Origin of the sequence: Thioalkalivibrio sp. ALJ12 (assembly GCF_000378305.1) — a bacterium.
Taxonomy (GTDB): Bacteria; Pseudomonadota; Gammaproteobacteria; order Ectothiorhodospirales; family Ectothiorhodospiraceae; genus Thioalkalivibrio.
Map to the genome: position 1 here is coordinate 113032 of NZ_KB899538.1, position 55554 is coordinate 168585.

Annotated in this window: 55 protein-coding genes, 1 tRNA gene and 1 pseudogene (2 of these 57 cut by a window edge); 32 read left to right on the top strand and 25 right to left on the bottom strand. The window is 66.7% G+C overall.

What is annotated here, in order from left to right:
- The 3 genes from bioF to F467_RS0100555 form a co-directional block, all read left to right on the top strand.
- Positions 1-599, top strand: partial view of an 8-amino-7-oxononanoate synthase gene (bioF, locus tag F467_RS0100545; RefSeq protein WP_018138922.1) — the 3' portion only. It extends 583 nt beyond the left edge of the window; the window shows 599 of its 1182 coding nt (coding positions 584-1182); its start codon lies off the left edge, out of view; its stop codon occupies positions 597-599.
- A gap of 121 nt (positions 600-720) precedes the next feature.
- Positions 721-1299, top strand: coding sequence for a YMGG-like glycine zipper-containing protein (locus F467_RS0100550; protein WP_018138921.1), 579 nt, complete (start codon positions 721-723; stop codon positions 1297-1299).
- A gap of 135 nt (positions 1300-1434) precedes the next feature.
- Positions 1435-2658 (top strand): DUF418 domain-containing protein, encoded by a 1224-nt coding sequence (locus tag F467_RS0100555; protein WP_018138920.1) that lies wholly within the window; start codon positions 1435-1437, stop codon positions 2656-2658.
- 7 nt (positions 2659-2665) lie between these two features.
- On the opposite strand, the gene radC is transcribed toward F467_RS0100555, so the two are convergent.
- The gene (gene radC / locus F467_RS0100560; protein WP_020404936.1) at positions 2666-3337 is read right to left on the bottom strand and encodes a DNA repair protein RadC; all 672 of its coding nucleotides are present in this window, start codon (positions 3335-3337) and stop codon (positions 2666-2668) included.
- Positions 3338-3523: 186 nt separating this feature from the next.
- A complete protein-coding gene (gene ilvD / locus F467_RS0100565; RefSeq protein WP_018138918.1) occupies positions 3524-5377 on the bottom strand; it encodes a dihydroxy-acid dehydratase in 1854 nt (617 codons plus the stop codon).
- Between the two features lie 82 nt (positions 5378-5459).
- Between ilvD and F467_RS0100570 the strand changes: the two genes are divergently transcribed.
- The 3 genes from F467_RS0100570 to argA all read left to right on the top strand — a co-directional run bounded on the left by F467_RS0100570 (position 5460) and on the right by argA (position 7667).
- Positions 5460-5732 carry a heavy-metal-associated domain-containing protein gene (locus tag F467_RS0100570; RefSeq protein WP_012983655.1) on the top strand — a complete coding sequence of 91 codons (273 nt, stop codon included), beginning with the start codon at positions 5460-5462 and terminating at the stop codon, positions 5730-5732.
- Between the two features lie 15 nt (positions 5733-5747).
- Positions 5748-6218, top strand: coding sequence for a DUF192 domain-containing protein (locus tag F467_RS0100575; protein ID WP_018138917.1), 471 nt, complete (start codon positions 5748-5750; stop codon positions 6216-6218).
- Positions 6219-6425: 207 nt separating this feature from the next.
- On the top strand, positions 6426-7667 hold the full coding sequence (argA, locus tag F467_RS0100580; RefSeq protein WP_018138916.1) for an amino-acid N-acetyltransferase: 1242 nt from the start codon (positions 6426-6428) through the stop codon (positions 7665-7667).
- A gap of 27 nt (positions 7668-7694) precedes the next feature.
- On the opposite strand, the gene F467_RS0100585 is transcribed toward argA, so the two are convergent.
- Positions 7695-8573, bottom strand: a complete 879-nt coding sequence (locus F467_RS0100585; protein WP_012983658.1) for a sterol desaturase family protein — start codon at positions 8571-8573, stop codon at positions 7695-7697.
- 42 nt (positions 8574-8615) lie between these two features.
- The gene (gene dksA, locus F467_RS0100590; protein ID WP_012983659.1) at positions 8616-9041 is read right to left on the bottom strand and encodes an RNA polymerase-binding protein DksA; all 426 of its coding nucleotides are present in this window, start codon (positions 9039-9041) and stop codon (positions 8616-8618) included.
- Positions 9042-9182: 141 nt separating this feature from the next.
- Here dksA and F467_RS0100595 point away from each other — a divergent pair, with 141 nt between their 5' ends.
- From F467_RS0100595 to murU, 3 genes are read left to right on the top strand one after another with little or no spacing between them, the layout of a single operon-like run.
- A complete protein-coding gene (locus F467_RS0100595) occupies positions 9183-9980 on the top strand; it encodes a phosphodiesterase (protein WP_018138915.1) in 798 nt (265 codons plus the stop codon).
- Complete coding sequence (locus tag F467_RS0100600) at positions 9977-10963, top strand: aminoglycoside phosphotransferase family protein (protein WP_012983661.1); 987 nt, start codon at positions 9977-9979, stop codon at positions 10961-10963. The genes F467_RS0100595 and F467_RS0100600 overlap by 4 nt, the downstream gene beginning before the upstream one ends.
- Complete coding sequence (gene murU, locus F467_RS0100605; RefSeq protein ID WP_012983662.1) at positions 10963-11655, top strand: N-acetylmuramate alpha-1-phosphate uridylyltransferase MurU; 693 nt, start codon at positions 10963-10965, stop codon at positions 11653-11655. Before F467_RS0100600 ends, murU begins: the two co-directional genes overlap by 1 nt.
- On the opposite strand, the gene F467_RS0100610 is transcribed toward murU, so the two are convergent.
- From F467_RS0100610 to F467_RS0100620, 3 genes are read right to left on the bottom strand one after another with little or no spacing between them, the layout of a single operon-like run.
- A complete protein-coding gene (locus F467_RS0100610) occupies positions 11640-12128 on the bottom strand; it encodes a DsrE family protein (RefSeq protein ID WP_018138914.1) in 489 nt (162 codons plus the stop codon). The genes murU and F467_RS0100610 overlap by 16 nt on opposite strands.
- A 40-nt stretch (positions 12129-12168) precedes the next feature.
- The gene (locus tag F467_RS0100615) at positions 12169-12981 is read right to left on the bottom strand and encodes a hypothetical protein (protein ID WP_018138913.1); all 813 of its coding nucleotides are present in this window, start codon (positions 12979-12981) and stop codon (positions 12169-12171) included.
- On the bottom strand, positions 12974-13534 hold the full coding sequence (locus F467_RS0100620; protein WP_012983665.1) for an RNA polymerase sigma factor: 561 nt from the start codon (positions 13532-13534) through the stop codon (positions 12974-12976). The genes F467_RS0100615 and F467_RS0100620 overlap by 8 nt, the downstream gene beginning before the upstream one ends.
- Positions 13535-13678: 144 nt before the next feature.
- Between F467_RS0100620 and F467_RS0100625 the strand changes: the two genes are divergently transcribed.
- From F467_RS0100625 to F467_RS0100635, 3 genes are read left to right on the top strand one after another with little or no spacing between them, the layout of a single operon-like run.
- The gene (locus F467_RS0100625; protein WP_012983666.1) at positions 13679-14122 is read left to right on the top strand and encodes a hypothetical protein; all 444 of its coding nucleotides are present in this window, start codon (positions 13679-13681) and stop codon (positions 14120-14122) included.
- 2 nt (positions 14123-14124) lie between these two features.
- Positions 14125-15561, top strand: a complete 1437-nt coding sequence (locus tag F467_RS0100630; protein WP_018138912.1) for a glutamate--cysteine ligase GCS2 — start codon at positions 14125-14127, stop codon at positions 15559-15561.
- An 8-nt stretch (positions 15562-15569) separates the two neighbouring features.
- Positions 15570-16583 carry a M14 family metallopeptidase gene (locus F467_RS0100635; protein ID WP_018138911.1) on the top strand — a complete coding sequence of 338 codons (1014 nt, stop codon included), beginning with the start codon at positions 15570-15572 and terminating at the stop codon, positions 16581-16583.
- 43 nt (positions 16584-16626) lie between these two features.
- On the opposite strand, the gene F467_RS0100640 is transcribed toward F467_RS0100635, so the two are convergent.
- The 5 genes from F467_RS0100640 to F467_RS0100660 form a co-directional block, all read right to left on the bottom strand.
- Positions 16627-18858: a hypothetical protein gene (locus tag F467_RS0100640; protein ID WP_018138910.1), complete on the bottom strand. Its 2232-nt coding sequence runs from the start codon at positions 18856-18858 to the stop codon at positions 16627-16629.
- A 209-nt stretch (positions 18859-19067) separates the two neighbouring features.
- The gene (locus F467_RS0100645; RefSeq protein ID WP_018138909.1) at positions 19068-19277 is read right to left on the bottom strand and encodes a hypothetical protein; all 210 of its coding nucleotides are present in this window, start codon (positions 19275-19277) and stop codon (positions 19068-19070) included.
- 141 nt (positions 19278-19418) lie between these two features.
- A tRNA-Met gene (locus tag F467_RS0100650) sits at positions 19419-19495 on the bottom strand.
- Positions 19496-19555: 60 nt separating this feature from the next.
- The gene (locus F467_RS0100655; protein ID WP_018138908.1) at positions 19556-19861 is read right to left on the bottom strand and encodes a ferredoxin; all 306 of its coding nucleotides are present in this window, start codon (positions 19859-19861) and stop codon (positions 19556-19558) included.
- A 54-nt stretch (positions 19862-19915) separates the two neighbouring features.
- Positions 19916-20650, bottom strand: coding sequence for a YdiY family protein (locus F467_RS0100660; RefSeq protein ID WP_018138907.1), 735 nt, complete (start codon positions 20648-20650; stop codon positions 19916-19918).
- On the opposite strand from F467_RS0100660, the gene F467_RS0100665 reads away from it, so the two are divergent.
- Positions 20649-21941 carry a (Fe-S)-binding protein gene (locus tag F467_RS0100665; protein WP_081601209.1) on the top strand — a complete coding sequence of 431 codons (1293 nt, stop codon included), beginning with the start codon at positions 20649-20651 and terminating at the stop codon, positions 21939-21941. The two genes, F467_RS0100660 and F467_RS0100665, sit on opposite strands and share 2 nt — an antisense overlap.
- A gap of 55 nt (positions 21942-21996) precedes the next feature.
- Positions 21997-22635 (top strand): 2-polyprenyl-3-methyl-6-methoxy-1,4-benzoquinone monooxygenase, encoded by a 639-nt coding sequence (gene coq7 / locus F467_RS0100670; RefSeq protein ID WP_018138905.1) that lies wholly within the window; start codon positions 21997-21999, stop codon positions 22633-22635.
- Positions 22636-22657: 22 nt separating this feature from the next.
- Here coq7 and F467_RS0100675 read toward each other — a convergent pair whose 3' ends face one another.
- From F467_RS0100675 to F467_RS0100685, 3 genes are read right to left on the bottom strand one after another with little or no spacing between them, the layout of a single operon-like run.
- On the bottom strand, positions 22658-24829 hold the full coding sequence (locus tag F467_RS0100675) for an HAD-IIB family hydrolase (RefSeq protein ID WP_018138904.1): 2172 nt from the start codon (positions 24827-24829) through the stop codon (positions 22658-22660).
- A 13-nt stretch (positions 24830-24842) separates the two neighbouring features.
- Complete coding sequence (locus tag F467_RS0100680; RefSeq protein ID WP_018138903.1) at positions 24843-26240, bottom strand: glycoside hydrolase 100 family protein; 1398 nt, start codon at positions 26238-26240, stop codon at positions 24843-24845.
- A 58-nt stretch (positions 26241-26298) separates the two neighbouring features.
- On the bottom strand, positions 26299-27375 hold the full coding sequence (locus F467_RS0100685) for an EAL domain-containing protein (protein ID WP_018138902.1): 1077 nt from the start codon (positions 27373-27375) through the stop codon (positions 26299-26301).
- A gap of 105 nt (positions 27376-27480) precedes the next feature.
- Between F467_RS0100685 and msrB the strand changes: the two genes are divergently transcribed.
- Both msrB and F467_RS0100695 read left to right on the top strand, forming a co-directional pair.
- Complete coding sequence (msrB, locus tag F467_RS0100690; protein ID WP_018138901.1) at positions 27481-27876, top strand: peptide-methionine (R)-S-oxide reductase MsrB; 396 nt, start codon at positions 27481-27483, stop codon at positions 27874-27876.
- A 31-nt stretch (positions 27877-27907) separates the two neighbouring features.
- A complete protein-coding gene (locus F467_RS0100695) occupies positions 27908-29119 on the top strand; it encodes an MFS transporter (protein WP_018138900.1) in 1212 nt (403 codons plus the stop codon).
- A gap of 903 nt (positions 29120-30022) precedes the next feature.
- Here F467_RS0100695 and F467_RS0100700 read toward each other — a convergent pair.
- The 4 genes from F467_RS0100700 to gshA form a co-directional block, all read right to left on the bottom strand.
- Positions 30023-33181, bottom strand: a complete 3159-nt coding sequence (locus F467_RS0100700) for an efflux RND transporter permease subunit (RefSeq protein ID WP_018138899.1) — start codon at positions 33179-33181, stop codon at positions 30023-30025.
- The gene (locus F467_RS0100705) at positions 33178-34293 is read right to left on the bottom strand and encodes an efflux RND transporter periplasmic adaptor subunit (protein ID WP_020614792.1); all 1116 of its coding nucleotides are present in this window, start codon (positions 34291-34293) and stop codon (positions 33178-33180) included. Before F467_RS0100705 ends, F467_RS0100700 begins: the two co-directional genes overlap by 4 nt.
- A 76-nt stretch (positions 34294-34369) precedes the next feature.
- Positions 34370-35386, bottom strand: a complete 1017-nt coding sequence (locus tag F467_RS0100710; RefSeq protein ID WP_018138897.1) for a glutathione S-transferase family protein — start codon at positions 35384-35386, stop codon at positions 34370-34372.
- Between the two features lie 138 nt (positions 35387-35524).
- Positions 35525-37111, bottom strand: a complete 1587-nt coding sequence (gshA, locus tag F467_RS0100715; protein ID WP_018138896.1) for a glutamate--cysteine ligase — start codon at positions 37109-37111, stop codon at positions 35525-35527.
- Between the two features lie 147 nt (positions 37112-37258).
- Here gshA and budA point away from each other — a divergent pair, with 147 nt between their 5' ends.
- The 9 genes and pseudogenes from budA to F467_RS0100760 all read left to right on the top strand — a co-directional run bounded on the left by budA (position 37259) and on the right by F467_RS0100760 (position 44328).
- Positions 37259-38071, top strand: a complete 813-nt coding sequence (budA, locus tag F467_RS0100720) for an acetolactate decarboxylase (protein ID WP_018138895.1) — start codon at positions 37259-37261, stop codon at positions 38069-38071.
- 78 nt (positions 38072-38149) lie between these two features.
- On the top strand, positions 38150-38548 hold the full coding sequence (locus F467_RS0100725; RefSeq protein ID WP_018138894.1) for a hypothetical protein: 399 nt from the start codon (positions 38150-38152) through the stop codon (positions 38546-38548).
- A gap of 100 nt (positions 38549-38648) precedes the next feature.
- Complete coding sequence (locus F467_RS0100730) at positions 38649-39521, top strand: helix-turn-helix domain-containing protein (protein WP_018138893.1); 873 nt, start codon at positions 38649-38651, stop codon at positions 39519-39521.
- Between the two features lie 189 nt (positions 39522-39710).
- Positions 39711-40799: a class I SAM-dependent methyltransferase gene (locus F467_RS0100735; protein WP_018138892.1), complete on the top strand. Its 1089-nt coding sequence runs from the start codon at positions 39711-39713 to the stop codon at positions 40797-40799.
- 21 nt (positions 40800-40820) lie between these two features.
- Positions 40821-41183, top strand: a complete 363-nt coding sequence (locus tag F467_RS0100740; protein ID WP_018138891.1) for a group 1 truncated hemoglobin — start codon at positions 40821-40823, stop codon at positions 41181-41183.
- A 19-nt stretch (positions 41184-41202) separates the two neighbouring features.
- Positions 41203-41370 (top strand): hypothetical protein, encoded by a 168-nt coding sequence (locus tag F467_RS13710; RefSeq protein WP_018138890.1) that lies wholly within the window; start codon positions 41203-41205, stop codon positions 41368-41370.
- Between the two features lie 270 nt (positions 41371-41640).
- Positions 41641-41955: pseudogene (locus tag F467_RS13270) on the top strand (DUF302 domain-containing protein); the annotation flags it as partial.
- Positions 41956-42126: 171 nt separating this feature from the next.
- The gene (locus F467_RS0100755; RefSeq protein WP_018137918.1) at positions 42127-42546 is read left to right on the top strand and encodes a hypothetical protein; all 420 of its coding nucleotides are present in this window, start codon (positions 42127-42129) and stop codon (positions 42544-42546) included.
- Positions 42547-42642: 96 nt separating this feature from the next.
- Entirely contained in the window at positions 42643-44328 is a 1686-nt protein-coding gene (locus F467_RS0100760; RefSeq protein ID WP_018137917.1) for an alpha/beta-hydrolase family protein, read from the top strand.
- Here the strand turns inward: F467_RS0100760 and F467_RS0100765 are convergent.
- Both F467_RS0100765 and F467_RS0100770 read right to left on the bottom strand, forming a co-directional pair.
- Complete coding sequence (locus F467_RS0100765; RefSeq protein ID WP_018137916.1) at positions 44325-44741, bottom strand: ABZJ_00895 family protein; 417 nt, start codon at positions 44739-44741, stop codon at positions 44325-44327. The two genes, F467_RS0100760 and F467_RS0100765, sit on opposite strands and share 4 nt — an antisense overlap.
- A gap of 90 nt (positions 44742-44831) precedes the next feature.
- Positions 44832-45194 carry a hypothetical protein gene (locus tag F467_RS0100770; RefSeq protein ID WP_018137915.1) on the bottom strand — a complete coding sequence of 121 codons (363 nt, stop codon included), beginning with the start codon at positions 45192-45194 and terminating at the stop codon, positions 44832-44834.
- 211 nt (positions 45195-45405) lie between these two features.
- Between F467_RS0100770 and F467_RS0100775 the strand changes: the two genes are divergently transcribed.
- Both F467_RS0100775 and fliL read left to right on the top strand, forming a co-directional pair.
- Positions 45406-46242: a zinc-dependent peptidase gene (locus F467_RS0100775; RefSeq protein ID WP_018137914.1), complete on the top strand. Its 837-nt coding sequence runs from the start codon at positions 45406-45408 to the stop codon at positions 46240-46242.
- Entirely contained in the window at positions 46239-46637 is a 399-nt protein-coding gene (gene fliL / locus F467_RS0100780) for a flagellar basal body-associated protein FliL (protein ID WP_018137913.1), read from the top strand. The genes F467_RS0100775 and fliL overlap by 4 nt, the downstream gene beginning before the upstream one ends.
- A gap of 119 nt (positions 46638-46756) precedes the next feature.
- Here the strand turns inward: fliL and F467_RS0100785 are convergent, their stop codons facing one another.
- Together F467_RS0100785 and F467_RS0100790 are read right to left on the bottom strand one after the other, a co-directional pair.
- Positions 46757-47053: a hypothetical protein gene (locus tag F467_RS0100785; protein ID WP_012983699.1), complete on the bottom strand. Its 297-nt coding sequence runs from the start codon at positions 47051-47053 to the stop codon at positions 46757-46759.
- Positions 47054-47128: 75 nt separating this feature from the next.
- Positions 47129-49036: an ATP-binding cassette domain-containing protein gene (locus tag F467_RS0100790; protein WP_018137912.1), complete on the bottom strand. Its 1908-nt coding sequence runs from the start codon at positions 49034-49036 to the stop codon at positions 47129-47131.
- Between the two features lie 259 nt (positions 49037-49295).
- Between F467_RS0100790 and F467_RS0100795 the strand changes: the two genes are divergently transcribed.
- Complete coding sequence (locus F467_RS0100795) at positions 49296-50219, top strand: GGDEF domain-containing protein (protein ID WP_018137911.1); 924 nt, start codon at positions 49296-49298, stop codon at positions 50217-50219.
- Positions 50220-50238: 19 nt separating this feature from the next.
- On the opposite strand, the gene F467_RS0100800 is transcribed toward F467_RS0100795, so the two are convergent.
- Positions 50239-51180, bottom strand: coding sequence for a hydrogen peroxide-inducible genes activator (locus tag F467_RS0100800; protein WP_018137910.1), 942 nt, complete (start codon positions 51178-51180; stop codon positions 50239-50241).
- Positions 51177-51530, bottom strand: coding sequence for a DUF3301 domain-containing protein (locus F467_RS0100805; RefSeq protein WP_018137909.1), 354 nt, complete (start codon positions 51528-51530; stop codon positions 51177-51179). The genes F467_RS0100800 and F467_RS0100805 overlap by 4 nt, the downstream gene beginning before the upstream one ends.
- Before the next feature lie 60 nt (positions 51531-51590).
- Between F467_RS0100805 and F467_RS0100810 the strand changes: the two genes are divergently transcribed.
- From F467_RS0100810 to F467_RS0100825, 4 genes are all read left to right on the top strand, one after another.
- Positions 51591-52424, top strand: coding sequence for an inositol monophosphatase family protein (locus F467_RS0100810; RefSeq protein ID WP_018137908.1), 834 nt, complete (start codon positions 51591-51593; stop codon positions 52422-52424).
- Positions 52425-52450: 26 nt separating this feature from the next.
- Complete coding sequence (locus tag F467_RS0100815) at positions 52451-53818, top strand: adenylate/guanylate cyclase domain-containing protein (protein ID WP_018137907.1); 1368 nt, start codon at positions 52451-52453, stop codon at positions 53816-53818.
- A complete protein-coding gene (locus F467_RS0100820; RefSeq protein ID WP_018137906.1) occupies positions 53818-54960 on the top strand; it encodes a hypothetical protein in 1143 nt (380 codons plus the stop codon). Before F467_RS0100815 ends, F467_RS0100820 begins: the two co-directional genes overlap by 1 nt.
- 82 nt (positions 54961-55042) lie before the next feature.
- A protein-coding gene (locus tag F467_RS0100825; protein WP_018137905.1) for a TraB/GumN family protein crosses the window boundary here: on the top strand, positions 55043-55554 show its start. The gene runs 703 nt beyond the window's last position; only the first 512 of its 1215 coding nucleotides appear in the window; its start codon is at positions 55043-55045; its stop codon lies beyond the right edge, outside the window.

The window sequence follows — 55554 nt, forward strand, 5'->3', positions numbered from 1 at the left end:
CGCTGGCGCGCGAGTTCGATGCCTGGCTGATGGTGGATGACGCCCACGGCCTGTCGGTGCTGGGCGCGACCGGTGGCGGCAGCTGCCAGCACCACGGCCTCGGCGCGGACGATGTGCCGATCCTGATGGGCACGCTGGGTAAGGGATTCGGCGCCGCCGGGGCCTTCGTTGCCGGCTCCGAAGCCCTGATCGAGACACTGATCCAGACCGCCCGGCCCTACATCTATACCACCGCGATGCCGGCCGCCCTCGCCGCCGCAACGCTGGCGTCCGTGCGCATCGCCGAGGCCGCAACGGATCGGCGGGCGCACCTGCAGGACCTGCTCCAGCGCCTGGGGGCGGGCCTGGACCGGCTCGGCCTGCAGCACCCGCCTCCGTTGACCCCCATCCAGCCGGTCCAGATCGGTGACGCCCACCGCGCTAGCGACGTGGCCGAGAGGCTGCTGGCCGCCGGGTTTCTGGTCCCGGCGATCCGTCCGCCCACAGTCCCCGAGGGCCAGGCACGGCTGCGCATCACCCTGTCCGCCGCCCACACCGAGGCTCAGGTGGATGCCTTGCTACGGGCGCTGGAGCAGGCCCTCGAACATGCGACTCCGTGAACCCGTACACACCCCGGCATTGACGCCCTTCACGTTTCCGAAAACCGCCATTCCCCGTTAAAGAACCGTTCAGCGACCCCGCGCGAGGCTGGGGCCGAGCACGGTCGAAAGGAGACGGACCATGGCACGGAAACGCAATCATTCCCGACGCGGTATACCCGCCCACCTGAAGGCGCTCGCGGCTGCGGTGCTGTTCGGCTTTGCCGCCGACACCCTGGCCTCCCCGCCGCCCTGGGCACCAGCCCACGGCTGGCGCGCGCAGAACGACCCGGGCTATGCCGGGTACCACGGCTACAGTGTTGACCGCTGGGAACACGACTACGGCGTGATGGGCGGCCGCTGCAACCGCGACGCGATCGGCGCGGCGATTGGCGGCGGTGCCGGCGCCGTCATCGGCCACCAGGTCGGCGACGGCGATCCGGTGGCCATTCTGATCGGGGCGGCCGGTGGCGCGGTGCTAGGCGGCATGATCGGACGCCAGATGGACCGCAATGACCAGGCCTGCATGGGACATGCCCTGGAACTGGCCGAGCCCGGACAGCCCGTCTACTGGGACAATGCCAATGGGCAGCCGGTGCACATGACGCCGGGGCGCGTTCGCGACAGCGGCTGCCGCGACTTCGAGATGATGATCGACGGCGAACGCCACACCGGTACGGCTTGCCCGGACGAACCCGGACACTGGGAGATCCGCGGATAAACGACCATTGGCCCGGGGGCCTTGAACGCCCCCGGGCACCATCGCCTATCCTGCAGGGCCACCCTGCCCTGCCCCGGCCGGCCACACCTTCCGTCCGGCTACCGAAGGGCCGCACAGCACGGAATGTCTCACTCCATGGCCCGGATCCTGCCCGCCAATACGTCCCCGTCCGCACCGGAACGCGTGATCGTTCTGGATGTGCTGCGCGGAGTCGCGATCCTCGGCATCCTGGTGATGAACATCCAGTCGTTCGGACGCATCTCCAGCGAATACCTGAATCCGATGGCTCTCGGCCCCCTCCCGCTGGCGGACTGGATCGCCTGGGTCGTGGTCCACGTGCTGGCGGACGAGAAGTTCATCAGCATGCTGACCCTGCTGTTCGGGGCCGGGATCGTGCTGATGGCCTCGGGTTCGCGCCATCCGGCCGACACCTTCGAGCAGCGCTTTCGCCGCCGCATGGGCTGGCTGTTCCTGATCGGGCTGGCACACGGGCTGATCCTGTGGCCCGGCGACATCCTCGCGGCCTATGCGGTGTGCGGGCTGGTGGCCATGCACTTTCGCGACCACCCGCCGATGACCCTGCTGGGCCTCGGGGTCGCCCTGATCGGCGGGCTGACCGCGCTCTGGCTCGTGCTGAGCGCGATCCTGATCTTCCTTGTCCCCGAGCACTGGCTGCAGATGCTCAACGAGCGCTACTGGCAGCCCGGCGCCGATGTCGTCAGCGACGAGCTCAACCGGATGTCCCTGCACTGGCTGGCGGCGACCGGCGAACGGGCGACCGGTGCACTGACTGCGCAGCTGTGGATGTTCTTCTCCGAGCGCCTGTGGCAGATGCTCGCGATGATGTTCATCGGCATGGCCCTGCTGCGGCTCGGTTTCCTTCACGGGACCTGGTCACTGGCCGGCTATCGGCGCGTCGTGCTGATCGGACTGGGCGCCGGCATCCCGCTGGTACTGGCGGGGCTGTGGTTCAACACGGCCGTGGAGTGGGATCTGCGCTACTCGATGTTCCTGGGCCGCATCGCCAACCTGTGGGGCAGTGTCGCGATTGCCCTGGCCTGGGTAGCCCTGGTGATCCTGCTGGCCCACCCCGACGGGCGGCGGCGGATCCTGCCAGGCGTCATCCGCGCCCTCGAGGCGGTCGGCCGCCTCGCGCTGACCAACTACATCGGCCAGTCGATCCTCGCCGCGATGATCTTCTACGGGATCGGGCTCGGCCTGTTCTCGCAGTTCGGGCACCTCGAACTGCTCGGCATCGTGCTGGCGATCTGGGTGTTCCAGATCACCTTCTCCCTGCTCTGGCAACGCTACATCGGCCCCGGGCCAATCGAGACCCTCTGGCGGCGCCTGGCAAGCTAGCCAGGGTCTACAGCAGCCCCCGTTCAGCCATGGATACGGGGGTGTCGGCGATCACCACGTGATCGAGTATCCGCACATCCACCAGCCCCAGGGCCTCGCTCAAGCGCCGGGTGATCGCGATATCCGAGCGTGAGGGCTCGGCCACCCCGGACGGGTGGTTGTGGGCAAGGATCACCGCGGCCGCATTGTGGTGCAGCACACGCCGCACGACCTCGCGCGGGTGCACGGCGGCGCCGTCAATCGTGCCGCGGAACAGCTCCTCGAAGGCGATCACCCGATGGCGGTTATCCAGGAACAGGACCGCGAAGACCTCGAAGGGATAGTCGCGCAGACGCGCCGCAAGGAACTGGCGGGTGGCAGTCGGCGAGGTCAACGCATCGCCACGCTCCAGGTCGGCGGCGAGGTGCCGCCGACCCATCTCGAGCACCGCCTGGAGCTGGGCGTATTTGGCATCCCCCAGCCCCGGCGCCGCGCAAAATCCCGCCTGATCGGACTGCAATAGAGGCCGCAGCCCGCCGAAGCGGCTGAGCAGATCGCGCGCGACATCGACCGCGCTCTTGCCGGCCACGCCGGTGCGCAGAAAGATCGCCAGCAGCTCTGCGTCCGAAAGCGCAGCCGCGCCCCGTTCGATCAGCTTCTCCCGCGGGCGCTCGGCCGCGGGCCAGTCGGTAATCGCCATCCCCACCTCCCTGTGGTTCAGTCGTTTGGTTTTTTCGTTCCAGGCCGTCTCGGTCATCCCGACCGTAGCGAAGAACCGTAGGATGCGTTGAGCGGCAGCGAAACGCATCGATTCGGACACCAATGGCAAGCATGATGCGTTTCGCTGCCGCTCAACGCATCCTACGACCCTGCTGGTAGCCCTCGGTCAGTCCTCGAAGCGGGAGATATCACGCACCGCGCCGAAGGCGGCGGAGGTCGTCATCAGGGCGTAGGCGCGCAGGGCCTGGGTGACCGGGCGGGTCCGCGACTCGGGCTTCCAGGCCTTCGCGCCACGGGCCTCCATCGCCTCGCGCCGGGCTGCCAGGGTGGCGTCGTCGACGTCGATGCGGATCTCGCGCCCGGGGATGTCGATCACGATGGTGTCGCCCTCCTCGATCAGGCCGATCGCGCCGCCCTGCGCGGCCTCCGGGGAGACGTGGCCGATGGACAGCCCGGAAGTACCGCCGGAGAAGCGCCCGTCGGTGATCAGCGCGCATTCCTTGCCCAGCCCCTTGGACTTCAGATACGAGGTCGGGTAGAGCATCTCCTGCATGCCGGGGCCGCCCTTCGGACCCTCGTAGCGGATGATCACGACGTCACCCGCCTGGATGCGGTCACCGAGGATCGCCTCGACGGCCGCGTCCTGGCTCTCGAACACCCGCGCGGGGCCGGAGAACTTCAGGATGCTCTCGTCGACCCCCGCGGTCTTCACGATGCAGCCGTCCGGGGCCATGTTGCCGTAGAGCACGGCCAGGCCGCCGTCCTGGGAGTAGGCATGTTCGATATCGCGGATACAGCCGTTCTCGCGGTCGATGTCGAGGCTGTCCCAGGTCTTGTCCTGGCTGAACGCGACCTGAGTGGGCACGCCGCCCGGCGCGGCCTTGTACAGGGTCTCGGAGGCAGCGGCGTGGCGCATCACATCCCACTGCTCCAGCGCCTGGCCCATGGTGTCGGCGTGGACCGTCGGGATATCGCGGTGGATCAGCCCACCACGGTCCAGCTCGGCCAGGATGCCGACCACGCCACCGGCGCGGTGCACGTCCTCCATGTGATAGAGCTGGGTGGCCGGCGCCACCTTGCACAGGTTCGGGACCTTGCGCGACAGGCGGTCGATATCCGCCATGGTGAAGTCCACGTCGCCCTCGCGCGCGGCCGCCAGCAGATGCAGCACGGTATTGGTGGAGCCGCCCATCGCGATGTCCAGGCTCATCGCGTTCTCGAAGGCCTCGAAGGTGGCGATCGAACGCGGCAGCACGGATTCGTCGTCCTGCTCGTAGTAGCGCTTCGCGAGCTCGACCACGCGCCGACCGGCCTGTTCGAACAGCGACTTGCGCCCGGCATGGGTGGCCAGCAGCGAGCCGTTGCCCGGCAGCGACAGGCCCAGGGCCTCGGTCAGGCAGTTCATCGAGTTGGCGGTGAACATGCCGGAGCAGGATCCACAGGTCGGGCAGGCGGAGCGCTCGATGGCCTCCACCTCCTCGTCGCTGGCGCTGGAGTCCGCGGCCTTGACCATCGCATCCACCAGATCCAGGTGGATCACGTTGTCGGTACCCGGCTGCTTCACCTTGCCAGCCTCCATCGGGCCGCCGGAGACGAAGACAACCGGGATGTTCAGACGCATCGCGGCCATCAGCATGCCCGGGGTGATCTTGTCGCAGTTCGAGATGCACACCAGCGCATCGGCGCAGTGGGCATTGACCATGTACTCCACCGAATCGGCGATAATCTCGCGCGAGGGCAGCGAATAGAGCATCCCGCCGTGGCCCATCGCGATACCGTCATCCACCGCGATGGTGTTGAACTCCTTGGCCACACCACCGGCCTTCTCCACTTCGCCGGCGACCAGCTGGCCCAGATCCTTCAGGTGCACGTGCCCGGGCACGAACTGGGTGAAGGAGTTGGCGATGGCGATGATCGGCTTGCCGAAGTCGCCATCCTTCATGCCGGTGGCGCGCCACAGGGCGCGGGCGCCGGCCATGTTGCGGCCGTGGGTGGTGGTGCGGGAACGATAGGCGGGCATGGTCGGATCTCGTGAACGTTTATGCAGATGCGGAATCGTACATAATGAGTCGTACAAACCCCAGTTTCCGGAGGAAACGTTGATGAAAATCGAGGTCGAGAACATCAAATGTGGCGGCTGCGCCAGCTCCATCCGCAAGGGCCTGATGCAGGTCGAAGGCGTCACTGAAGCCGAGGTCGATGTGGAAGGCGGCGCCGTGGAAGTCCATGCCCCGGATAGCGCCCGCGAAGCGGTCGCGGCGAAGCTGGCCAGCATGGGCTACCCCGAGGTGGGCTCGGTCTCCGGTCTGCGTTCCGCCAGCGCCAAGGCCAAGTCCTTCGCCAGCTGCGCCGTGGGGCGCATGAGCGGCGACTAGCCGGCAACGGACGGCATGCGTGCAGTCTCGCGTATCGCGCCCGCCCTCGTGGCGGGCGCGGCTTTGCTGGGGGTCCTGCTGCTGTGGGGCGCGACCCAGGCCGAGTCCGGCCTGCCCGTCACCGAGCTCACGGTCGGCGAGCGGACGCTTAGCGTGGAGATCGCCGCCGACGAGCCCGCCCGCCGGCAGGGCCTGATGCACCGCGAGGAACTGGCCGACGACCAGGGGATGCTGTTCGTCTGGGATCGACCGGCTCGCTACGCGATGTGGATGCGCAACACCTACATCCCGCTGGACGTCGCGTTTATCGACACCGACTACCGCATCACCAGCATCGAGACCATGGAGCCACAGACCACCACCCTGCACGAAGCCAAACGCGACGTGCTCTATGCGCTGGAGGTCAACGCGGGCTGGTTCGCGGAAAACGATGTCAGCGCCGGCGACCGGATCGACGATCTCCCGCGCGCACTGGGCAAGAAATAGCTCAAATCTCACACTGATGCGCCCACCGCGTGCTTTCCCTACACTGTCCGACAAGCCCATCCGCGCGCGGACACGCCCGTGAACCCTCCCGCCACCGCCAGTGCCACGCCCGGCGCACCCAGTGAAACCCGGGCCGCCCCGCACCCCTCGGAACTCGACTGGTTCCGCGGGGCGGTGCCGTATATCGCCGCGCACCGGGGTCGAACCATGGTCATCGCCCTGGCCGGCGAGGCTGCGCTGGCACCGGAATTCCCGGAGCTGATGCGCGATATCGCCAAACTGCACGCGCTCGGTGTGCGTGTGGTGCTGGTCTATGGCGTGCGCCCCCAGATCGAGGCCCGACTGGCCGAGAGCGGCCTGACGCCGCAGTACGCGGAGGGCCTGCGAGTCACCGACGCGCCGGCGCTGGAGGCGGTACTGGATGCAGTCGGCCGGCTGCGCCTGCAGATCGAGGGCCTGCTGTCGCGCAGCCTGGGGCAGCCGGGCACCGGCAATGCACGGCTGCGCGTGGCCAGCGGCAATTTCGTCACCGCGCGCCCGCTTGGCGTGCGTGGCGGCGTGGACTTTCACTACACCGGCGAGGTGCGCGGGGTCGATACCGAGGCCCTGCGCAACCTGCTGGACCAGGATCAGGTGGCGCTGGTTTCGCCGCTGGGGTACTCGCCCACCGGCGAGGTGTTCAACCTCTCCGGCGAGGACGTGGCAACCCAGGTCGCGATCGCCCTGAACGCGGACAAGCTGATCTTCCTGACCGAGGCGGGGGTCCTGCGCGATCCACAACACGGGGTCCTGGGCCAGCTGACCGTGCCCGCCGCGGAACGGCTCCTGGCGGAATCGGACGATCTGCCGGAGGAGCTGGCCAATCACCTCAAGAGCGCGATCGATGCCTGCCGCCAGCGCGAGATGCGCGTCCACCTGGTGGACCGCCATGACGATGGCGGGCTGCTGATCGAGCTGTTCACCCGCCAGGGGATCGGCACGCTGGTCTCGCGCGAACCGCTGGAGCGGCTGCGTCAGGCAACGATCGACGATGTCGGCGGTATCCATGCCCTGCTGCAGCCGCTGGAGGCCGAGGGCATCCTGGTCCATCGTGCACGCGAGCACCTGGAGCTGGAAATCGAGCGCTTCCAGGTGCTGGATGTCGACGGTCTGATCATCGGCACCGCCGCGCTGTATCCGTTTGGCGAACAAGCGGCGGAGATCGCCTGCCTGGCTCTGCACGCCGACTATCGCGGCAGCGGACGGGGCGACCGCCTGCTGGCGGCCATGGAGTCACTGGCGCGGGAACAGGGCGCACGGCAGCTGTTCGTGCTGACGACCCGCACCGCGCAGTGGTTCCAGGAGCGCGGCTACACGACCGGAAAGGTCGACGATCTGCCGCCCGAGCGGCGCGCGCACTACAACCAGGCGCGAAACTCCCGGGTCTACACGAAACGGCTCCAGCCCTGACCCCGGCCGCCCGCCGCAACCGCGCCATCAGCGCCGGCGGCGGGTGACCTCCTCCCGCGAATCCCCCTCGGTCTCTGGGCGGCGATTGATCGGATAGCTGTCGGCGGGCCCGACGAATGGCTGGATCAGCATGCGATCGAGCCGCTCCCAGGCGGGGTCGCGGAACTGGTTCAGCCCAATCGTCATCCCGTCATGCCCGTCCTGCGGCTGCGCGCGGTAGGTCCCCATGATCCGGTCCCAGAGCGAGAGGTTGAATCCGAAGTTCGAGTTGGTCTCGTGCGGATACCAGGAATGGTGGACGCGGTGGAAGTCCGGCGTGACGATGAACCAGCGCAGCACCCGGTCCACCGCGGCCGGCATGCGCACGTTGGAGTGGTTGAACAGGGCCAGCGAGCTGAGGATCACCTCGAAGATCAGCACCGCCAGTGCCGGGGCGCCGATTGCGACCACCACCATGGCCTTGATACCGAACGACAGCACAATTTCCAGCGGGTGGAAGCGCAGGCCGGTGGTCACGTCGAAGTCGAGATCCGCATGGTGCATGCGGTGCAGCCGCCACAGCGACGGGACGGCATGAAACATCACGTGCTGGGCCCAGATCGCGAAATCGAGGACCACGACCGCGATCAGCACGACCAGCCAGAAGGGCAGGTCCAGCATCTGCAGCAGCCCCCAGCCCTGGGTCTCGACGAACAGCCCCAGGCCCACCAGCCCCGCCGGGAACAGGAACCGGGTCAGCAGCGTGCCGGTAATCACCACGCCCCAGTTATTCGACCAGCGATAGGCCTTGCCCACCGACAGGGGACGTCGCGGCCCCAGGATCTCCCAGGTCGCCATGATCGCCAGAACGGACAGCAGGATGCCGACCCGAATGATCGGCTCCTGCGCCAGAAACCAGTCCGCCATGTGTGTGCCCTGCGTTCGCTTCAGGCGCGGTCGCGCCCCTGCCTACTGACCGAAGCGCGCCTCGTTGCGTTCATGGGCCTCCTGGGCCGCCACGCTCAGGGTCGCGATCGGACGAGCCTCCAGGCGAGCGATACCGATCGGTTCGCCGGTCTCCTCGCAGTAGCCGTACTCGCCCAGATCAATACGCGCCAGGGCCGCATCGATCTTGTTCAGCAGCTTGCGGTAGCGATCGCGCGTGCGCAGCTCCAGCCCGGCATCGGCCTCGTGAGTCGCGCGGTCGTTGGGGTCCGGTTCCTGCCAGCTCTCGGTGCGCAGGTGCTCGAGCGTCTGCTCGGACTCCTCGATCAGTTCCGCACGCCAGGCCTCGAGCTTGGCGCGAAAGTAGTCCAGCTGACGCGGATTCATGTAGGGTTCGTCCTCGGACGGACGATACCCGGACTCCAGGATAGTTTCGGCTTCTTGGCTCATATCGGCCCCTCGCCGGACCGCCTTCCGACCCCATGTCGGAACGGACCCGGCACGACGACAGGTACACCCGATCCAGTATAGGGCACTTCCCCACGCGGACGGCAAACGCCGCGCAACAATCGCAGGACTTCATGGGAACCCATGCACACCATGAGCACCACGCAGCGCCTGATCCAGATCAGTGACACCCACCTGGGCCGCGTGCCCGGGCCGATCCGGGCCGGCTATCCGGACAGCGACACCCAGCTGGAACGAATCCTCGGCGCCCTGCCCCGGGAGCCGGCGGCGGATGCCCTGCTCCTGAGCGGCGATCTGGCCGAGGATCCGGAACCAGCGACCTATGCTCGGCTGGCGCGACTGCTGGGCAGCCGGCGCGAACCGATGCTCGCACTCGCCGGCAACCACGACGATTGCCAGACCCTGCGCACCGCCCTGGAGCCCGAGACCTGTCAAGTCCATGGCGAGAGGATGCTGGGGCCCTGGAAGCTGATCGGCCTGGATTCCAGCACACCCGGCGAGGCGGCCGGGCGTCTGGACGCGTCAGAGTGCGAGCGCCTGGAGAAAAGCCTGTCGGCCGATCCGGACCGCCCTACCGTCGTCGCCCTGCACCATCCGCCAGTGGCCATTGGCAGTGTCTGGATGGATCGCCTGGGGCTGCTGGATCCGGACGCGCTGTTCGCGGTGCTCGACCGCCATCCGCAGGTGCGCGCCTGCCTGTTTGGTCACATCCACCAGGACTTCCGGGCCCGGCGGGGTGCGATCGAGTTCCTCGGAAGCCCGTCGACCTGCGTGCAGTTCACGCCGGGCTCCGAAGAGTTCGCCGTGGATGCGGCCCTGGACGCCGGCTACCGCATTCTGGATCTGCACCCGGATGGGCGATTCGATACGCAGGTGGTCCGCGTACCGGGGACCCGCATCGCCATGGAACCTTCGGCATGAATACGCCAGACGCCCGCGCCCAGTCCTTGCAGCACTGGCTGGACACCCTGCCCGGGGCGTTCGAGGACCTGCGCCTGCTGCGGGCGGATGCGAGCTTTCGCCGCTATTTCCGAGCCCGTCGGGACGGGGTGTCGGTCGTGATCATGGACGCCCCGCCCGAACGCGAGGCAACCGAGCCCTTCGTACGAATCGCCCGGCTGCTGGAGGGTCTGGGGCTGCGACCGCCCCGGGTACTGGAACACGAGCCCGACTCGGGCTTTGTGCTGCTGGAGGACCTGGGGGACCGCACCTTCACCCGGGCCCTGGCCGAGGGGGCGAACGAATGGCCGCTGTACCAGCGCGCCCTGGATACGCTCGCCACGCTGCATCAGCGCTGGCCCGAGCAAGGCCGCGCTGATCACATCCCCCCCTATGACCGCGAGCGCCTGCTGGCAGAGACGGCCCTGTACGCGGACTGGTACTGGCCGCGGCTGCGGGGTCACGCCATGCCGGAGGCCATGCGTGCGGAGTTCGACGCCGCCTGGCACCAGGTGCTGGAGGCCCTGCCAGGTCTCCCGGACGCCCTGGTGCTACGCGATTTCCATGTCGACAATCTGATGCTGCCTCCCGGCGACGAGCAGGCCTGCGCGCTGCTGGACTTTCAGGATGCGGTGATCGGCAGTCCCGCCTATGACGTGGTCTCGCTGCTGGAAGACGCTCGCCGCGAGGTCTCGGCCGACACGGTCGCCCGCGGGCTCGAACACTACCTGGCGAACGCGGACATGCCCCGCGCGTCGTTCATGGCGCACTATCACGTGCTGGGCGTGCAGCGCACGGTGAAGATCCTGGGCATCTTCGTGCGCCTGGCCGAACGCGACGGCAAGCCCCGCTATCTGGAGCACCTGCCGCGCCTGCACCGACTGCTGGAACAGGGCCTGCGCCACCCCGAACTGGGGCCGGTCGCCCGCTGGTTCGCTGCCCATGCGGCCAGGGAGCACGCCTGATGCGCGCGATGATCCTGGCCGCCGGACGCGGCGAGCGCATGCGCCCGCTGACCGACCATTGCCCGAAGCCACTGCTCCCGGTCGCCGGACGCCCGCTGATCGCCTACACCCTGGAACGCCTGGCCCGGGCCGGCTACCGCACGGTGGTGATCAACACCGCACACCTGGGCGCACAGATCCGCGAGGCGCTGGGGGCCGAGTACGCAGGCACGCGACTGTTGTACTCCGAGGAACCGGAGGGGGCGCTGGAAACCGCGGGGGGCATCCGCCAGGCCCTGCCGCTGCTGGGCGACGGGCCGTTTCTGGTGGTCAATGGCGACGTCTGGTGTGAGCACCCGCTCCACCCTCCCGCCCAACAGCCGCTCGCGGAAAGCGGCCCGCTTGCGCACCTGGTGCTGGTGGACAACCCGCCGCACCATCCGCAGGGCGACTTTCGACTGTCCGGCGGGCGGGTATCGCTGGATACCGGCACGCCGCTGACCTTCAGCGGCATCGGCTGGTATCACCCCGCGCTGTTCGCTGGCCTGCCCGAAGGGCGCCGCCCGCTGGGACCCTTATTGCGCGAGGCCATCGGCGGCGGGCGGGTGAGCGGAGAGCGCTACAGGGGGGACTGGCGCGACATCGGCACCCCCGAACGCCTCGCGACGCTGGAGGCGGACATCGACCGAAGTCGGGATCACGGCTTGATGTAGGTGTAGCCCGCGCGCTGCAGCCGCGTCAGCTCGCCAATGCCCGAGGACACACGGTCCTTGGGCTCGGCATCATGCAGATCGTCCAGCTCGATCCCGCGCTTGTCCAGGGTGTTGCCGCAGACGAGGAACCGCACATCCTGCATCTTCAGGGTGTCCACAGTACTGCGAAGGTCGGGGTCGTCCTTGGCGTGCTGCAGCAGACTGACCCCGCCACCGTGCATCACGACCTTGATCTCCAGACGATCCACCGTACTGCCGTCGATATGGTTCTGCAGGTTGCGCAGGGCATTGAGGTGCAAGGCCGGATCATCGGCATTGATGTGATAGACCACCTGCAGTGTGTCGTCGGCATCAGCGGTCTCGCCGCCGTCTCGCTCGAACGAGAACAGGGCCCAGGTGACCCCCAGCGACAGTACGAAAAGCGCCCCGGCCAGGAACCAGCCGGGGCGCGCGAGAAACGAGAGGGGGTTCATCGCCAGGCCGAACCCTCGGGATGACCTGCGACTGGCGCGATCATACCTTGATGTAGATCCAGCCTTCGGCCTGACGGCGCGCGGCCTCGGCTACGCCGGAATCGATCCGTTCGGCCTGCGGGAGGATGTCCACCGTGCCGCCCTCCTCGCGGGCCAGACGATCGAGGGTCTGGGTGCAGGCCGTGAAACGCAGGCTCGCATACTCCTGGCTGAGCGCCGCAACCCGCTCGGGATACGGAGCCCGGTCCGTGCGCAGGAAATCCATCGCGTTGTTGTGCACCACGACCTGCACGTTCAGCTCGCGACCATCGGCCGCCGCGTCGCGGTACATCGCCTCGATGTCGTCCAGCAGCTCGGCCATGGATTTCGGGTCGGCCTCGTTGATATGCAGCAGGATCTGGTCAGTCTCGGTCGCCGCGACGACCTGCGGCGCGGAGCCATCGGCCTGATCGCTACCGGCAATCAGCGCCGTCTCGCCGGCATCACCACCAATCAAGGCGGTTGGTTCGCCACTCCCGAGGAATCCGGCGTCGCGCGTAATCTCGTAACCCGCCAGGGACCCCAGCACGAGCGCCACCACCCCGGCCGCCATCGACGGGAACCAGTGGGTACGTGATGATCGGGAGATACGACAGCGTCCGCCGCCTGACTGGGCCGTGGGAAGGTCCTCGTAGGCCATGCCCACCAGCTCCTTGAGCTGGTGCATATCGCAGACCTCTCGGCTCAGGCGCTCGCTGGAGGAGATCAGCTTCAGTGTATTGAGGCGATCCTCGGGCGAGAATTCGCCATCGACGAACGCATTGAGAATCTCCTCGCTGGGGCGATCCTGCGCATTGAGACGGTGTTCAGCCATGCCGATTCCTCACTACCTGAAGATGGGGTCCATCAGCCGCTTGCCCCTGGTCGGCCTGCTGTTCCAACAGCACCTTTTTCAGTTGCGCCCGAGCCCGGCTCAGGCGGCTCATTACGGTCCCGATCGGCACATCCAGCACCTCCGAGACCTCTGCGTATGCGAACCCCTCCAGGTCCACGAGCGACACCACCTGTCGGTGATCCGCGCTCAACTGCGCCATCGCACGGTGGACATCCGACACCATCCGGTTGCGTTCGGTCTGCATCTCCGGACAGTCCTCGCAGGGCAGCTCCATGCTGTCCACGTCCACCGTATCCTTCTGCCGCCGTCCCCAGTCCCGGTAGCAGTTGGTCATGATGCGGAACACCCAGGCCTTCAGGGCGCTCTCGTCCTGCAGCGATTTCAGCCGGGTCAGGGCCTTCATCATCGCTTCCTGCACCAGGTCGTCGGCCAAAGCGGCGTCGTGACACCAGGCAAAGGCCATGCGGTACATTTGCGGTCGAAGGTCACAGACCTTCTGGCGCAACCGCCTCTGTGCGAACCAGGTCGCCATGTTGTATTTCCTCCATCCGCAGGGCCGTACGTGCGGCCTTGCTTGTTCTTGTACCTTGTAGGACGCTACCCCACGCAGCGCTATTCCGGTCCAGGCCCTTCTCTTTGTGGCCTGCGTCCCGAATCCCCAGCCTCAGGATACCCAATGCCCTTCGATCCGCAACAACTGGAAGCCTCCTTTGCATTCGACCCGGAGACCACCCGTGACCTGCGCGAGCGCTGGTCACGTCTGATCACGGATGCCGTCTGGGGCGACCTGAAGACCGGGACGATCGGGGCAGTACCCCGCCTGCGCAAGCGCCTGCTGGAGCTGGGCGAGAACCTGCGGTCGCTGTTGTCCGACCGCGCCTGGATTCCGCACGAGCGCGAACGCGTGAAGGGGGCGATGGCGGCCGCGCTCAACCTGCGCGACAGCCTGCAGCAGACCGACCGGGCGGCGAAGCTGCTGAACGGAGGCGAGGATTTCGCGGCCTTCGAGGCCGACTACCTGGCCTTTCGCAAGGCGCTACTGACCTTCCTCGAACAGCACGAACAGGTCTGGGGTGATCTCCTGGAAAGCCTCTACGACGACGCGCCGGACGAGGACTGACTTTGGGCCAGGAGATCGCCGACGAGCACTTCAACGCACAGGACTACGAGCGTTTTCGCGCCGCCCTGGGTCGCGAGACGGCGCTGCTGCACGAATGGCTGGAACAGCAGACGGATGGCCCCGAAGTCCCGCCACGACTCGGGTTCGAGATCGAGGCCTGGCTTTGCGATGCGGCCGGACGCCCCCTGCCGGTCAACCAGGGGGTCCTCGAATCGATGGACAGCCCCCTGGCAACGCTGGAACTCGCCCAGTTCAACCTCGAGCTCAATTCGTCGGTCTTCCAGGTAGGCCCCGGATGCTTTGCGGCGATCCTCTCGGAGCTGAACGAGACCCTGCGCCAGGCACGCCGCGCCGCACGCCACCATCAGGCCGAGCTGCTGATGGCCGGCACGCTCCCAACCATCCAGCCGGGGGACCTCGGCCTGCACCACATGTCGCCCCAGGCGCGCTACCGCGCACTGAACACGGCGGTGCTGGAACAACGTGCACAACGGCCGCTCAAGCTCGACATCGTCGGGCGCGAACATCTGCAGCACGCCCACCGCGACGTGATGCTGGAGGCCCTGGCCACCTCGTTCCAGGTCCACACGGAGACCCGTCCAGCAGTCGCCCACCGCGCCTACAACGCCAGCCTGGTGGCCAGCGCCCCGGTACTGGCCGCAGCCGGCAATACCCCGTTTGTGTTCGGCCATGATCTGTGGTGCGAGAGCCGCATCCCGGTGTTCGAACAATCGGTCGAGGTGGGTGGCTTTGCCGACAGCGCGCGCGGCCCGATCCGACGCGTGACCTTTGGCACGGGGTACCTGCATCACTCGATCGGCGAACTCTTTACCGAGAATCTGGAGCACTTTCCGGTGCTGTTGCCGGCCAGGCTCGATGCCCCGTCGCGGGAGCTGCGCCATCTGGCCCTGCACAACGGGACGATCTGGCGCTGGACGCGCCCCATCGTGGGCGTCGACGACCGCGGCCACCGCAACCTGCGGCTGGAGTTCCGCTGTCTGCCGGCCGGGCCCACGCTGATCGACATGCTGGCGAACACGGCGTTCGCGATGGGACTGACCGAACACCTGATCCACGAATCGCCCGACGGCACGCTGGGCACACCCTTCTCGGAGGCACGCGACAACTTCTACAATGCCGCGCGCTACGGGCTGGATGCCAGACTGCGCTGGGGACACGCGGAGCCGGAGCCGGCCCCCCGGCTGATTCGGCGGCACCTGCTGCCGCGGGCCGCCGCGGGACTCGAGCGTCTGGGCGTGGACCCCGCCGAGGCCAACAGCCTGCTCGGAATTATCGCGGCGCGCACGGCCACGCGGCAGACCGGGACCCAGTGGCAGCGCGACTGGGTCGAGCGTCATGGTCGGGACTGGTCCGGCCTCGTGCGCGCCTATCGCGGCTGGCAAAACACCGGCTCGCCGGTCCACACCTGGGGACTCTGATTCGACCCATGACCCAAGACCTTCCCGAACTCCACGAACTGCCTGATGGCTTTCTCGACGCCACCCCGCAGAACCTGCACGAGTGCGTACCGGAGCCCACCCTGATCCACCTGGAGGGGCAACGCAGCCCGGCGGTCGCGGTCGTCCTTCTGCTGCACGGCAACGAGCCCGTGGGCCTGCAGGCGGTCCAGCAGCTGCTGCGACACTACACCGGGAAGCCCCTGCCACGGGCACTGACGCTGATCATCGGCAACCCGCGCGCCGCGGCCGTCAGCCAGCGCCATCTCGACGAGCAACCGGACTTCAATCGCATCTGGCCCGGTACCGAGCAGGCGGGATCGCCGGAGGCCGAGCGCTTCGCCGAGGTCTGTCGCCGCCTGGAACAGCGCGGGCTGTTCGCCGCGGTCGATTTGCACAACAACACCGGGCGCAACCCACATTACGCCTGCATCAACCGCCTGGACCCGGCCTTCATGAACCTGGCGGCGCTGTTCGGGCGCACAGTGGTTTACTTCACGCGCCCGCGCGGCGTCGCCTCGATGGCCCTGGCGCGTATCGCCCCCTCGGTGACGCTGGAATGTGGCCCGCCGAATGACGAGTCAGGCATCCAGCACGCCTTCGAGATGCTCGACGCCGTGCTGCACCTGGATCACTTTCCGGAGCATCCGCCACGCGCCGGCGATATCGAGATCTTCCACACCGTGGCCCAGGTGCGCGTACGACCCGGGCTGCAGGCCGGGCTGGACGCCCAGCACGATGTCCGGCTCGAACCCGACCTGGACCGCCTGAACTTCCAGTTGCTCCCGGCCCGCTCGACACTGGTGCATATCCGCCCCGAGGTCGACAGCCCGCTGGTCGCGATTGCCGAGGACGGAAGCGAGGTGACCGCTCAATATCTGGAGACGCATGGCGACGAGATCCAGCTCAAGCGCGCGGCGATGCCGTCGATGCTGACGCTGGATTCACGGGTAATCGCACAGGATTGCCTGTGCTACCTGATGGAGCCCCTGGCCCTGCCTTGACGAGCGCTCTGCCCCTGACGCCTCAGGGGCAGCCCCAACATTCTTACTTCTTGCTGCTGGTCCGGCGCTTGGTCGCAGTCGTACCGGTCTTGCCGTCGTTCAGGCTGATGATCTGCGTCTTGCTGGTGCGGTGGCGGTAGATTTCGCGCAGATAGCGAATCGCCTGCTTGACGTTCTCTCGACTCAGCCGGATGTCATTGATCGAGACGAAGCTCTGCTCGTCGCTGCACATCTCGCGATATTTTTTCTCGTACATCGGTTTGATCGCGTACCAATTGGTATCAAGGATGCGCGTCGGGTTCTCGAACTCGTTGAGCATGTCGTCCACGCGCTGTTCGTCGAATTCCTCGGCCCGGATCAGGTCCAGAACCGCATGGTCGAGGGTGTCATCGAAGCGGGTCTTGTCATTGGCGAAGCAGCGCTTGATGTAGGCAACGAACAGGGTCAGGAAGTCGTCCGACAGGCAGGGGCTCTTCACCACCAGGGTGGTCAGCGACAGGTTGGCCGAGGCCCCGATGACCAGGGCGTAGCGCTTGAGCGTGGTGTTCGGGAACAGCCCGTTCAGGTGCGTCTTCAGCCGGTTCAGGTCCATGTAGGACAGCTTGTAGTCCTTGGGCAGCGACAGGATCGTGACGATAGACGAGCAGTTCTTGAAGAAGTGCAGGTCGCGCAGATGGACCGCGTCCATGCTCGACTCCTTGTATTTCTTCAAGGCCTCGCGGTAGCGCGGGGCATCGATCGGCAGCAGGCTGATGCCCTCGATCGCCTCGGTCTGCTTGTTGAAATGCGGCAGATCGATGGAGCGATAAAACAGGTCATCGATATCCAGCGAACCCTGCCCGACCGGGGCCTGCTCGCCGGTCGCCACCTCGGACTCCGCGTAGGCCACGGCCACCGGCCCCGCCAGGCTCATGAAGAGATCGTTCGCATCCAGGCGGATCGTCTCGCCGATGTCGACCCCCGCACGGCGGAAGTAGTCTTCATCGTAGTCCGTGGTGACCGCCTGCGCGGTCAGGATGTTGAAGATCTGCTGGGAGATGTACTGGTTGGCGTACTTCTCCATGGCGTTGACATCGACGTTGCGGATATTGCCGTCGTCGGTCTCCTCCGCGTAGCGCATGATGTCGTTGGAGATCAGCATCATCGCGTTCCAGGGGCGGATGCGATGCATCATGTCCTCGTCGCGGGTCTCCTCGGCCTCGAAGTTGTAGGAGAAATCCCATTCCTCCGCGAGATACTTGCACAGCAGGCGCCCGGCATTGATGTGCAGCGCCTCGGACATCTCCACCCGGTTGTCCTGGATGTTCGGCAGGATGCAGATACCGGCGGCAAAGATCGGCTCGAACACGAACGAGTGGTCGCGGTTGGCCTTGTCGCGCTTTTCCAGCTTCGGGTCGAAGGTCTTGCGCATGTAGGAGTACTGTTGCGCCAGCCCGAATTCCGAGGCCATGCCGGAGCCCGTACCGCCGCCGGCGCTGAAGATGTAGAAGTACAGCCGCGACTGGTTGGCCTTGATCCCGCAGGAATCGATCAGATAGGAGTGGATGAACTTCCAGTCCTCGTTGGAGAACTGATCGGTGTCCTTGTTCAGGATGATGCGCGCCAGGTACTGGCCCAGGATCGGCGCGTTACCGGCCCCGCCGGCATGCACCTCGGACAGATCCATGATCTTCATCTTGTTGTAGTTATCGATGAAGTTGTCCTGCCCTGCACGACTGGAGAAGCGGATGCGCCCCTCGATGTCCTTGTCGAGATCGCCCAGCATCACCATCGGCTCGATCAGGAATACCGGCTTCACCGCATTGGACGGCGGCAGGTTCAGGCTCTTGCGAATCCAGCGCAGCGGCCGCATCTCCTTCTCGCGGCCACCATTTTCTTCGTTGTCCAGCTCGCGCATGTATTCCGAGCGCGCGCTGTGAACCAGCGCCGCCACATCGAGGGCGACGTTGGAGCCGCACCGGCCAACACCGATCAGGCACACGGACGGGAAGCACTGCTGCTTGTGTTCGTCGGCGGCGCTCCCCTTGGTCAGTCGCGGGAATACCGTGCTGCGCAGGTGATCGAGATTTTCGAGGATCCGGTCGAGGTCGCGCTCGGTAAAGTAGTGCGGTTCTGCGCGATCCTGGGTGGTGCGCATCGACGCGCGACTGGCACCCGCGGCCGGCATGGCCATGCGCGGCCGCGACGGTGGCGCCACGACCCCTTCAGTCAGGACGTTGTCCGCATCCTCGGGCGGGTTCTCCGGCGTGGTATCGCTGGGGTTGGACGTGGACATGCCTGTACTCCTGTATGAATCGCCAAAAATGAGCGCTGGTTCCTTGCGCCTCGCACTAAAGCATGGCGAGGGCGGGGTTTCAACCAGACAGGAGGCACGGGCCGACCGGCCACGTATGGCGGAGTATCACGCGATGCAGAAGCGTTCGACGGGCCGGCGGGTCGTCATACTAAAGACGGACGACACGGGGAAGCATCGTCTTGGAAAACTCAGCCGTCGCGCTCGACGCGCTCGAGCACCTGGGAGACATGATCACCCTTGCGGTAATTCGGCAGATCACGCTGCATGTCGGCCAGGGCCTTTTCGCGCGCCTGCTCGCTGTCATACCAGCGATAGGACTCCCAGTCGGGCCCCAGCAGGTGCGGCATGGCCATGGTGCTGCCTTCCGGCAGGCGGATGCGGATTCCGTAACGTTTCATGGAGTTCGTCCGATGTTGGTCCCAATGAGCCGGGACGGCCGGGGCGCAGTCTAGCCGAGCCCTGAAAGACCAGCAACAAACCGGCGCAGCCCCCCCAGAACAAAAAAGGGGCTGCAGAAGCAGCCCCTTTCGGGAAGACGGTGGTGGCTACGCCCTGATTCGAACAGGGGACCCCATCATTATGAGTGATGTGCTCTAACCAGCTGAGCTACGTAGCCACGCGGGTTGCGAATTCTCCGGAGCTGCCCACCCAAAGTCAAGTAGATGCGCGAAGCGGGTCAGATCTGCAGGCGCTCCACCACCCGTCCGTTCTTCAGGTGCTCCTCGAGGATCTCGTCGATATCGTGCTCGTCGTGATAGGTGTACCAGACACCCTCGGGATACACGACGGCGATCGGGCCCTCGTTGCAACGGTCCAGGCAGCCGGCGGTATTGACCCGCACCTGCCCCTTGCCGTGGATCCCCATCGCCTTGGCGCGATCCTTCGCGTAGGCGCGCATCTCGGTCGCCCCGTGGTCCTCGCAGCAGTTGCCGTCTTCGCGGCAATTGGTGCAGAAGAAGATGTGGCGTTCGTAGTAGCCCATCGTGTGCTCCGTCATTCGATCAGCGCATCATAGCGCGGGGTGCGAAAGATCCGGTTACTGGAAGCGATAGACCAGACTCACGTCGGTAATGGTGTCGGTATTCTCGGTACCCGGCTCGACATCGGTGTTGTGCTTGACCGTGAAGCTGGTGCGCAGTGCCAGCCGGCTGGTCATGTCTGCGGTGAGCGAGAGGATGTTTTCAATCTCGGTGTTGTCCGAACCATAAAGGATCAGGAGTTCGTCGGTCAGGCGCGCATTCTCGGAGAAGTCCCAGCGAAAGTTGCCGCCAAAGCGTGCCACGGGTTCGCGTTCGGTGCTGCCCTCGATGCGCTGCTTGTACTGCCGCATACCGCCACCCACTTCGGCGTCCAGCTTGACGGTCTCGCGATCCACCAGCCGGCGACCGTAACCGCCAGTCAGCGAGCTCTGGTACACATAACTGCTGAACCGGTCACGCTCGTAGCGTGCAGCACCGAACAGGTAATCGTGTTCGCCCAACTTGCGATCCAGCTGGTAACTGCCGACATAGCGCTGCCCGGTCGTGTCGTCGTCTTCCTCGTGGTAGTACCCGTCCAGGCGCAGCCGATTGCGCCATTCTTCCGCCGTGTGCTGCGAGCGGAAGCGGGCATTGGCCGTAGTCGACTCGGTGTTCCCTGTGGTCTTGGATGCCCCGAGCTCGATACTGGTCTCCCAGCCCTCGGCATCCCAGGCGATGGCGGGCAGGGCTGGTATGCTCACCAGCATGAACAGGGCAAGCGAGGAACGAACAGGGTGGGCAAAACGCAGCATGAAACCTCTCCCGGGACAGAGTAATGGGGACGAAACCCTAGCAAAGCCCCTCGGTGCGTCGGACCAACCGCCCCGGTTTCAGGGTCTTTCCGCGGCTGACCAGTGCGTCCACTGCGGGCTGTGCCTGCCGCACTGCCCCACCTATGCCTGGCACCGAGTCGAAGGGGACTCTCCGCGCGGGCGCCTGACCCTGATGCAGGGGCTGGCCCAGGGCCGACTGGAGCCGCAGGCGCCCCGCCTGCGCGAACACCTGGAGGGTTGTCTCGGTTGCCGCAGCTGCGAGGCCGTCTGCCCGGCACGCGTACCGTTCGGCGCATTGATGGATCGCGCACACGAGATCCTGGAGGAAAACCCGCAGGAGGACCGCCCCGCCACCGCCCGTTGGCGCCAGTCCCTGCAGGCCTCGGCTCTGCGCCACGAGTCACTGCGCGCCCTCGGTGGCATGGCCGCCCGCATCGCCCAGAAGACCGGGGTGCAGCGCTGCCTGCGCCCCGGACAGCGGTTGTGGCGCACCCTGGACCATACCCGTGCCTCGCTCGCCCCGGCGCCGCGACTGGCGGACACCGTGGCCCCGGAACACGCGGATGCCCTGCTGTTTACCGGTTGCATGGATCGTTTCTTTACCGGACCGGACCTGGAGGCCGCGCTCGCCGTACTGAACGCGCTGGGGTTCCGGGTCGCGGTACCACGCGACCAGGTTTGCTGCGGGGCACTGGAACAGCATGGTGGGCGGCCACAGGCCGCGCGCGCCCTGCAACAGCGAAACGCAGAGGCCCTGGCCGGCGAGATGCCCGTGATCGCGCTGGACAGCGGTTGCGAGGCCACGCTGCGGGAAACCCCCGAGGGCAGTCAGGGGGAGCGCAGCATGAGCCTGACCCGGTTCCTGAGCGACCACATCAAGGCCGAGCCCGCGCCTCCGACCTGGCGCGACAGCCCAGTACGCGTCGCGCTGCACCTGCCCTGCACCCTGCGCAACGTGACGCACGAGACCCGCGATCTGACCGCACTGCTACAACGGCTGCCAGGCGTCACCCTGACGGACGTGTCCGGTGCCCCGAACTGCTGTGGTGCGGGTGGCACCGCGATGCTTGCGCTTCCGGAGATGTCCGACGGGCTGGGCGCGGCCACGCTGGATGCGCTGACCGCCGATGCCCCGGATGTGATCGTGAGCGCAAACGTCGGTTGCAGCGTCCACCTGCGTGCCCTGGCGGACGACTGCGGGGGCCCGCCAATCCTCTCGCCGGCCCGCTTTCTCGCCAGTCGGCTCGGCTCCGGCCCCTCCCGGACCTGACGGCCGCAATCGCTTGCGTTACGCTTTAGTTATTCCCTGCGAAACGGGCACCACCATGCGCAAACTCAGCCCCCTGGATCACCTGATCGGCCAGGCCGATGCCTTCGTCAAGGTCGTGGCCGGCCACGCCCGCTCCACCGGCCGTCCGTCGCCCGGGGGCGACGACTGGCCGCACCTGGAAGAGGAAGACCGCCAGCTGTCGACGCGCCTGATGCGGGTCAACCATGCCGGCGAGCTTGCCGCCCAGGGTCTGTACCAGGGGCAGATGCTGACCGCGCGCAATCCACAGATCCGCGAACACCTGGACCAGGCCTCACGCGAGGAAGGCGACCACCTGCACTGGTGCGCGCAGCGTGTGCACGAACTGGGCGGCCACACCAGCCTGCTGGGGCCGTTCTGGTATATCGGATCATTCGGGCTCGGCGCCGTGGCGGGCCTGGCGGGGGATGCCTGGAGCCTGGGCTTTATCGACGAGACCGAGCGTCAGGTCGAGCGCCACCTGGACCGTCACCTGGAGCGCTTGCCGAAGAGCGACGAGACCTCCGCCCGTATCCTCGAGCAGATGAAGCAGGACGAGGTGGAACACGGGGCGCATGCGATGGCGCTGGGCGGCAAGCCACCCCCCTGGCCGGTACGCAACGTGCTGATGCCGCTCACCTCGACCGTGATGACACGCACCGCCTACTGGATCTGAGACCTGCCCCGGAGGACCGGGGCTATTCGTCGGCCGGGATGTCGCAGCGGTTGGGCAGATCGAAGTGCTCGATGCCCTCGAGGATACCGCGCGCATAGGTCGCGTCAGCAAAGAAGATGCGCTGGAATCCGCGCAGCCCTTCCAGCTCCGGCTGGTGATTCCCGACCACGACCCCGAGCAGCCGCCCACGCAGCATATCCTCGTCGTTACCGGAGTCCCCGGCCACCAGCACATGTTCGAGCGGGATGCCCCACTTGTCAGACAGGTAGCGCACCGCGAGCCCCTTGGAGGCGCGCACCGGAAGCAGATCCAAGTAGCGCTTGTGCGAATAGATCACGCGCGCGTGCAGGTCTTCGCGGTACAAGCGGGTCTCGATGCTCTCGGCATCCAGCTCCCCCGGAGGATCGACGAAGAAACTCACCTTGAACGCCCGCTGGTCCTCCTTGGGCTGCAGCTCCAGCCCGGGCACCTTCAGCAGGCACTCGCGCAGGCGGTCGGGCTCCCAGCGGTGGCTGATGTGCCGTGCCCAGCCGCGATCCTCGGTCCGCTCCGCCCCGTAGTGGATCTCGCTGCCCACCGAGGTAATCCAGACGTCCGGCGCGGGCACCCCGTGCTCTTCCAGCACGGCCGCGGCGGAATCCAGCCGCCGGCCCGTGGCCACACCGAATACCACCTGCTTGCGGTGGCGTTTGAGCCAGGCGACAAAGGCCCGCGTGGCCTTGTCGTTGCCCAGCAGGGTGTTGTCGATGTCCGTGATCACGGCACGGTCGGCCTTGGCCAGCCGACCGGAGGTCGAGCGCTGTTCGCGCCGTGTCTGGCGCACCTCCTTGCTGAGCGCCTTGACCAACCTCACGTACTTCTCGGCATGTCCGTCCCAGGAGTAGTGCTGGCGCACGCCCTTCAGGCCCGCGCGCGAATAGCGCTGCCAGCGCGGGCGGTCCGCGAGGATGCCCTGGATCGCATCGGCGATCCCTTCCGGGTCCAGCGGGTCGACCAGCAACCCGTTGTGGCAGCGCGAGATGATCTCTTCGGGCCCCCCGTCATTGGTGGCGACGATCGGGGCCCCGCTGGCCGCGGCCTCGATCAGGGTCAGGCCAAACGGCTCGGTCAGCGCTGGATTGACGAACACCCCCTTGCTGGACGCGACCAGGCGGTAGAGGTCCGGCACGTCCTCGGGGCTGTGGTGCTTCGGGTAGGCCACACGGCCGTAGAGGTCGTGGCGGTCGATGCGCAGCAGCAGGTCCTTTAGTACGTCGCGCGCACCCTTGTCGAGGTCGCGGATGTCATCGCGATTGCCGGCCACGATCACCAGATTGGCGTTCTCCCGCAGCCACTCGTTGCCGGCGTAGGCCTCGACCAGGGCGCGGATGTTCTTGCGCTCGTCGGCCCTGGAGAGCGCCATGATCAGCGGGCGATCCGGCTTTTGCAGAAACCGCCGGATCTCGGGCCAGATCGGCGGCTTGCGCTGGCCGCGTTTGGGCGGGTAGAAGCGTTCGAGGTCGGTCCCGGGTGGGATCACCTCCATGCGTTCGGGCTGGTAGTTGTCGTAGGTCGCGTACTGCTCGCCAATCTCCTGGCGAGTGCTGGCAATCACCCGATGGGAATGGGCCAGGGCCTCTTCCTCGGCGTGGATGCGGGTGGCGATGTTATAGCGCGACTCGATGTCGTCGTCGGACATCCCGCCCTCGCGCAGACGCTCGCGCTTGACCCGACCCAGGGAATGCCCGGTCTGGAGCATCGGCGCGCCCAGCAGGTTGGACAGGCGCACCGCCACATGCCCGGCATCGGCGTAGTGCCCGTGAATCACGTCCGGGCGCAGCCCCACCTCGCGGATATGCCCGAGGGCGTTGTCGGCGAAGCAGTCGAGATAGGGCCAGAGCTTTTCCTTGCGCAGGTAGCGTTTGGGTCCGCAATCCAGACGCACAATAAAGGCGCCGTCGCCGAGTGGCTCCTCGCGTTCGGCGTAGTCGTCCGCGACCCGGCTGTCGACAATGCGCCGTGTGAGCAGATCGACCCGCCCCACCTGCGGGTGTCGCGCCAGCGCGCGCGCCAGCTCGACTACGTACAGCGTCTGCCCACCGGTGTCGGCGTCGCGCCCCAGCTCCAGATCCCGCCCCCGCATCAAGCCGTGGACACTGATCAGGACGAGGTACAGGCCCTCCCCATCACGGGCCTTGCTCTGGGTCTTTTTCATGGACGCACATGCCTCATGGCAATTCGGGTTCGGGGCTGTCGAACAGGCTCATGGTATCGGGGTTGTCGAGCAGGGCCTGTGAAACCAGGACGGCGGTAGCCGACCAGGTCTGCTGATAGTTGGCGCGCCGACCGATCAACCGGCCGTGACGGCCGTCGTAATACTCCGGCCAGTCGTCGCGATGCAGCCGTTCGGCCGCCACTGCATGCACGCTGCGCGCGAGATCCGGGCGCCCGACCCGCAGCGCGGCACCGGTAAACGCCCACAGCAACGCCGGCCAGTTGCCACCATTGTGGTAGGACCATGGCGTGTTCTTGGGGTCGGAGCCGGTCAGCAGGCGCCATTCCTCGCCGCTCATCGCCGGGTAGCAGATCTTCACCGGCATGGTCCCGATCAGGTCCTCGAAGCGCTGCTCGAAGGTCTGCATGATCGAGCGCGACTGGCGCTCGTCGGCCAGCCCGAACAGAACCGCCAGCAGATTGCCGAAGCTGAAGAAGCGAAAATCCATCCGCCCCGGCCCCAGGTTGCCGACCAGATACCCGCTCTCCGAGGGCAGCCAGTCCACCAGCCAGTCAGGGATGCTCTCGGGATAGATGTTCAGCGCATTCTCCGACTCGTGGCCGAAGTGCTCGGTACGGTAGCGGTGGATGTGGTTCAGTCGCTCGAGATCCAGCCAGTAGTAGTGGCGGATGTAATCGGACAGTTGCCGGGTACGGATCGCGGACTGCTCGCAGAGCTGCTCGGAGTCGGTATCGCAGGGTTCCAGCATCGCCAAGGAGGCCTTCAGCATGCCGTAGAACAGCGCCTGAATCTCCAGCGGGTGGCCGAACACGCCCATGCGCCGGTCGATCATGAAGCTGCCGTCCGGCACCAGCAGGGTCGGGAAGACCTCGAAGCGGTCCTGCAGACAGATACTGAGGATCAACCGGATGCCGCGCTGCACATCCTGGCTTTTGATGAAGTCGTGATCTCCGGTGCGGTTCTGATAGGCGCGCAGCAGCAGCACCCACCACATCATCGAATCCACCGGGGCCACGCGGCCGATCGCGCGATCGCCGAAATCGGCCGCCAGCCCCTCGCGACCGTTCTCGTCGGTGAACACGCGAAAGCTCGCCGGCATCACGCGCGGCAGACGGCGGTGACCCTCGATTTCTTCCTGGGTATCGCGGATTTGCAGGATCAGCGACAGGAAGTCGCGCACCACCTCGGGCTCGTCGTTCAGCAGGTAGACGAGCCCGGAGGGCACGAAATCGCGGATAAAGCAGTCCGCGTAGTTGTCCGCAGGCGCGCGGGCATCCAGGCTGGCGACGGTCCCCACCGTACGGCCTTGATAGCGCACCTCGGCATCACGAAGAAGCTGGAAGGCGGACTCCAGCGTCGGGTTTCGGGCATCGGGCGGAAGCTGGTTCATACCCTTGAGTCTAAGGGAGACACGGGTCGGATGTGCACCGCCCCAGAGAAACCACGGTTCAGGCCTCCGGATGCACGGGCATGGGCGGCTCGGCGGCCGGACGGGCGAACAGGTATCCCTGGCAGTAGTCGACCTGGTCCTTGAGCCAGCGCCACTCCTCCACCGTCTCGATGCCCTCGGCGACGGTCTGGATCTCGAGCTCGCGCGCCAGTTCGGTGATCTTGCCGAGAATCTTCTGCTGATAGATATCACCGTCGATGCCACTGACCAGCTGGCGGTCGATCTTCACGTAGTCCGGGCGCAGCTGCGAAAGCATGTTCAGCGAGGCATAACCCGCGCCGAGATCGTCGAGTGCCACCTGGAAACCGGCACGGCGATAGCGATCGACGATGCGCGAGAGGTGATCGACATCGGTCACGTAGTCGCTCTCGATCACCTCGAACACGAAACCGCTCGGACCATCCCCGTCCGGACGCGACAGGATCTCGCGCACCGTCGTCTCCAGACAGAACGCCGGGTCGTAGATCGCCGTGGGGTTGAAGTTGATGAACAGCCGACTCCCGATCCCGCGTTCGGTGGCGCGGCGAATTGCGTTGATCCGCGCCGAGCGGTCGAGATGGAACAGCAGCTCGGCCGCCCGCGCCGTCTTGAACAACTCATTCGGCGGGATCACGTCGCCGGCGGGCGTGCGGGCACGCACCAGCGCCTCGTAGGCGAACACCTCTTCGGGCTGGGCGGCGTGCACGATCGGCTGGAAATGAAAGTCCAGCGAGTCGTTCGCGAGGATCGCCGCCAGATCGCGGGCGTTGTGGCGAGCGATCAGCGTGGACAGCAGGTGGGTGTCCTGCAGATGGGCGAGGCTGAAGGTCTCGTCGCCCGGGACGAAGGTCGCCCGACAACCGGACTGTTCCGCACCGCTCAAGGCCTGCTCCAAGCGCACCAGGGTGTCACCCAGCCCCCCGTTATTGTCGACCGGCATTGCAAGAATGCCGGAGACGGGTTCGCTGCAGGGGAGTTGTTCCTCCACCATGCGGCTGCGCAAGACTGCGCGGGTATGCGCCAGAACCGGCGCGAGATACAGGGTGCCGGATTCCGCCGGCAGGAGATCGATACGTTCGCAATCCGGGCAACTCACGACCACCTCCAGCGGTCCATCGTATCCAGTCGAGACCCTCCGGGCAGTGCTACGATCCCGGTCATTCTCGGTTTGTACGCACCATAGCACCACCCGGAGGCTGCAATGAATAACCCAGATCATCCCGACGACGACCTGCGCGCACGCCTGACACCCGAGCAGTACCGCATCGCCCGCGAAGGCGGGACCGAGCGCCCATTCACCGGGGCCTATCACGACCACAAGGCGGATGGCGTCTATCACTGCGTAGCCTGCGGTACCGCGCTGTTCGACTCCACCACCAAGTTCGATTCCGGCTCCGGATGGCCCAGCTATACGGCCCCTGCCGCGCCCGACGCCGTGAGCGAGTACCGCGACCGCTCGCTGGGCATGGAACGCACCGAGGTCCGCTGCGCGGGCTGCGACTCGCACCTGGGACACGTCTTCCCCGACGGCCCGCCCCCGACCGGACTGCGTTACTGCATCAACTCCGCCGTGCTCGATTTTCGCCCACGCGCCTGAGTACGTCGCCACTCCCGTGGAAAGGAATCCCGTGTCCTCTTCGATCACCCCGCGCGAACGCGTGAATGTCCTGCTGCTGGCCACGGCACAGGCCCTGTTTCTGATCGCCGCGGTCACCGTGATGACACTGAGCGGCGTGGTCGGGGAGCGCCTGGCCACGGACCCGGCCCTGGCCACCCTGCCGGTCGCCGCGATGATGGTCGGGACCCTGGTCACCACCCTGCCCGCCTCGCTGTTCATGAAGCGCTTCGGGCGGCGCACCGGCTTCCTGCTGGGCACCAGCGTGGGCGGGGTCGGTGGCGCCGCACTGGCGGCGGCCGGGGTCTTCGCGGAGGCCTTCTGGCTGTTCGTGCTCGGCAACCTGCTGCTGGGGGCCTACCAGGCGTTCGCGATGTACTACCGCTTTGCCGCCGCCGACGTGGCCAGCTCCGCCTTTCGCCCGCGAGCGATCTCACTGGTGATGGCCGGCGGGGTCGTGGCCGCCTTCCTCGGCCCGTGGAACGCCCACCATGCCCAGGCCCTGCTGCCGGACACGCCGGAGGCCGGACCCTACCTGGTCCTCGGCGCCCTGGCCCTGCTGGCGATGGCGCTGCTGGCCTGGCTGCGCGTGCCGGCGCCGCCGCCAGAGGAACGCGGGCCCGCCCGGCCGATGGCCGAGATCCTGCCGCAGGGTCGCTTCCTTGTGGCCCTGACCGCGGCCGCACTGGGCTATGCGGTCATGGTGCTGCTGATGACGGCGACCCCGCTGGCCATGCGCCAGGCGGACTTCGACATGGGTCAGGTCGCACTGGTGATGCAGTGGCACGTGCTGGGGATGTTCGCGCCTTCGTTTGTGACCGGCCACCTGATCACCCGCCTTGGGATCACACGCATCCTGGCGCTCGGCAATGCGCTGGTGCTGTTCAGCGTGGCGGTTGCCGCGCACGGGGAGACGCTGGGGCATTTCTGGCTGGCGCTGTTCCTGCTGGGGGTCGGCTGGAACTTCCTGTTCATTGGCGGCAGCACGCTGCTGACGACCACGCATACCGCCACCGAGAAGGGCAAGGTCCAGGGTGTGAACGACCTGACCATCTTCACGCTGGTCACGGCCGGCTCGCTGCTGGCTGGCGCACTGCTGCGACCACTGGGCTGGGACGGCCTGAACCTGGCCATGCTGCCGGTCGTCGCGCTGCTGACCATCGCCGTCGCCTGGCTCTGGTTCGACGACACCCGCGCCTCATCCGCCCCACGCGCCGAACCCTGATTTCCCGTTGCCGGGCCGCCTGTCTTGTTGTGGCTGGCTCTGGTTCGGCATCCGGTGTTTACGGTGGCTTCGGTCCGCCGCCTGCCATGCGCTGTCTCGCCAGCGCACCGCGCCCGTTGTTGATCAAAAACGGGCTTATTTGCTCGTGCAAAGAAGTATCCAAGAAACACGCCCGACTGCCGCGACCCCGGCCCGCTATGCGGGCCGGGGTTTCCCTCGCTCCGAGGCTTTTCGCGGGCGGCGCTGAAACTCGCTGCGCTGTCGCTTCGCTCAGACAGTCAGCGCCTCTCTTCCCGCGAAAACCCTCTCCACTCGGCGCGACGACAACGGGGGCTGAAGGTCTAAACAGCGGCGATCCCCATGTTCGTGCTTCTGGATGGAGGCTGGGTCTTCGGACATCTTCGGCACGCTCGGCCTACGGCCATAGCGTGCCGCGCCCGCAAGCGGGCGCCAAGGGTAGGATGCCGATGAGCGTAGCGAATCGCATCAGGGTTGCCCGGACGCTGGGATGGTGCGTTTCGCTGCGCTCAACCGCACCCTACGGCGTCGGAGTTGGGCGAAACGTTGGGGAATGGCTCTTGTTTTGACCTTATCCCCCCGTATGAAGCCCCTTGCGGAAGGGTCCTCGGGACGGACGATTCAAAATAGAAACGGGGGCGCTGACTGTCTGAGCGAAGCCAAAGGCGCAGCGAGTTTCAGCGCCGCCGGCCCGAGGGCCCTGGAGCAAGGTCCCCGGGCGGAATCCGGGTGCCCTTCTTTGGGTACTTTATTGGACAAGCAAGAAAGTGCCTCGCGGCGCGCTCGCGAGTGAGCGCACGGCAGGCGGCCGGACGAAGCCACCGTAAACTCCAGACGACGAACCAGGCCCCGCCCCAGCAGGGCAGGCGGCCCGGCAACGGGAAATCAGGGTTCGGCGCGGGGGGCGGATGAAGCGCGGCCGCCGCGGCGTTCGCCGTCGACGTCGGTGACTTCGGCGTCGAGGTCGTGCAGGCGGCGGGTGGTCGCCAGCGGCGAGGTGGTGCCGCGCGCGACCAGGCTGTAGGCCGCCGGAATCACGAACAGCGTGAACAGCGTGGCAAACAGCACACCGGAGAACACGGCCACCCCGATCACGAAGCGCGTCTCCTCGCCCGGCCCGGAGGCCAGGATCAGCGGAATCGACCCGGCCACGGTGGTCAGCGCGGTCATCAGCACCGGCCGCAAACGCATGCGCGCCGCCTCGACTACGGCAGTGTCGAAGTCGCGCCCGCGGTCGCGCAACTGGTTGGCGAACTCGACAATCAGGATGCCGTTCTTGGCCGCCAGCCCGATCAGCATGACCATCCCGATCTGACTGTAGATGTTCAGGGTCTGGCCAGTCAGGTGTAACCCCAGTAATGCCCCGACCACCGCGAGTGGCACGGTCAGCATGATCACGAACGGGTGCACAAAGCTCTCGAACTGGGCAGCCAGCACCAGGAACACGACCAGCAGTGCCAGCGCAAAGACGAACAGGATCGCTTCGGAGCCCGTGCGCAGGTCCAGCGACTCGCCCTTGTAGTCGATTCCTGCCTCGGCCGGGAGCAGCTCGGCCGCCTTCGCATCCAGGGCATCCAGCGCCTGGCCGAGCGTCATCCCGTCCTGCAGGCCGGCGGTCAGCGTAACGGCGCGGGCTCGGTTATAGCGTTCCAGAGACGAGGGACCGGCAAATTCCTCGTAGGTGACCAGGCTCGACAGCGGCACCATGGAGCCGGCCGCCGAACGCACATAGAGGTTGTCGATATCCCCCGGGGTGCGGCGCTGGTCGGTCAGGCCCTCGATAATCACGTCATACTCCTCGCCGCGATCGACAAAGGTCGTCACATCGCGCCCCCCGAGCACGATGTCCAGCGTGCGCCCGACATCGCGCATGGACACACCAAGGTCGCCGGCACGGTCGCGGTCCAGGCGCACATTGATCTGCGGCTGGGTGGGCTCGTAGTCGAGATCCACGCGGGTGAGGCCGTCGATGCCCTCGGCCGCCTCGCGCATAATCTCGCCCCACTCCTCGAGGGTGTCGTAGTCCGGGCCGGAGATCACAAACTGCACGGGCGGACCGATGCGTCCGCGCGAGAGGCCCTGGCGCATGACCACGCGCGCCTCGACCCCCGGCATCTCTTCGACGATGCCCCGCACCTCGTCGATCACCTCCTGCCCCGACATGTCGCGGTCGTCCCAGTGCTCGAGGATGGCGATCACAAAGCCGTTGTTCATCAGCTCCGACCCGCCAAATCCGCGCGGCGTACGCACCAGGGCCCGACGGATGGGACCGTCCTCGACCAAGGGCTGAATGCGGGTCTCGATCTCGGCCATCTGGCGGCTCATGTAGTCGAAATTGGCCCCCTCCGGGCCGTCGACCATCACGAAGAAGGCACCGCGATCCTCCTGTGGCGCAAACTCCTCGGGCAGGGTGTCGAACAGATACCAGGCGGCCGCGAGCACGAGCGCCAGGATCGGCACGATCAGCCAGGCTCCCTTAAGGCCGGTCTGCAGCGCACGCCCGTAACCGCGTTCCAGGTAGGAAAAGCCGCGACTGATAAAGCGCGCCGCGCCGGTGTCATCGTCGCCCTTGTGCATCAGCCGCCCGGACAGCACGGGCGCGAGGGTGAGCGCGACCAGGCTGGAGAAGAACACGGCGATCGCCATCGCGATCGCAAACTCGGTGAACAGACGCCCGACCGTGCCCTCGAGGAAGGCCAGCGGCACAAACACCGCAATCAGCACCGAGGTGGTCGCGACGATCGCGAAGCCCACCTGCCCGGCGCCACGATAGGCCGCCAGCAGACCGGGCTCGCCACGCTCGATGCGCCGGTGGATGTTCTCCAGCATCACGATGGAGTCATCCACCACCAACCCCACGGCGAGCACTAGCGCCAGCAGGGTCAACAGGTTGACCGAGAACCCGAACAGGTTGATGCCGATAAAGGCCGCCGTGATCGCCACGGGCACCGTCACCGCCGGGATGATGGTCGCCCGCCAGCTCCCCAGGAACAGCCAGATCACGAATACGACCGCCGCCGTCGCCACGGCCAGCGTGATGTAGACCTCGCGGATCGCCCCCTCGATGAACACCGACTCGTCGTAGGTGGTCACCAGCGAGGTACCCTCCGGCAGGCTGTCCTGCAGATCGGCGGCCAGGGCCTTCACCCCGTTGGCGACATCCAGCACGTTTGCATTCGACTGACGGATGATCCCCAGGCCGATCATGTCCTCGCGGTTGCCGCGGAACTCGCTGCGTTCGGTGTCGGCGCCGATGTTCACCTCGGCGACGTCGCTCAGCCGCACCAGCTGCCCTTCCTCGCCACGCTTGAGCACGAGGTTGGAGAAGTCTTCCGGGGTGCGGTACTGGCGATCGACCCGCACCGTGAACTCGCGCTCGACCGACTCCAGACGCCCGGCCGGGAGCTCGACGTTCTCCTGTTCCAGGGCATCGGCGATGTCCGTTACGGTCAGCTCGCGCGCGGCCAGGGCCTCGCGGTCCACCCAGATCCGCATCGCATAGCTGCGCGCACCGCCGCGGCGCACCAGCGCGACACCATCCACCACCGAGATGCGGTCGATCAGGTGACGCTCCGCGTAGTCCGCCAGCTCCAGCTGATCCATCGTGGTACTGGACAGGTTCAGCCAGAGGATCGGGTTGGCGTCGGCATCCGCCTTGGTGACCTCCGGCGGGTCAATATCCTCGGGCAGGTCGCGCATCGCGCGGCTGACGGCCTCGCGCACGTCGTTGGCCGCCGCGTCCAGGTCGCGATTCAGGTTGAATTCGATGGTAATGCGGGACTGGCCGTCCTCGCTGGTGGACTCCACATAGCGGATGCCCTCGATCCCCGCGACCCGGTCTTCCAGCCGCTGGGTCACCTCGCGCTCGATGATGTCGCCGCTGGCGCCTGGGTAGACGGTGTCGATCGTGACCACGGGCGGGTCCACGTCGGGGTATTCACGTAGCGGCAGGTTGTCGTAGGCGATCAGGCCGAAGGTAATCAGCAGCAGGTTGAAGACAATCGCCAGGACCGGACGGCGATTGGCGACATCCGAGATAATCATTGCGCGTCACCGGCCTCGCCGGTTTCCAGGAACTCGGGCACGCGCGGCGGCAGCACGCGCACGGACTGCCCGTCCCGCACTCGGGACACGCCCTCGGAGACGACCACATCCCCGGTTTCCAGCCCGGACAGGATCTCGGCAAAGCCCGGCATGCGACGCCCAATGCGGATCCGTACGCGCTCTACCGTGCCGTCATCCAGATGGCGGAAGGTGAAGTGCTGATCGGCCACCTGTTGAACCGCGCCCTCGGGGATGGCGACCCGTTCGACCGGATCCAGCGCCAGGCGAATATTGACCAGCATCCCCGGGCGCAGGATGAAGTCGGGGTTGTCCACCGTCGCGCGCACCGTCAGCGTCCGGGTCGACACATCGAGGCGGTTGCTAACCGCCGAGACCTGTCCCTCGAACACCCCGATCGCGCTGCGACCATAGACCGTGCTACCCAGCGGGATCGCGGCCGCGTGCCGCTCGGGGACCGCGAAATCGACCCTCACCCGCTCGATATCATCCAGCTCCGCGATCGGGGTACCGGGGCTCACCAGCGAACCGGGACTCACCTGGCGCAGGCCCAGCCGGCCGGAAAATGGGGCGCGGATCGTGCGGTTGGCCACGCGCGCCTCGGCGGCCGCCAGCCGGGCCTCGGCCTCGCTCAGGCGCGAGCGCTGCTGGTCCACCTGCTGCTGTGTCACAACGCCATCGGCCACGCGATCGCGCACACGTTCCAGTTCGCGCTCGGCCTCTTCGACCTGAACACGCGCCTCGCGCAGAGCCGCCTCGGCCTCGTCTGCATCCAGGCGGACCAGGATCTGCCCTGCCTCGACCTCGTCACCATCGTCGAACAGGACCTCGACCACGCGCTCGGTCACGTTCGCGGTGACCAGCACCGATTCGTTGGCGCGAACGGTACCCAGGGACTCGACAATGGTTTCGAAGGTGCGCGGCTGCACGGTTGAGGTCCGCACCGGCGTGCGGCGATCCGCCTCCTCGGGGGCCTCGTCGGCGGCCTGCGCGTCGCCACTGTTCGACTGGAATTCGCCCTCGAGCCCGTACCAGGCAGCCACGCCCAGCGCGAGCACAGCTACCAACCCCAGCAACCAGCCAATCGCCTTCACCCAGCCAACCCCTCGCTAAAAAGCGGGCCCGAGCAAGCCCGGGCCCGCGTAATCCTCGCCAATAGTGTAACGACCGTCACATTTCCGCGGCGTTCCGGAGTTCGGCCGGGAGATCCCCCAGCGGCCGACCGTGCGGCGCACTGTAATCGATCACCGGGCCCTTCGGCACGATGCGGCTGGGGTTCAGCATCGGGTGGCTGCCGTAGTAGTGCGCCTTGATGTGATCCATGCGCACGGTCTCGGCCACGCCGGGGCGCTGGTAGAGCATGCGCAGGTAGGCCGACAGCGCCGGGAAGTCGATGATGCGCTGGCGGTTGCACTTGAAGTGGCTGTAGTAAACCGGATCAAAGCGCACCAGGGTGGTGAACAGTCGCCAGTCGGCCTCGGTGATCCGGTCGCCCACCAGGAACGGCTGACGCACCAGGCGGTCCTCCAGCCAGTCCAGGGTCTCGAACAGGCGGTCCCAGGCGGCATCGTAGGCCTGCTGGGAGGTTGCGAAACCCGAGCGGTAGACGCCGTTGTTCACATTTTCATAGACGCGATCGTTGACCGCGTGGATCTCCTCGCGCAGGTCCTCCGGGTAGAAATCCAGCGTATTGCCGGTGATGCCGTCGAAGGCGCTGTTGAACATGCGCACCAGGTCTTCCGACTCGTTGTTCACGATCCGGTCGGTCTGGGTGTCAAACAGCACCGGCACGGTCACGATGCCCGTGTACTTCGGATCGGTGCGGGTGTAGAGCTCGTGCATGTAGCGGGAGCCGTGCACGCGGTCGCCGGTGCAGCCGTCGCAGTCATCGAAGGACCAGCCGGCGTCGCCCATGTAGTGATGCACCACCGACAGCCCGATGTGCGACTCCAGACCCTTGAGCTTGCGCAGGATCAGCGCGCGATGCGCCCAGGGGCAGGCATAGGAGACGTACAGGTGGTAGCGCCCGGACTCGGCCGGGTAGCCGCCCTCGCCCAGCGGGCCCGCGGAGCCGTCGGCGGTCACGTAGTTGCGGTATTGCTGGTCCTGGCGCACGAACTCTCCGTTCTCGTCGGACTCCTCTTCCAGCCAGCCCTCGCGCAGTTCGCCGTTGATCAGAAGACTCATGGGGTTCCCTCTGTAGCGGTCCAGTCGCCACGGTTACGGATGATGGCTTCGATTATCATGTCGATAAATTCGAAGATAAATCGCGTTGTTTCCGCTTGAAGATTCGAAAATATCGAATCAACAACCAAACACTAAGGTTCAGGAGGCGCGCAGCGTGCCGTCGAAGTAGCGGGCAAGGAAGGTATCGAAGTCCAGGGTATCGGCCGCCTCGATCGCGGCCTGCTCCGCCAGGCTCTGGCGCGCCAGGGCCTCCAGCGTCTCGGCGCGCGGCAGCGGACCGTTGAAGCGAAACGCCTCGCGGTGCTGCGCGGACAGACGGCTGGCGTAGCGGTAGAAGCCCTCCTCGCGCGCCATCATGTCCTCCAGCATGCGCGCCGAGGGAGTCAGATCGGCCTGCTCGACCTTGCCCCACTGCTCGCTTAGCGCACGGCGGTACGGGTCGCCCGGCAGTTCCTGGTCAAGGATTGCGGCGACCGGGCGCATCAGGGCCAGCAGTTCGCGCGCCCAGTCCTGCAGCGCGACCTCGCCGCCGGGGCGACGCAGTGCAAGCCCCGGGCGGCGGCCATAGTGCGCCACATCGAGCAGGTTGGCATCGATCGCGTCCAGCTCACCCGCCTCCAGCTGTGGGCTCGGCTGCAGCAGGCAGGCCAGGGCGAACACCTCCAGAAAGCGCAGCTGGGTCTCGTCCACCCCCAGCGGGTGCTGGGCGTTGATGTCCACCGAGCGCAGTTCGACGTACTCGATCCCGCGCGCCTCCAGCGCATCGGTGGGCTTCTCGAAGCGCTCCAGCGGCTGCTTCGGGCGCACCGTGGAGTAATACTCGTTCTCGATCTGCAGGATGTTGGCGTTCAGCTGGCGATACTCGCCATCGACCTTCACGCCGATGCGCTCCCACTCGGGACTGGGCGTGTTGATCGCGCAGCGCAGCGAGTCGACGTAACCGCCAAGGGAGTTGTAGTCCGCCTTGATGCCGGTGTCCGCCTCCTTGCGGTTGGTGTACCCGATGTCGCCCATGCGCAGGCTGGTCGCATGCGGGAGGTAGGAGGTGTCGTCGTCGAAGTCCTCGAGCACCGCGCCGTGGCCCTCGAGGAAGGAATTGCACACCGCCGGCGAGGCCCCGAACAGATACGGCACCAGCCAGCCGAAGCGCAGCAGGTTGCGGATCATGCCCATCATGCGCTCGTCGCGGAACGCGCGGTCGTCCTGTTCGCCCAGCACCTGCGCGAGCGCCGGCCAGAACTCGGGGCGCGGGGAATAGTTGAAGTGCACCCCGGCGATCACCTGCATTTTGCGCCCGTAGCGGTGCCCCAGCCCGATGCGATAAACGGTCTTCATGCGTCCGGCGTTGGACGTGCCGTACTGCGCGACCGGGATCGCGTTGTCGTCGGCGGTCACGCAGGGCATGGAAGTGGACCACAGGATCTCGTCGCCGACATTGGCGGCGGCGAAGGCCTGCAGGTCGTGCAGGAAACCCAGCGTCTCGCGCACATCGTCGAACGGCGGGGTGACCAGCTCCAGCAGGGCCTCGGAGTAGTCGGTCGTGATATTCGGGTGGGTCAGCGCCGAACCCAGTGCCGCCGGGTGTGGGGTCAGGGCCGGCGAGCCCTGCGGGCCGACGCGCAGGGTCTCCTTCTCCAGGCCAATGCGCCCGTGCAGGCCAGTGCCCGCCAGGCGCTCCGCCAGCTGCGCGACCAGTCCCTGCAGATTGCGTTCGTCGGTTCCCACTGGGCTGCGTTTCCTGCCTGTCTGCAAACCCGGCGAACATACCGGAATGCGCCCCCGGGGTCACATGCAACCGGCACGGGGTTGCGGGAAGCCCAGCGCCCGCGCAACCTTGCCGGCAACCGTTTGCGCTGACCGGAAGCCACCGAGATGTCCAGTAACGATTTACCCGATGACCTGATGGAACGCTTGAGCGCCCGTGCCCGCCGCGAAGGCCAGGACCCGCAGGCCCTGATAGAGCGCTGGCTGGAGACGCCGGCGACCGCCGCCAGCCTGCATGTCTCGGCCCCGGTGAACGCCCTGGTCGAGGGGCTTTATCGCGAGGACACGACGATCGCCGACATCCTCGATCGCGGCGATTTCGGGCTGGGGACCTTCAACGACCTCGACGGCGAGATGGTGGTCCTGGATGGCGAGGTCTTCCAGCTGCGCTCGGACGGCCGCGCCTACGCGGTCAGCCCGGAGACACGCACGCCCTTCGCCTGCGTCACGCGCTTTCGCCCGTGGAGCGAGGAAACCATCGACACCCCGATGGACTACGACGGGCTGCTCGCCCTGTTCAACCGCCTGATCCCGTCGCACAACATGGTCTACGCGATCCGGCTGGATGGCGTGTTCGATTACGTGCGCACCCGCTCGGTCCCGCGCCAGGACGCCTACCGGCCGCTGGTGGAGGTTGCCCGCGAGCAGCCGGAGTACGAATTCGAGGGCATTGAGGGTTCGATGGCCGGCTTCTGGACCCCCGAGTTCATGCAGTCAGTTGCGGTGCCCGGCTACCATCTGCATTTCGTGGACGCCGACCGCCGCTGCGGCGGTCACCTGCTGGAGGCCCGTCCGCGATCCATCCGCATCGCCCTGCAACACCTCCCGCGCGTGGACCTGGGCCTGCCCATGACACTGGACTATCTGACCGCGGACCTGTCGCGGGACACATCCGAGGATCTGAACGAGGCCGAACACTGACCTGACCGTTCATACGCGCCTTTGCCTGCGCCCGCGCTGCATATTAGTCTTTTCTTATTTTTGGTAATCGGAGCGCCCGTGGACCAGGAAAGACAACGCCGCAGCTGGGACGAGATCGTGGTGGATGCCCTGCGCACGCCCGCCGCCTGGCTGTTTCTGCTCGGGCTGGCAGCGGGCGCCGGGATAGTGCACTGGGGCGTCGAGCCGGGGCCGCCCGAGGGGGTCCTGATGGTCACCCTGCACAATGACAGCGAGGTCCCCATCCGCGCGGTTCACTTCGACTTCGGGCACGACCTGTCCGAGTCGTCGCTGCGCGAGGGCGAGATCGGCCCCGGAGAACGCCGCCGTGTGGCCCTGAACCACCCGCCCGGGGCCGGTTTCAACGTGGAGATCCGCTACGCCGACGGCCATGAACAGGAGTTCTGCGCCAACCGCGGCGTGGAGGGCCGGGAGCAGGAAGTCCGGGTCTATCGCTGACATCCCCGTCGCGGTCATCCCGTGACAAGTGGATCGACGGCTCGCCATGGCCTATAAGCCAGGTTGCGGGGTGCAGACGATGCCACAACGATCGACCAGTATGCTCGACTTCTTTGCGCGGGGGCACGACGCGCCGTTCCTGCAGGAGGTCCGCGCGCGGGGAAACCCGCCGATCCCGATGATCGAGAACGCCCACCCGCCGGGGCGCATGAGCACCCCGCCGGTGCGCGAGCTGATGATCAGCGACACCTGCGGGGCGCCCTTTCGCTTTCGTTGCGACATCGGTGCCGGGGCTTTTTCCGGCTGGGCAGACCCGAAGGAGTTCGTGGTGATCCCACCGAACGTTCCTACTTACTGCCAGATGCACGACCCTGCCAGGATGCGTTTTGTCGGTATACCAGCGGGACTCGCCCGCGCCTGCCTGGAACGCGACCCCGATGACCCACTGGACTTTGGTCCCCTTCATACCCGCACACAGGCCGACCCACTGGTGAGTCAGGCCCTGGCGTGCCTTTGGCAGGAGATGGGGCGGCAGGACCCGGCCGCACGTCTGTTCGTGGAAAGCATGATCGCGGTGCTGGTCGTGCGCCTCGCCCGCCTCGCGGATCAGCACCAGGAACTGGCGTCGCGCCGAGCGAGTCTCGCGCCGCACCAGTCGGCACGGGTCATCGAATACATGCGCGGCCATCTGGATCACCGTGTCACACTGGGCGACCTGGCCGCCCTGACCGGTCTGTCACCCTGGCACTTCGCGCGCGCCTTTCGCGAGACGCATGGCCTGCCACCACATCGGTACCTCACGCGCCTGCGCCTGGAGCGGGCCCGCGACCTGCTGGTCCGCACCCCCCTGAGCGTTACCGAGATCGCCAGCGCCACCGGGTACTCGTCGCAGCAGCTGGCCCGACACTTCCGCCGCGCCTTCGGTGTTGCCCCGGCGGCCTACCGGCGCATCCACGCGGGCAGCGCCGCATAGGGCCACACGGTTTTTTCGAGCCTTCCTCGCTCGACCCGCACCCGCCTCGGGGTGGCCGGCCAGCGGCGGACGCCCCCGGCGGGACATTTGCCGCAAGAAAGCGCCGCCCGGCGCAAGTTTCTGACAGCGCAGGGCGCCCCCGCCCCCTAGGCTCGAGACAAAGCCATCCGCCACCCCCGAGGCCGGCCCATGTCTTCTGTCTCGCAAACCAGAGCAACGCCACGGACTGCCGAGGCCTTCGGCGAGCACCTGATCGAGGTCCTCAACCACGGCGCGGTGTGCCTGATGCTCTCGGTCGGACACCGCACCGGGCTGTTCGACCAGATGCGCGACCGACCCGCCGCGACCGCGGAGGCGATCGCCACGGCCGCGGGCCTTAACCCGCGCTACGTGCGCGAATGGCTGGGCGCGATGGCCACCGGCGGCTTCGTCACCGTGGAGCCGGAGGGCCCGCGCTTCGCCCTGCCCCCGGCACACGCCGCCTGCCTGACCCGGGCCGCCGCGGCTGACAACCTGGCCGTCTTCGCCCAGTACATCGGCCTGCTGGGCGGGGTGGAGGACCGGATCGTGGACGCCTTCCATACCGGCGAAGGCGTCGGATACGAACACTATGCCCGCTTCCACGAGGTGATGGCCGAGGACAGCGGCCAGTCCGTCCTGTCGTCGCTGGAAAGCGACATCCTGCCGCTGGTGCCGGGCCTGACCGACCACCTCGAACGCGGCATCCGCGTACTGGATGTCGGCTGCGGCAGGGGCCGTATCCTCAACCGGCTGGCGACGCTCTACCCGCGCAGCGAGTTCACGGGGCTCGACCTGTCGGCAGAGGCCATCGAGCAGGCCCGAGCCGAGACGCAGACCCTCGGGCTGGACAACGCGGTGTTCATTGAGGCGGATGCCGCGACGCTCGATCGCCACGTGCCGGCACGCCAGTTCGAGCTGATTACCACCTTCGACGCCATCCACGACCAGGCCGACCCGCTGGCCACCCTGGAGGGCATCCACCGCGCACTCGCGCCCGAAGGGATCTACCTGATGCAGGACATCCGCGGTTCCGGCGCGATCCGCGACGATCTCGATCATCCCCTGGGCCCCTTTCTCTACACCGTGTCCTGCATGCACTGCATGCCGGTATCACTCGCCCAGGGCGGCCCGGGACTGGGCGCGATGTGGGGCGAGCCCCGGGCCCGCGAATACCTGACGCGCGCCGGCTTTCACGACATCCAGGTCCATCAACTGGCCCATGACCCGCAGAACAACTGGTACGTGGCCACCCGATAACCCCCGCGAGGAGGATTCATCATGACCGACACAAGTCTCTACGAACGCCTGGGCGGCGAGACGCGCATCCGCGAACTCGCCACGACCATCTTCGACAAGCACACGCAGAACGCCACCATCCGCAACCGCTACGCCAACACGGATCGCGATGACGTGATTCGCCTGGTGACCGAATTTATCTGCAACGGCACCGGCGGCCCGCAGGCCTACAGCGGACGCGACATGCTGACCACCCATCGCGGCATGAACATCAGCGAAGAGGAATTCGTCGCGGTGGTCGACGACATCGTCGAGGCCCTGGACGAACATGGGGTCGGCCAGCGCGAGAAGGAAGAACTGCTGATGATCTCCTGGTCGCTAAAGCCCGAGATCGTGCGGGTCTGACATCCCGGAGGAACGAACCATGAAGACCTATTCACCCTTCACAGGCCTTGCGCTGTCGGTCGCAGTCGCCGCGACCCTGGCCCTGACCGCCCCGGCGATTGCAGCCGAACCCGACGACCACTTCATCATTCGCGACACCGAGCAACCGCGCGAGGAACTGGCGCGGACCGTCCGCGAGTTTGCCTAGGGAGACGCTGATTTAATCGCACGTCCGCGTTGGTGCCCCCTGTTTTCCGAGACAAGGCGCGTCGTGCAGCGGGTAGTGGTTCTACCCGCAAGCGGCGCAACGCAGGATCGGGGAACAGGGGGCACCAACCCCAAAGGGGCTCGGCCGCTTTTGCGCGCGCACGGCGTTGCGGCTCCCTTGTGCAGAATGACTGCACGGCAGTCACCGCGCCTTGTTCGCACGCAAAAGCGACTCGAGCGCGGACGCGCGATTAAATCAGCGTCTCCCTAGAACGAGGAGGACTGGATCTTTCTGGCCGAGTTTGGCCTGGCCGGTGGCGACATCACGGCCCTGAAGGTCTGCTATCTGCCCCTGGGGCCCGACATCCTGGATGCCGGGATGCACGTCGGCGCGATGATGCCCTGCGGCCATATCGGGCTGTACGAGGAAGACGACGTCACCAAGCTGTCCATACTGCACCCCAAATTCATGACCACACTACAACCGCACCCGAGCCTGGAGCGGGCAGTGGAACGCGCCGAGCCGGCCTTCGAGGCGCTGCTGGACCATGCCCTGGGCCCGCGCCCGCAAGGCAATGCGCCGTAGCCACACACCAGCAATCCGCGGCGGGGTGGCCCACGCCTGGCCGCGGGCATGGGTCTCCGGACAGAGACCGTCCGGAGACCCGCCAGCCGGAATGACCCTTGAGGAGATGCCGGTTTGATTGCGCAAACTGCCTGTCACAGAACCGTCACTTTCGCGTTGTACGCTGTCGCGATGACACACTCACGTTCTCGCCACTGGGCCGGGGCCGGCGCCGACCTCTGGCTTCTGCTGCAGGCGGTCGACGGAGTGGAAAAGGCACAGCGCCTGGCCCGGGCCGCCGGCTGGGTGCTGGCGCTGGCCGGTGCGGTCGTCGTCGCACTCGGCCTGCTGATGCAGCACACCCCGACGATGATGGAGGGAACAGTGGTCGCACTGCTGGCCGTCATCGGCGGCTGGCTGCGCAGCCGCATCGCCGCCACGCTCCTGATGCTGCTGATGGCACTCGGGCTGGCCACCGGCCTGGCGGCCGGGGCGGCGACAGGAGGCCTGCTGCTGCAGGTGGCCCTGTTCGGTGTGGCCCTGCGCATGGTCGAAGCGGCCTTTCGCTTTCGCCAGCGACATGCTTTCGCGCAGCGCCAGAACGGTCAGTAGTTCTCGGAGCAAACGGGGCTTCGTCACGGAGACTTGAACCCGTCTCGCGGGCCAGACAGGATGAAGCTTTCCACCCGCGAAGGAACCGCATACGCGATGTCGGTCGTCGCCCGTCTGCAAACCCGCCTGCGGCGCTTCATCTGGCCCGGCTGGGCCACACGTGTCCTGGGGTCGCTGTCGATCCCGGGGCTGATCCTGGCCACGCTGTTTTTCGCCGCCTCGCTGACCCCGAGTCTGATCCCGCGTACCGACGACGTGCAGGGCGTCCTGTCCGGGCTGTCGCTGGCCGCGGGCTACGGGCTGGGCGTGTTTTTCCACTGGCTGTGGTCCTACCTGGAGCTGCCCGAGCCCAGCGAGCGCGTGCACAACACACTGGTGCTGATCGCCGGAGGCGGGGCCGCACTGATCGTGCTGATGTTTCTGTGGCAGGCCACCGAGTGGCAGAACACCATCCGCGAGTTGATGGATCAGGAGCCGGTGGACGGAGGCTTCCCGGTCCGCCTGGGGCTGATCGCCGCGGCCGTGTTCGCCGCGACCCTAGCTGTCGGGCGACTGTTCCAGTTGCTGGTGCGGTTTCTCGCGCAGCACCTGCGGCGCTTCATCCCGCGCCGGCTGTCGAACGTGATCGGCGTGGTGGCGGCCGCGGCAGTATTCTGGGCCGTAATCGACGGCGTCGTCCTGGAATACGGCCTGCGCACCGCCGATCGCAGCTTCCAGCAGTTCGACGTACGCGAGTACCCCGGGGCCGAGCAGCCAACCAACCCCTCCCGAACGGGCAGTACCGAGTCGCTGATCTCCTGGGAAGAGGGCCTGGGTCGCCAGGGCCAGCGCTTCATCGGTGACGCCCCGGTCGCGGCCGACATCGCGGACTTCACCGGTGAAGAGGCCTTTGACCCGATTCGGGTATACGTCGGACTGAATGCGGCCGAGGAAATCGAGGAACGGGCCCGCCTGGCCCTGCAGGAGCTATTGCGGGTGGACGCTTTCGACCGTTCGGTCCTGATCCTGGCCACTCCCACCGGGCGCGGCTGGGTGGACAACCGCGCGATCGCGCCGGTGGAATACCTGCATAACGGCGACATCGCAACCGTCGCCGTGCAGTACTCCTACCTGCCGAGCTGGCTGTCGCTGATGTCGGAGTCCCAGTACGGTCACGAGACGGCCCAGGCCGTATTCGCGGAGATCTACAGCTACTGGAAACAGCTCCCAGAGGACTCGCGTCCGGAGCTGTACCTCTATGGCCTGAGCCTGGGCGCACTGAACTCCGAGCGCGCGGCGGACCTCTACGACGTGATCGGCGACCCGTTCAACGGTGCCCTGTGGGCGGGGCCGCCCTTCCGCAGCGAGACCTGGCGCGACATCACGCGCCAGCGCCAGCCGGATTCCCCGGCCTGGCTACCGCGTTTTCGCGACAGCTCGGTGGTGCGCTTCACCAATCAGGAGAATCATCTGGACATCCCCGGCGCCTCCTGGGGCCCGATGCGCATCGTCTACCTGCAGTACGCAAGCGACCCGATCACCTTCTTCGAGCCACAGGCGCTGTACCGCAAACCCGAATGGATGCAGTCGCCACGTGGCCCGGATGTCTCGCCGGACCTGACCTGGTACCCGGTGGTCACCATGCTGCAGCTGGCCGTGGACGTGGCCATCGGCGATGCCGCACCGCGCGGCTACGGACATGTCTATGCCACCGAGCACTACATCGACAGCTGGCAGGCGGTGACAGCCACGGAGTGGTCGGAAGACGAGCTCCAGTGGCTGAAGCGCCACCTGGCCGACTAGTCGGAAGCCCCCTGTGGAATCAGGCCGCGCTTGCGGAGATTGCGGCCGGTGATGCTGACCGCGCCCGCCACGCATCCCGCGTACAACAGCGCAACAACACCCAAAATTCCGAGGAACACGGGGTCCAGTGCGTTGCCTTCGGCCCATACCAGCAGAAATGCAACGGGAAGTTGCGTACCCAAGAGCACGGCCACCATCACCGCAATCACCCGCCACTTCTCGGAGCGCGACAGATAGCGCCCGTTCCTGCGCCCGAAGGCCTCGCACGGCCACATGACCGCCAGCATGAGTATCGCAATGCCAAGTGGCGTACCGAGCTCCTCCAGCTCGAAATACGCAATCACCACCATTGCCGCAATCGACAGCGAGAAATAAAGCAGTACAAACCGCGTCAGCAGATTCTTGATGGACATGATCCCCTCCCTGGGTGTGCGTTGGCCGCACCATCCTGTGCGGCCCGAATGACATCTGAAATACTCTGGCCCCGCGATCAGGGCGCGTTGCTACCTCTCGGTAAACTCGGCGTCCTCGATGAGCACGGGATAGGTATAGCCCGCGCCGAAGTCACGCTCCAGCACCAGCGTCCCCATCACCGAAACGCGGTCGCCGACCTCCGGCAACTCGGTGGATGTAATCGTGATGTAGTCACCCTCGTTGCCGGTTCCGTCCACGAAGTGGATGAAGTTCACCCCCATGATGTCCTCGTTGACCTGGCCGACGATGCCCTCCAGGCGCACCGATTCACCCTCGAGTTCGGCCGGCGCCTGACTCAGCTGCGCGACCGTATGGACCTCATCCGCGGCCACAAAGGGCACCCACAGGGCCGCCACCAGCAGCCCCGCCACGATTCCTGCTTGCTTGCGCATCCACTCCACTCCATCGCTTGCCTGTGGCAGCCATACGGGCCGCCCGAACGATTGATTCTGGCACAGAACATCCCTTTCACGTCACACCGCCGCCCGCAGCGGACAGGAAGCCCGATACCTTCGATAGCCGCCAGCCGCCCTGCCCCTCCCCCGGGCCACGCCGAATCCGTCCACGCGGCACCCCGCACATAAAACGTGCGACGATGTCGGCATGCACGACACGCCCCATTATCCGTTGCGCGGCCTGCTCAAGCGGCTGATCGAGCCCTTTGCGACTGGCCATAGCGGCCGTGTGCCGCTCGGCCCCGATGAATGGGAGACCCTGCGCCGCCAGGTTCCGTTCATCGCGACGCTCACGCCCGAAGAGACCGAACGCCTGAAGGGGCTGGTCGAAGAGCTGTTGGGCACCCGCGAGTTTGTGGGCATCGAGTCCGAGCCGACCCCCGGCCAGTGCCGCATGATCGCGGCCTACGCGGCACTACCGGTCCTGGAGCTGGGGCTCGCCCCCTATCGCGACTGGCGCACACTGGTGCTGTATCCGGACACCTTCGTGCCGGAGCACGAATGGGTGGACGAGGACGGCATCGTGCATCAGGGGGCCATGCCACAGTCCGGCGAGGCCTGGGAGCGCGGGCCCGTCATCCTGTCCTGGGCCGATGTCGTTCGCGATGGTGCCGTGGTGGTGCACGAGATGACCCACGTTCTGGATGCCGGTAACGGCGACGTGAACGGCTTTCCGCCACTCGCGCGCGATCACTCGGCCGAGGACTGGACCCGCGACTTCACCGCGGCCTACGAGGCGTTTGTCGAGGCCGTGGAGAACGACACCCCGGAAGACCAGCTGCCGCTGGATCCGTACGCCGCGACCGCGCCGGAGGAATTCCTGGCCGTGGCCGCAGAGGCCTTCTTCTTCGAGCCGCAAGGGCTGCGCGAGGCCCTGCCGGCGGTCTATGATCATCTGGCCCGATATTATCGCCAGGAACCACACCGTCGCGCGGCGGCCATCGCCACGCAAGGGACCCACTTGCCACACGAGATCTCCGCATGAAGACCCTGTCGCCAAGCCTTTTCCTGCTCGCCATGCTTTGGTGGATGATCCCCGGCAGCGCTGTCGCTGTCGATGACCTCGACAGCCGCTACGTGACCCTGGAACCCGTGGTGGTCAACATGGAATCCTCCGACCGCGCCCGTTACCTGCAGGCCAAGATTCAACTCGAGGCTGCGGAGATGGGTGACGCCCGCGAGATTCGTGGACATATTCCGGCCGTGCGGGACCGGCTCATTCGCATCCTGGGAGGGCGCTCACCCGACAGCCTGCGCGGCAGCGCGGCCCGCGAGGACTTGCGCCAGGAGGCGATGGAAGAGCTCAACGAGCTGCTGGAGGAACTGACCGGCGCCCCGCGCATCGAGGCCCTGTACTTCTCGGACTTCATCCGCCAGTAGTAACGCGCGCCACCGGCCAAACAAAGGAGACCCCGGCAGCCAAGATCTGCCGGGGCCCAAGCTGCCCGACGGAGGACCGGGCCGGGGTCCCGCCAGGGACCCAGTTCATCCTGCCAAGATCAGTGCGGCCGGTGCAGCAGTGGCATCTCGCCACGCTCGACCATGTGCCGGATCAGGGTCGCCCGGCCAGGTTCTTCCTGCTCCAGCTCGGCAGCACACTGTGAATCCTGGTGCGTGGCCTCGGCCAGCAGCACCTCGAGCTCACGCAGGTCCACCTTCGGCTGCTGCAGATCCTCCGGCTTCGGGTTCTCCACCATGTGGGTCTCCCAGAACATCCGGGGATGCCAGCAGTGCAGTTGTGCATCCGGGTGCTGAAAGAGTTCGACACAACGACGATTGAGTTCCTGTGCATTCATTGCGAATGACTCCTCGTGCCGGTGTATTCACTCTTCTGTATAGACCCCCGAATACCCGAGTGCAAGGCTCGGGCATTAGACCTGGCCCACAGAATCCCCGCGCGCTGACTCAAGTGCCTCCAGCGCCTCCATCCATTCGGCCTCGGCGTTCTCCAGGCGCGCACGCAACTCGCCCTGCTCACGGGTCAGCTCGGCCAGCCGGCCCGTGGCATCTCCGGTGTACAGCGCGGGATCGGCCAGCTCGCCTTCGATCGCCTCCAGCCGCTGCTGCAACTCGCCACAGGCCTGCTCCGCCGTATCGGCCCGCTTTTGCAGTGGACGCAGCGCCGCGCGTGCCTGAGCGGCCTGCTGGCGGCGCTCCTTCTGCGAACGCGGCGCTTCCGGCGCGCGCGACGCCGATGGCGCGGAGGCGTCCGGCGTCTCCCGTTCGCGCTGCAGCTCGCGCGCGTAGTCATCCAGATCGCCGTCAAACTCGGTCAGACAGCCCTCCTCGACCCGCCAGAAACGGTCGCAGACACGCGCCAGCAGTTCGCGATCGTGTGCCACCACGACCAGCCCGCCGGCATAGTTCTCCAACGCCTCCGCCAGGGCCTCGCGCATGTCGAGGTCCAGGTGGTTGGTCGGCTCGTCGAGCAGCAACAGCGCGGGCGCCTGCCAGATGAGCATCGCCAGCACCAGACGCACCCGCTCGCCGCCGGAGCACTGCCCGACGGGGTCGTCCGCACGCTCGCCGGGAAACCCCATGCCGCCCAGGAAATCACGCAGGCGCTGTTCCGGTGCGGCGGCATCCAGCCGCGTCATATGGGTCAGGGGCGAGGCCGCAAGATCCAGCTGCTCGCGCTGATGCTGGGCGAAGTAGCCCACCCGCAGGCTGGGGTCGACGCGCCGCTCACCCGCCGTCGGGGCAAGCGCGCCTGCGAGCAGGGACAGCAGTGTCGATTTCCCGGCGCCGTTGGGTCCCAGCACGCCGATACGATCCTCCGGGCGCAGCCGCAGGTCGGTCGCCCGCAGGCGGCAGGTCTCGCCGTCGCAGACCGCCGCCGCCTCCAGCGCCAGCAGAGGATCGGGCAGACGCCCCGGGGTCGGGATCTCCAGGTGGATCGGGCGCGCGGCGCGAATCACCGCGACCTCATCCAGCCGCTCGAGGCGCTTCAGCCGGCTCTGGGCCTGGCGCGCCTTGCTCGCCTTGGCGCGGAAACGGCGCACGAAGTCCTCCAGGTGCGCGCGCTCGGCGGCGACCTTCGCGGCCGCCGCCTCGCTTTGTGCCGCGACCTCCGCGCGTCGTTTCTCGGCCTGGGTGTAACCCCCGCTGTAAAGCTCGATCCGTCCGCGCTCGATATGCGCGATGTGTGTGACTACCGCATCAAGGAAACGCCGGTCGTGGGCGATCACGATTACGGTGCCCGGATAGCGCGCCAGCCAGCCCTCCAGCCAGACGATGGCCTCCATGTCGAGGTGGTTGGTCGGCTCGTCCAGCAGCAGGAGGTCCGACCGGGTCATCAGGGTTCGCCCCAGGCCGAGCCGCATCCGCCAGCCACCGGAAAAGTCGCTCATCGGACGATCGGCATCCTCCGGCGCAAACCCGAGACCGGCCAGCAGGCGGCGCGCGCGGGCCTCGGCGGACCAGCCATCGACCGCATCGATGGCCGCATACAGCTGCGCGTGTTCCGCGCCGTCCTCGACCGACTCCAGCTGGCGCTCCAGCTCGCGCAGCTCGGCATCGCCATCGAGTACGTAGTCGACCGCTCGACGGGGGCTGCCCGGGACCTCCTGCGGGAGGTGGGCGACCACCCACTCCGCCGGCACATCGACATGGCCGGCATCCACGGAGAGCTCGCCCTGCAACGCGGCCAGCAACGAGGACTTGCCGCAGCCATTCGCCCCGGTAAGCCCTACGCGCCAGCCGGCGTGAACAGTCAGGTCGCTGTGCTGCAGCAGCACCTGCCGGCCACGCCGCAGCTCGATATCGGAGAGTCGGATCATGAGCGTAGTGTAGGGAAACGGTTACCCGCGCACACATGACAGTGCGAGTTCAAAGCCCCCTCCTGACCCATGCGTCAATTTATTGCCACCCCTTGCCGCCCGGGGCGGCCTTGCCTTGCCACCCCGGCAGAAAGGCGCCGATTTTCCGTCACCCCAAGAAAGACAATAAACGCATCACATTGTTTATAATCTTTTTTACTAAATGGCACAAAATTCGCTTCAGCTTAAGCCCAAGACTTTTGGATACGGCGAGGCGGCCATGAATCGCGACGGAAACGCAGGGAATCTGCGCCTGGTATCGGGCAAGGGGAAATCCACCGAGCACCCCGAGGCCCCATTTGACGCGCTGGCCTTCGTCCAGTCCCTGACCGCGACACTGGAATTCGACGCCGTCCTTCAGCGCCTGCAAGAGCAGCTCCACACCCTCCTGCAGCATTCCGGATGGATCTTCTACACCGACAACGAAGACCAGTCGTGGTCGGGCGGCGAGGATGACCGTCACCGCATCGAATACGGGCTCAGCTACAACGGCGTCACCATGGGCTCCTTGATCCTGATGCGCGGACGCCGCTTCAGCGACGCGGAACAGCAGCAGATCGAGGCGCTGCTCGGGCTGGCCGCCCCCGCCCTGCACAATGCCCACCGGTTCCGGCGGCTGATGTCCAACCTGGAGAGCGACGAACTCACGGGGCTGGGCAACCGTCGTGCCTTCGAGATCCAGGGCGCCAAATGGCTGGCCGACTGCCGCCGCCAGGACCGCCCACTGTCCGTGCTGGCCATCGACCTGGACCACTTCAAGCGCATCAATGACGACTACGGCCATGCGGTGGGCGACGAGCTACTGCGCCGCGTAGCGGACACGCTGCGTACGGCCACACGGCAGTCCGATCTGCTGGTGCGTATGGGCGGAGAGGAATTCCTGGCCGTCTTGCCGGGGGCCGACCTGGCCTGCGCCATGGAGTGCGCGGAACGCATCCGCACGGCGATTGCGAGTATCCGCGCCACCGCGACCGCCGATGATGCATCAGCCCTGCAAAGCGAGGGCGTAGTCAAGGTCACGGCCAGCATCGGGGTCGCGAGCGTGGGCCGCCACACGACGCTGCAGGCCCTCTACCAGAAGGCCGACGAGGCGCTATACGCTGCCAAGCAGTCCGGGCGCAACCGCGTCCTGGCGGGCAACTGACCCCCGGCCGAAGCTGGACTCAGGGGTTCGCGCCAGGCTGAATAAAATCCACACAGGTAAGCGCCGTGGCCAGGATGGCCTGGCGCAGGGCCTCGATCGCCTCCGGCCGCGGAAAACTGGTACGCCAGGCCAGCGCCACCCGGCGGCTGGGGGCCGGGTCCTCGAATCGACGCACGGCCAGCAGGCGCTGGGCGTAGCGATCGGCCCCCACCGCAGTACACGGCAGAATGGTCACGCCCATACCCGAGGCCACCATATGGCGAATGGTCTCCAGTGAGGACCCCTCCATATTGCGCGGCGTACTGCCATCGGCCGTAACCGTCCTCTGGCAGGCGGGGCAGCGTTCCAGCACCTGATCACGGAAGCAGTGCCCGGCACCGAGCATCAGCAAGGTCGCATCCGCCATGTCCTCGAGGGTCAGCGTCTTCTTGTCCTGCAGGGGGTGGCCGCCCGGCAGCACCGCGACGAAGGGCTCGTCGTACAGCGGCAGCGTGACCACCCCCGGCTCTTCGAACGGCAACGAAATGATGATCGCGTCCAGTTCGCCGTGCTTCAGCCGCTCGCGCAATCGGTCGGTGTAGTTCTCCTCGATCACCAGCGGCATTCTGGGCGCGCGCTCGCGCAGCACCGGGATCAGCTCGGGCAGCAGGTACGGACCAATGGTGTAGATGGCCCCGAGCCGCAAAGGCCCCGCCAGCTGGTCCTGACTCTGCACCGCCACCGCACGCAGATGCTCCACCTCGGTCAGCACCCGGCGGGCCTGGGTCACGACTTGCTCGCCGGCCGGGGTCACGCTGACCTCGCCACGGCCGCGCTCGAACAGGGTAACCCCCAGTTCATCTTCAAGTTTGCGAATGGCGACGGACAAAGACGGCTGACTGACATGACAAGCCTCGGCCGCCCGACCAAAATGACGCTGGTCGGCCACCGCAACGACATAGCGCAACTCGCTCAGCGTCATCGTTCGGGGCCCCGATGCCCCGCACCGCCATCGCCATCCACCAGGCGCCCGTCATCGGGCAGGTCGAGGGTGACCTGGCGCAGACGACGGCCATCCAGCGAGATCTCGCCCACATGTCGGCTGGCCCCGTCGGTGGCGAATTCAAAGCGGTATTGCCGCCACCAGGCCAGGCCTCCGGGCCGGCGCCGAATGGACTGGCGCGTGCGTACCACGCTGCCATCCAGCAACTGCACACCGGCCTGCTCGCAACTGCGGCGCGCGATCTGGCGCACCCGTTCGTGGGTGCGCCAGGAGTCGTTCACGTAAAAGGCCACCAGAACCAGGGCTAGGATTATCAGCAAAGCCGTCATGGACGGGTATGATACCCACATTCCGTTTCTTGCCGACGACCACCCTGCACTCGACGCCCCATGTCCATCAGCACAAACGCATTCAATCAACTCGCCGGAGAGCTCCGTTCTGTTGGCCAGAGCGAGCTGCTACCTCGCTTCGAGGCCGGGATCGCGGTGGACTACAAGGCCGATGGCTCGGTGATCACCCAGGCCGACCATGCCGTCGATGCACGACTTCGCGACCTGCTGGGGACCGCGATCGCAGGCGAACCCGTATTGAGCGAGGAGCAATCGCGGCAGGAGCAGGCCCGCGTACTCGACGAGGCACCCGCCTTCTGGCTGGTCGACCCGCTGGACGGCACCAGTAACTTCGCCGGCGGCATGCCCTTTTTCGCGATCTCCATTGCGCGCATCGAAGACGACCGCGTCACCCATGGCGCGACCTACGACCCGGTACGGGACGAACTCTTTACCGCACGCGAAGACGGACCCCTGCTGCTAAACGATGCGCCCCCCCCGGCAGCCGCCCGCGCCCCGGCCAGCCGCCTGGACAAGGCCATCGCCCTGGTCGACTACAAGCGCCTGGCCCCCGACTTGGCGGCGGCCATGGCCACTAACGCCCCGTACCGCTCGCAGCGCAACCTGGGGGCCTGCGCCCTGGAATGGGCCTGGCTGGCGGCCGGGCGCGCCGATCTGTATCTGCACGGCGGGCAGGCCCTGTGGGACAGCGCCGCCGGAACGCTGATGCTGGCCCGCGCCGGCGGCACAATGAGCAACCTCGAGGGCGAGGCGGCGTTTGGCCGCTCCCTGAACAAGCGCTCGGCCATCGCGGCCCGTTCGGCCGCGTTGTTCGATCAATGGCGGGCATGGACCTCCCCACACCGAATGCCCTCCATGGCCTCTCAATCGTGAAATCCAGAAAATCAAACAACGGGCGCTTGTCGGCGGGGGATTTCACTCCACGCTATCTCCCCATCGCCTGGAAGATCGTCGCGGTCGTCGCCATCCTCACCCTGCTGGGCATCGGCACCCTTTCGGTGGTGGTGCTGAACCAGGTCACCAATGTCCTCAACAACCAGATCCAGGCCCAGGCCGAGCTGACCCTGGCACCCGTCGCCCGCACCTCGGCCGAGCTGATGCTGGCCGAGGACTATCTGACCCTGGAGACCCTGCTGAACTCGCTGGTCGAGGACGGTCGCGTCGAATCGGTCACCGCCTACGCCATCGACCGCGGCGTGATCGCCTCGGCCGGCACCCCACCCTCCCCCGGGGGAGGCATCAGCGAAGGCGTGTGGCCACTCGCCGTTCCGGTAGAGCCCTACCAGCGCGAGGTGTACTTCCAGGATGTACAGGTCGGGTACATCGAGGCGCACATCGACACGACCCCCATGCAGGAACTGATCCGCAACACCATCAATGCGGGGATTGCGACAGCGATCGGGGTCTTTCTGCTCAGCCTGATCCTGGCAATCGACATCAGCAAGCGCCTGGTGCGCCCGCTGGAGCGCCTGGCACATGCCATGCGCGAGCGCATACGTCATCCCGTCGACGAACATGGGCGACCCGTGCCGATGGTGCACGAGGACGAGATCGCCCAGCTGACCGACGCCTTCAACAACATGGCCCAGGACCTGCTGCGCAAGGACCAGGTCGAATCGGCCCTGCGCCGTTATGTCTCCGACGCGATCGCGCAGGACATCCTGGAGAATCTCGACCGGATCGAGCTCGGAGGACGGGCGGTCGAGGGCTCGGTGCTGTTCGCCGACATCAAGGGCTATACCGCGCTGTCGGAGCGCTGCACCCCGGAAGAACTCGGCCGCATGCTGAATGAATTCTTCGGTCCGATGGCGGAATGTATTGCCCGTCACGGTGGGACGGTAGACAAGTACATGGGCGACTGTACCATGGCGGTGTTTGGCCTCGGCGGTGACGAGAACCATCGCCAGACGGCCGCACGAACCGGGCTCGCGTTGCTGGAAACGGTCGCCGCGATCAACGCTGAACGCGAGGCCCGGGGCGAGGAACGCGTCGAATTCCGCATTGGCTTGAACGCGGGCGAGATGCTGGCCGGCAACATGGGCGCGCAGGACCGCATGCAATTCACCGTGGTCGGCGACACCGTCAACGTGGCGGCCCGCCTGGTCACGGTCGCGCCATCCGCCGGCATGGTAACCACGCAGTGCTTCATGGAGCATGAGCAGGTGAAAGGGCAGTTTGAAACCGAACACTGGGGGACGCACGAGTTACACGGCGTCAGCGAACCCGCCGAGGTCATTCGTATCCTCGCGGTGGCGGACACCCATTGATGCGGCTCCACGGCGCGCGACCGGGCCTGCTGCTGGCCGCCCTCGCTCTGCTTTTTTTCCAGGGCTGCGCCGGCATGCAGCCCTTCATGACGGCGGAAGACCAGATCGAAGCCGCCGTCGAGGAAGGCGAGTACCAGCGCGCCCTGGAGCTGATCAACGAGCACGACCCCGAGCCAGCCGCCGAATGGACCTCGCGCCGAGAGCAGATCGAGATCATGGCGCAAGAGGCAGCAGAGCAGGCCATGAAGAAAGCACGGGCTGTTTCCGCCGAGGGCGCGGTCGCAGAGGCCCTGGGGATCCTGGAGGACGCCGACTCCCGCCTGCCCGAAAGCGAGGAGCGTGCCCGCTTCATTGACCAGCTGGAGCGCCAGCGCCAGGTCGGTCTGCGCACCCTGCAGCAGCGCCACGATGTCCTTGAGGCCCGCAACCTGGTTCAGCAACTCCGCCTGCTGGAGATCATGCGCCCCCTGGTTCCGGATACCGGTCAACTGCCCGCAGACCCGGACGCCCTGAGCGAACGCGCCCCCGCCCTGGCCAAGGCCCTGGAGCAGTATGCCGACGACAGCGATGGCCGCGAGCGCCTGGAGCTGTTGCGCCTGGCACAGGATTTATCCCCGGTCAGCGAACGGGCCACCCGCATCCGCGAACTCCAGGAGGAGATGCGCACACGCGAAGAAGACAAGGACCGCGAAGAGGAGGCCGAGCGCCTGTCCGCGATCAACGCGCAGTTGCGTCAGGCACTGCAGGCCGGCGAATTGCAGCGGGCGGCTCAGTGGTGCCGTAGTGGCGACATCCGGCTGGACGAAGATGCCTCCGGCCCCGACCAGGCCGCCCAGCGAGCACGCATCTCCCTGTGCGACGAGTGGCGCGAACAGCGCGACCAGCGCGCCGAGCACCTGCTGGAAGAGGGCCGCCGCCAGTACACGGCCGGCCAGATCCAGGAGGCGGTCGACACCTGGGAAGAAGGACTTGCGCTGGCCCCCAGTCATTCCGGGCTGGCCACCGCGCGCGAGCGGGCCCTGCGCGTACTTGAACGTCTTGACACCCTGCGCATCCCCGAGGCCCCGGCGCCGGTCGATCCGGAGGCCTTCCCCATCCCCGACACCGAGGATGCCGAGGGGGACGAGGAGCCGGAGTCCTGAGATCTGGCAGGCTGCCAGGTCGTCCCCATGCGGCGACCCTGCTAGGATTGCCGCGCCCGCCTAACCGGAACCACCCCCTGCGATGAGTGCTTCTGTCCACGACCTGATCACCGACGAACCCCACCGAGTCCTGCAACTGGGCAGTACCGAGGTCGTTGTGCTGGGCACCGCGCATGTCTCCCGCGCCAGCGCCGACAAGGTGCGTGCCCTCGTGGACACCGGCGAGTTCGACGCGGTGGCCATCGAACTGTGCGAGAGCCGCCAGCGCGCGATGCTGGATCCCGACGCGGTCGGGCGCATGGACCTGTTCAGTGTGATGCGCCAGGGGCAGGCCCCGATGATCGCCGCGAGCCTCGCGCTGGGGGCCTATCAGCAGCGCCTGGCGGAACAGTACGGGATCGAGCCGGGGGCCGAGATGCGCGCGGCGATGGACGCAGCCCTGGATGGCGGGCTGCCGCTGGCGCTGATCGACCGCGACCTCGGCCTGACGCTACGCCGCACCTACCGCGCGGTGCCCTGGTGGCAGCGCATGGGGCTGATCGGCGGGCTGTTCGGCTCGGTCCTGTCGCGCGAGAAGATCGACGAATCGGAGAT

What these genes read in the sequence shown, in the direction of transcription:
- F467_RS0100550 (WP_018138921.1), top strand. Translation starts at nt 721, where the DNA reads ATGGCACGGAAACGCAATCATTCCCGACGCGGTATACCCGCCCACCTG.
- F467_RS0100555 (WP_018138920.1), top strand. Translation starts at nt 1,435, where the DNA reads ATGGCCCGGATCCTGCCCGCCAATACGTCCCCGTCCGCACCGGAACGC.
- radC (WP_020404936.1), bottom strand. Translation starts at nt 3,337, where the DNA reads ATGGCGATTACCGACTGGCCCGCGGCCGAGCGCCCGCGGGAGAAGCTG.
- ilvD (WP_018138918.1), bottom strand. Translation starts at nt 5,377, where the DNA reads ATGCCCGCCTATCGTTCCCGCACCACCACCCACGGCCGCAACATGGCC.
- F467_RS0100570 (WP_012983655.1), top strand. Translation starts at nt 5,460, where the DNA reads ATGAAAATCGAGGTCGAGAACATCAAATGTGGCGGCTGCGCCAGCTCC.
- F467_RS0100575 (WP_018138917.1), top strand. Translation starts at nt 5,748, where the DNA reads ATGCGTGCAGTCTCGCGTATCGCGCCCGCCCTCGTGGCGGGCGCGGCT.
- argA (WP_018138916.1), top strand. Translation starts at nt 6,426, where the DNA reads ATGGTCATCGCCCTGGCCGGCGAGGCTGCGCTGGCACCGGAATTCCCG.
- F467_RS0100585 (WP_012983658.1), bottom strand. Translation starts at nt 8,573, where the DNA reads ATGGCGGACTGGTTTCTGGCGCAGGAGCCGATCATTCGGGTCGGCATC.
- dksA (WP_012983659.1), bottom strand. Translation starts at nt 9,041, where the DNA reads ATGAGCCAAGAAGCCGAAACTATCCTGGAGTCCGGGTATCGTCCGTCC.
- F467_RS0100595 (WP_018138915.1), top strand. Translation starts at nt 9,183, where the DNA reads ATGCACACCATGAGCACCACGCAGCGCCTGATCCAGATCAGTGACACC.
- F467_RS0100600 (WP_012983661.1), top strand. Translation starts at nt 9,977, where the DNA reads ATGAATACGCCAGACGCCCGCGCCCAGTCCTTGCAGCACTGGCTGGAC.
- murU (WP_012983662.1), top strand. Translation starts at nt 10,963, where the DNA reads ATGCGCGCGATGATCCTGGCCGCCGGACGCGGCGAGCGCATGCGCCCG.
- F467_RS0100610 (WP_018138914.1), bottom strand. Translation starts at nt 12,128, where the DNA reads ATGAACCCCCTCTCGTTTCTCGCGCGCCCCGGCTGGTTCCTGGCCGGG.
- F467_RS0100615 (WP_018138913.1), bottom strand. Translation starts at nt 12,981, where the DNA reads ATGGCTGAACACCGTCTCAATGCGCAGGATCGCCCCAGCGAGGAGATT.
- F467_RS0100620 (WP_012983665.1), bottom strand. Translation starts at nt 13,534, where the DNA reads ATGGCGACCTGGTTCGCACAGAGGCGGTTGCGCCAGAAGGTCTGTGAC.
- F467_RS0100625 (WP_012983666.1), top strand. Translation starts at nt 13,679, where the DNA reads ATGCCCTTCGATCCGCAACAACTGGAAGCCTCCTTTGCATTCGACCCG.
- F467_RS0100635 (WP_018138911.1), top strand. Translation starts at nt 15,570, where the DNA reads ATGACCCAAGACCTTCCCGAACTCCACGAACTGCCTGATGGCTTTCTC.
- F467_RS0100640 (WP_018138910.1), bottom strand. Translation starts at nt 18,858, where the DNA reads ATGTCCACGTCCAACCCCAGCGATACCACGCCGGAGAACCCGCCCGAG.
- F467_RS0100645 (WP_018138909.1), bottom strand. Translation starts at nt 19,277, where the DNA reads ATGAAACGTTACGGAATCCGCATCCGCCTGCCGGAAGGCAGCACCATG.
- F467_RS0100655 (WP_018138908.1), bottom strand. Translation starts at nt 19,861, where the DNA reads ATGGGCTACTACGAACGCCACATCTTCTTCTGCACCAATTGCCGCGAA.
- F467_RS0100665 (WP_081601209.1), top strand. Translation starts at nt 20,649, where the DNA reads ATGAAACCTCTCCCGGGACAGAGTAATGGGGACGAAACCCTAGCAAAG.
- F467_RS0100660 (WP_018138907.1), bottom strand. Translation starts at nt 20,650, where the DNA reads ATGCTGCGTTTTGCCCACCCTGTTCGTTCCTCGCTTGCCCTGTTCATG.
- coq7 (WP_018138905.1), top strand. Translation starts at nt 21,997, where the DNA reads ATGCGCAAACTCAGCCCCCTGGATCACCTGATCGGCCAGGCCGATGCC.
- F467_RS0100675 (WP_018138904.1), bottom strand. Translation starts at nt 24,829, where the DNA reads ATGAAAAAGACCCAGAGCAAGGCCCGTGATGGGGAGGGCCTGTACCTC.
- F467_RS0100680 (WP_018138903.1), bottom strand. Translation starts at nt 26,240, where the DNA reads ATGAACCAGCTTCCGCCCGATGCCCGAAACCCGACGCTGGAGTCCGCC.
- msrB (WP_018138901.1), top strand. Translation starts at nt 27,481, where the DNA reads ATGAATAACCCAGATCATCCCGACGACGACCTGCGCGCACGCCTGACA.
- F467_RS0100700 (WP_018138899.1), bottom strand. Translation starts at nt 33,181, where the DNA reads ATGATTATCTCGGATGTCGCCAATCGCCGTCCGGTCCTGGCGATTGTC.
- F467_RS0100710 (WP_018138897.1), bottom strand. Translation starts at nt 35,386, where the DNA reads ATGAGTCTTCTGATCAACGGCGAACTGCGCGAGGGCTGGCTGGAAGAG.
- budA (WP_018138895.1), top strand. Translation starts at nt 37,259, where the DNA reads ATGTCCAGTAACGATTTACCCGATGACCTGATGGAACGCTTGAGCGCC.
- F467_RS0100730 (WP_018138893.1), top strand. Translation starts at nt 38,649, where the DNA reads ATGCTCGACTTCTTTGCGCGGGGGCACGACGCGCCGTTCCTGCAGGAG.
- F467_RS0100735 (WP_018138892.1), top strand. Translation starts at nt 39,711, where the DNA reads ATGTCTTCTGTCTCGCAAACCAGAGCAACGCCACGGACTGCCGAGGCC.
- F467_RS0100740 (WP_018138891.1), top strand. Translation starts at nt 40,821, where the DNA reads ATGACCGACACAAGTCTCTACGAACGCCTGGGCGGCGAGACGCGCATC.
- F467_RS13710 (WP_018138890.1), top strand. Translation starts at nt 41,203, where the DNA reads ATGAAGACCTATTCACCCTTCACAGGCCTTGCGCTGTCGGTCGCAGTC.
- F467_RS0100755 (WP_018137918.1), top strand. Translation starts at nt 42,127, where the DNA reads ATGACACACTCACGTTCTCGCCACTGGGCCGGGGCCGGCGCCGACCTC.
- F467_RS0100760 (WP_018137917.1), top strand. Translation starts at nt 42,643, where the DNA reads ATGTCGGTCGTCGCCCGTCTGCAAACCCGCCTGCGGCGCTTCATCTGG.
- F467_RS0100765 (WP_018137916.1), bottom strand. Translation starts at nt 44,741, where the DNA reads ATGTCCATCAAGAATCTGCTGACGCGGTTTGTACTGCTTTATTTCTCG.
- F467_RS0100770 (WP_018137915.1), bottom strand. Translation starts at nt 45,194, where the DNA reads ATGCGCAAGCAAGCAGGAATCGTGGCGGGGCTGCTGGTGGCGGCCCTG.
- F467_RS0100775 (WP_018137914.1), top strand. Translation starts at nt 45,406, where the DNA reads ATGCACGACACGCCCCATTATCCGTTGCGCGGCCTGCTCAAGCGGCTG.
- fliL (WP_018137913.1), top strand. Translation starts at nt 46,239, where the DNA reads ATGAAGACCCTGTCGCCAAGCCTTTTCCTGCTCGCCATGCTTTGGTGG.
- F467_RS0100785 (WP_012983699.1), bottom strand. Translation starts at nt 47,053, where the DNA reads ATGAATGCACAGGAACTCAATCGTCGTTGTGTCGAACTCTTTCAGCAC.
- F467_RS0100790 (WP_018137912.1), bottom strand. Translation starts at nt 49,036, where the DNA reads ATGATCCGACTCTCCGATATCGAGCTGCGGCGTGGCCGGCAGGTGCTG.
- F467_RS0100795 (WP_018137911.1), top strand. Translation starts at nt 49,296, where the DNA reads ATGAATCGCGACGGAAACGCAGGGAATCTGCGCCTGGTATCGGGCAAG.
- F467_RS0100800 (WP_018137910.1), bottom strand. Translation starts at nt 51,180, where the DNA reads ATGACGCTGAGCGAGTTGCGCTATGTCGTTGCGGTGGCCGACCAGCGT.
- F467_RS0100805 (WP_018137909.1), bottom strand. Translation starts at nt 51,530, where the DNA reads ATGACGGCTTTGCTGATAATCCTAGCCCTGGTTCTGGTGGCCTTTTAC.
- F467_RS0100810 (WP_018137908.1), top strand. Translation starts at nt 51,591, where the DNA reads ATGTCCATCAGCACAAACGCATTCAATCAACTCGCCGGAGAGCTCCGT.
- F467_RS0100820 (WP_018137906.1), top strand. Translation starts at nt 53,818, where the DNA reads ATGCGGCTCCACGGCGCGCGACCGGGCCTGCTGCTGGCCGCCCTCGCT.